Source organism: Streptomyces bicolor, assembly GCF_000719285.1.
GTDB lineage: Bacteria > Actinomycetota > Actinomycetes > Streptomycetales > Streptomycetaceae > Streptomyces > Streptomyces bicolor.
The window spans coordinates 399,581-457,251 of record NZ_JOFS01000009.1; the positions used below are offsets into that span (position 1 = coordinate 399,581).

Here is a 57,671-nt window from a genome sequence, read left to right on the forward strand (position 1 = left end):
CAGGTCTCACCTGACTGCCGGGCGCCGTGGGCGAAGAAGACGGCGATGTCGCCCTGCCAGGTTCTTTCAGGGATCGTCAGCGGAGTGCGGACCTGGAGGGGGACTTCTCGGGGGACGACGGCCATGACCGACTCGGCCTCGGCTCGCATCATCTCGGGCAGCACGCTTGTGTAGGTGTCGGAGGTGATCTGGCGGGAAGAGTGACCCAGCTTCTCCTGAACCACCTTGATGTCGGTACCGGCGAGGAGGGACAGGGTGGCCGCGAGGTGGCGTAGGTCATGCAGGCGGACCGGCGGCAGGCCGGACAGCTCCACGAGGCGGGTGAAGCGGCGCGAGATCCAGTCAGGGTGCAGCGCCTCGCCGTTCTCGTGCGTCCACACGCGTCCGGTCTCGACGTAGGCGTCCCCCCACTCCTGGCGCTTCTGCTCCTGCTTCGCCCGGAAGCTGACCAGGTTGTCGCCAGACTCCAGGCTCAGGGACAGGGTGCGGACGCTGTCGGCCTTCGGCGCTTCGCCGTACAACTGGTAGGCGACCTCCACGATCTGCTGGGAGATCCGCAGCCAAAGGGCATCGGTGCTGACCTCTGTCCAGGGCAGCGCGGCCATCTCGCCGCGGCGGGGGCCGAGGAAGATGAAGCTGTGCCACAGCTCGTAGAGCCAGTCGTCCTTGATGAAGTCGAGGAACTGGCCGGTCAGCTCTGGTGTCCAGACCATGACTGGGCCGGGCTTCTCGCCAGTGCGCTTCCAGTGCTCGATGCGCTCGGGCGTCCAGACGAGCGGCTTCGGCCGGGTGACCGGCGGCAGCTCGACGAGCTGTGCCCAGTTCTTGGAGAACGCCTGCTCGCGCTTGATCCCCCAGGAGAGCGCCGAGCTGAGGGTGTCGTTGATGCGGTGCATGGTGGCGGCGGAGGTGACCTTCCGCAGCCCCTTCTTGCCCTCGCGGAGCGCGGCGTTCGCATCGAGGAAGGCGCGGCGGGCGGCGCGGCGCTCCTCCTTCTTGGCGTAGCCCGCCGTCTTCACCCAGGCCCGGTGTGCGGCGTCGCGTTCCTTCCGGAGTTGGTCGACGCGGAGGCGGTGGAGGATCCGCTCGGCGTTCTCCTTCTCGATCGCGTCGTACATCTTGTCGAGGTGGCGGACCTTGAGGTCGCGGCGTTTGATGTGCCCGAGGTGAGGGAGGAGGTAGTTGTTGATGTGCTCCTCGTAGCCGTGGCGGGTGGTGCGGGCGAGGGACTTCTTGGCCTTGATCCACCGGAGGAAGAAGTCGCCGCACGTCTCGTCGGAGAGCACGTCGGTGCCGGCCGTGGCCGCGTCGTACAGCTCCTTGGCCTTCTTCTTGGCGTCATCCAGCTTGGCGAAGCCACCGCGGCGCACTCGCGCACGTTTGTTGCCCTCGCCGCGCTCGGCCTCGAAGTAGAAGTACCAGGTGCCGTGGCCCTTGCCGAGCTTTGGGCACGTCAGCCCGATGTCTCCGATCTTCGGTTCGCCATCGGCGTCGAGGACCGGGTTGCCCTCCTCGTCCTTGAGCGGCCCCTTGCACTGGCATCGCCGGTAGTAGCTCGGCTTGAACATCCGACCCCCTGCTGTCGACTGGCCACAGCCAGCCGAGGCTGTGCGTACGTGTCTGGCGTGATCTCTCTTGATCTTGCTGGGGGTGTCGGACAGCGTTGTAAAGTTGCTGACAAGTTGGCGCGGGGGAGATTGCGACCAACGCGATGACTGCTCAGGAAGCGGGCGGACAGGCTTCGGCCGGAGCGATGGGTCTGGAGGAGCTGCTGGCTCTTCCGGCCACGGTCAACGTGACAACTGCCGGGCGTGCTCTGGGAATTGGCCGAGACAAGGCGTACGAGCTGATCCGCAATGGGAAGTTCCCTGTTCGGACGCTCCCGCTAGGCGGCACAGTTCGGGTACCAACGGTGGAGCTGTGGAAGGTCCTCGGCATCGAGCAGTGCCGGGAAGCGGGGGTGAGTACGTGATCGACGGAGGCGGCGCGTGATCTTGGGGTGTTTGTTTGGTTTCCAACAATGTGACCTATCTTCGGTAAACTAGTTCGCTAAAGGGGGTCGGTAGGAGGGGCGAGGAGATGCCGAGGCTGTACGGCTTTGAGGACATGGCGTACCGGCGGGTGCGCGAGAGCGAGGCGGAGGGCATTCGTGCTGCCGCCTCGCGGCGGTTGCTCAAGCAGCCCTATCCCGCCATCACGGAGTGGATGAACGCCGAGGGGTACCGCACGACGCGCGGTGGTCTGTGGAAGCCAGACGTCCTGGCGAACGTGCTCGATCACCCGGCCATCGCCGGCCTGGAGGAAGACGAGAACGGCAACCTCGTCGAAACGGGCGGCCCCGCGATCATCCCTCGGGAGGACTTCGAGGCCATCCGTGCCATGCGCCCCGTCCATGACCCCGACAAACAGCGGGCCCCGCAGCGGGAGTACTTGATCCCCGGCCCGATGGGTACTTGCGGGCTGTGCACGACCTCGCTGGGCTCCTCTCCCTCGAACCGCGGCAGCCGCGGGTACCGGTGCGCGCCCAGTACAGCGCAGCATCCGGGCGGGTGCGGCAAGGTCCGCATCAATGCTGACCTGCTGGAGACGTACGTCGCTGAGCACGTTCTGGCGGAGTTGGCCAAGCCAGAGGTCAGCGCGCTGATTGGTCAGGCGCGAGATGAACTGCTCGCCCAGGCTGCCCTCTTGCGTAAGGAGGCGGCAGCCGCGCGCCGTCGGCAGAAGAAGCTGGGCGTGGACTACGGGCGTTCGCCGGACATGTCACTCAAGGCGTTCAGGGCAGCCGATAAGGAACTCACGCAACTGATCCGCGAGAGCGAGACGAAGGCTCGTCTCCTGGAGCAGGTCAAGCACGTGCCGGTCGGTGACATCCCTGACCTCGTGCGCTGGTGGAAGCACGCGCCGATGAGGGCGAAGAAGGGTGTCCTGGTTCTCATGCTGGAGAAGGTGGCCGTGTACCCGGCCGCGTCCAGGGGTTCTCGCACGGTGGACGCGGACCGGGTGGCACTGCATTGGCGTCAGTGGGGCGCGGAGGCTGAGGAGAAGTCCGCCTAAACTGCTCTGCCAGCGCATTTGGGGCTGACGTTGTAGCCGATGGTGGCCAGCGCGAGACCGGTGGCCACACAGATGATGGAGAGCCCCGCCAAGGCGGGGCTGACGGCGTTTTCGACAGACAGCGGCCAAGCGTGCCCGGTCCGGTCAGCGATGATGTACGCGCTACGGCTGAGCGCATGGGCGACGGCGAAGACGCCCCCGGCTGCAGCGATGGACAGTCCGGTTGCGGCTGCGCGTCGTTGCTGCCAGGCCGCAATGGCCAGCCCGGTAGAGAAGGCGCCGATTTCCAGCCCGGCCACGGCTGTGAAGCCGAGGTAGGTGAGCAGGTACAGCCGGACGTCGGATCTACGCGCGTAGGTCGCGGACAGCTCAGTGTGCGCGGTGTCGGCCATGTGGAACTCCCAGATCATCGCCGCGACAACACAGCACACGGCGATGATGCGCACCGCGACTCCCGCCTGTACGTGGCTTCTTGAGTGCGTCCAGTCCACGATCATGACTTGGAGGCATGCCCAGAAGATCACTGCGGCGAGATCCGAGGCGAGGGAGGAGACCTCGTTGAGGTCCATGAGTCGGTCAACGGCTTCGGCGACTGTGGGGATCGCCAGGAGTGAGCCGATGAAGCAGGCTGCGAACGCCGACATTCGGGCCCTGTGGGCGATTTGATAGACCGCTTGATTGCGACGCTTACGGGTGTAGTGCAGGCGTGTCGCCGCGCTGATGGCTGTGGCAAGGGCACAGACACCGTAGATGAGGCCGTCCAAGAGGTTCAACGTCCTTCCAGATCATCCGCTGCCCTCTCAGCGGCTTCGTGCAGGCTCAGCAGGCGGCGCGGCCGGCCCTCACGGGGCTGGTCGACGCCGGGGGGAGGTGGGGGGATCGCGGGGACCTCTTCGGACAGTCCCCTGCGAACACGGATCTCCCGGAGCTTCGAACGGATTTCAAGAATGTCCTGCACTTCAAGGCCCTGCATTAAACGCAGGACTTCGCGGGCTTCAGGGTGCTCCCGGTACACCGACAGGGCTGCGAGGTCGTCCCACTCCCGTCCTGAGAGCAAGAACGCGGCCGGGGCGTCCAATGCCTGAGCGAGCGCAGCGATGGTAGACGACCTGGGATTGCTGCTGGTGCCGTTCATCAGGCTGTTGACGGTGCCGTGCGACAGCAGGGGCTTGCGCTGTCCCACGGGGGTCGTCGCATCTGAGACGTCCCGGGCGCTGGGCGTGAACCCGTCCGGATCGCGGCGCAGGCGCAGCAGGACGAGCAACTTCGAGGCCAGACTCATGTGTTGACGCCGGTCGGTGGTGTCTGTCATGTCCGCCTTCTCTGGCCGTGTCGTATGCTGCCGCAGGTGACTGGCCGGTAACAATCGTCCCTGCCTCTACGATACCTCGCAGCTCGGAGGGGTTATAGGGTTTGTTGGACAGTTTCCTCGGGGGAGCCGGCGGGTGAACTGCGGGCGTCACGCGCTCCGTTACCTGCCTCTTGGTGGGCTGTCGAGGAAGTCGCATCTGGGCGGGCGAAGGCGGCGCGCTTGCCGTTCACGGGAGGAATCGCATGTCCGAAATCGACGAGCGGCGGATCGCTGAACTGGCCAAGCAGCCCCCGTGTTTGCTTCGAGGCGGGGCGGGTGTCTCGACCCGCCAGGAGGCCCGAAAGCTGCTGGAGTGGCAGGCTGGCATGCGCGGCCGGGAGCCAGACGATGGCCTGCAAGAGGATGGGTGCTGTTGAGTCACAGGGTGGCCAGCACCCAGACAGGGGTCAGATAGGTGACATTTTTGAGATGCTGCTGTACGTTCTGACGTGCCGGGCGGGTACAGCAGCCGCAGGAGCCCCGCACGGCAGCGTCGCGTGAGCGGCGTCCTTCCCTACTCCTCGCCGGGTGGCCGACCCCCCCCGCGCCCCACCCGGCGAGGAGTCGGCCGTCCCGGTGCGGCCGTCGGGGTGCGTGACGGGAGTCAGCCCGCCGTGACCGCTTGGTCGTGGCGGGCTCTCTCATGTCCACAGCCGGAAAGGGGAATTCGGAAATGCAGCGAATTCCCTTTTCTGAATTCCTTTGAATTAAAAGAGTTCTGAACTTGCTTTGGCGGTATTCGCCATTAAGATATAAGTGTAAGAACAAAGGGGAACACCCCTAACGGAATTCACGAAAGGCGCGGGGAAATGGCTGACAACAAGGTCGAGTTCATCAACATCAAGGTCAGCGAGATCGCTCCCAACCCGGAGCAGCCGAGGAAGTTCTTCTCGGAGGAGGCGCAGGATGAGCTGACCAACAGCATCAAGGAGAACGGCCTCCTCCAGCCGGTCGTCATCCGGCCGGTCGAGGGCGCCAAGGTCCCTTACATGCTGATCGCGGGCGAGCGGCGCTGGCGGTCCTGCCAGGCGGCCGGCCTGGAGGTCATCCCGGCGAAGGTCGTCGAGGGTGCCACCGAGGAAGAGGCGTACGTCCTCAGCATCGCTGAGAACGTCAACCGGGCGGACATGACCATCATGGAGGAGGCCGGTGCGTACGCCGACCTCAAGGCCGCTGGCTGGACCCCGGCGAAGATCGCCAAGCAGTTCGGCAAGACCGAGACCCACATCACCTGGAGGCTCGGTCTGCTCACCCTGCGCCCCGAGGTGGCCGAGATGGTCGACCAGGGACAGATCAAGAACAACCTCGCCTGGCACATCGCCCAGCTCAACCCGGCGAACCAGATGGTGGCCGCCATGCGGTATGTGCGCGGCGACTTCGACAGTGAGGCCGAGGCGCAGCACTTCGCCAACGGCCTCAAGATGATGGAGCAGCAGACCTCCCTCACCAACGAGAAGGCGCCGACGGCCGAGGAGCAGGAGAAGCAGAAGAAGGCCAAGGTCAAGGCGAAGGACGGGCTCGGCAAGGCGGAGGAGGTCCTGATCCCGCTGCTGGAGGAGCTGGCGGAGAAGAAGCCGGAGGACCTGGCCGTCATCCTCGGTGACGACCTCGCGCGTCACCTGCGGGTCGTCGGCCGCCTGTACGCCAAGGTGCAGATGGTGCGGAACCTGCTGAGCAAGGCGCAGGGCTTCCAGCGGGCCATGGCCGAGGAGTTCAACAAGGCGGCCGCGGAGGTCCAGCAGGAGGCGGCGGCTGTGAAGAAGGCCGAGGCGGCGGCCAAGCCCGAGGCGGAGGCCGAGAAGCCGGAGGCGAACTCGGCAGGCAAGCCGCAGGCCACGGCGAAGAAGGCGGCGGCCAAGCCCGCCCCGAAGCCGGCGGCGCGCACGACCACGGGCACCAAGGCCCCGGTGCGCCGGACGCCTGCCAAGAAGGCTGAAGCGGCAGCGAAGTAGCACTGAGGGGCGCGGCAGAGGCCGCGCCCCTCCCTTCCTGCGGGTTTGGATGAGTGGGCGCGGCCGGAATTCCGGCCGCGCCCGTTTCCGCTTGAATTCCTCTCCGAATTCCAACCCGTTTCGATGAGTAGCCCGGGCCGGGCGCGCAGGGAGGTGTGCTCCCTACGCGCCCGGTGCCGCTCAGCCAGGTCCGAGCGGGCGGCATCATCGGTCACCGGGGCAGCCGTCGCCAACGCCGACGCACCCCGGCATCTGAGCACCACGAAAGGAATGGCCACGTGCTCACCCTGTTCACCAACCGGTTCCAGGCGTTCCAGCCCACGCAAGGGGTGCCGGTGCGCATCACCCTGGGCGCTCCCCGCTTCAAACTCCCCTACTCCCTCACCCACTCGGTGCGGGAGCTCGCGCCGCGTCGGGACTATCTCTCCCAGCCCGAGCCCGAGTTCACGACGGCCTACTGGGCCGACCTCGACCAGCTCGGGCCCGAGCGGATCGCCGCGCGGCTGCGGCAGATCACGCAGGCGGAGGGCGATCACCGCCTGGTGCTGCTCTGCTTCGAGGACCTGGCAAAGCCGGGACTCTGGTGCCACCGCCGCGTGTTCGCCGCTTGGTGGAAGGAGGTCACGGGGGACGAGGTGCGGGAGCTGTCCCCGATGGATCAGCAGGGCACCTTGATCTGAGCGTCGGAACCGCGCCGCAAAAATAGGTGACATGATTTCAAGGGGCTGCCTGCTCCTTGTGTGAGGTTCCAGCGCAGCGCCCGGCCCCGGCATCCCGCCGAGGCTGGGCGCTGTCGTTCGTCGGGAGGCGAGAGATGTTCCAGGGCACCATCCCGGGCCCCATGCGCTCCATCGTGCGCGAGACCGCCAGCCAGTGGCCGAGCGGCCCGGTGTACGTCCCGTGCTGCGGCAACTTCACCATCGAGCGCAGCGTGGCCGACATGGGCTTCGCCCTCCACTCCTCCGACGTGTCCATCTACACCAGCGCGGTCGGCCGGTGGCTTACCCGGCAACCGGTCGGCATCCAGCTCCGCGAGGAGTGCCGAGATCAACTCGGCTGGCTCGCGGACTCCTTGGACGACGGTGTCGGCACCGTCGCCACGCTCATGCTCGGCACGCGGTTCCTCGCCAGCGTCGGTCGCGAGGGGCTGTGGCATGAACGGGTGGTGCGCTCCTACCGGGAGCAGTGGGAGGTCAAGCACGCGGAGACGGTCGAGCGGCTGTCCGGCTCGGACATCGAACTCGCCTCGTATGAGGTGGAGGACGTGCGCTCCTGGCTCCAGAAGGTTCCGCGTGACGCCCCGGTGTGCTCCTTCCCTCCCTTCTACGGCGGTGGCTACGAGAAGCTGTACGAGCCGTTGGAAGCGCACTTCACCTGGGACGCACCCGAGTATGAGCCGCTGTCCGACGACGACGTGGTCAGCGTGCTCGGCGCGATTACGGACCGGCCGTACTGGCTAACGGCCTCCAACCATGACGTGCCAGAGCTGCACTCCTACCTGCGCGGCGTGATCAAGGCGACCCCGCGCGCTGCTCCCTTCTACGTGTACGCCAGTCAGGCCCGGACGAGGATCGTTGCTCCGCGCCAGCCGATCGAGCCGGTGAAGGTTCCCCGCCTGCGCGAGGGTGAGGAACTGGTCGGCCCGCTCACGCTGTCGCTGCTGAAGCCCGGCCAGTTCAACGCGCTACGCTCCCGGTACCTCAACCCGAAGATTGCGCCCGGCGCGGCGAACCTGGCCGTCGCGGTGAAGGACGGCGGCGGACGGCTCCTTGGGGTGTTCGCGATGGCTCCGAGCACGTTCACGCCGGACGAGGCGTACGTGCTCTCGGACTTCGCGGTCGCGCCGACCGACTACCCGCGGTTGTCGAAGCTGATCGTGCTCGCGGCCACCAGCGCCGAGGCGCAGTTGCTGTGCCAGCGGGCGTTCTCGCGGCGGATCCGGAGGGTGGCGACGACGGCGTTCAGCAACAACCCGGTGTCGATGAAATACCGCGGGCTGCTGCGGCTGCACAAGCGCAGCCCATCGAACGAGGGCGGCTGGAAGTTCCAGCTCCAGTACCAGGGGGCTATGGGTCAGCACACGCTGGCCGAGGCCCTTCAGATGTGGGTGAAGCGGTGGGGCGCCCCGACGACGAAGACGGGAGTCTGATCATGGAGGAGACCACTCGCCTCGCCCCGCCGCAGATGGTGCAGGGCGACCCGCGCACGCTGACGCTACTCGACGTCAACGCGCGGTTCTTGCCGCACGAGCAGTTCCGGCAGCTCGTGGCGAACATCGAGCGTGACGGCTGCCTGACCTCGACGCCGCTGGTGTGGAACGACCGCGACACAGGGCGGCTGGTCGTCCTGTCCGGCAACCACCGCACGCTCGCCGCGATCGAGGCCGGCCTGTCGCAGATCTGGTGGATGCAGATAGACGAGCCGCTGCCCCGCCAGCGGCAGATCGCTCTCCAGCTCTCGCACAACGCCATCGCAGGCCAGGACGACCCGGCGATCCTCAAAGAGCTGTACGACGAGCTGGAATCTGTGGAGTGGCGGCAGTACACAGGCCTGGACGACAAGGCCCTGGACCTGCTGGAGAAGGTGGATGTCGCCTCCCTGGGCGAGGCGAACCTCGACTTCGCCAGCGTGCAGTTCATGTTCCTGCCCGATGAACTGGAGCGAGCGGAAGCTGCGTTCGACGCAGCCCGATCCACGGCGACGGCGGACCAGCGATGGGTGGCCGGGCTGGAGCAGTACGAGCCGGTGCTCGATGCGCTGGAAACCTCCCGAGCCGCGTACAAGATCGGCAACAGCGCGACGGCACTCGGCGTGATCCTCGCTGTGTTCGAGCGGCACCTGGGCGAGCTGGCCGAGGGCTGGTTCGACGCGGACTCCAGGGAGGCGACCCGGGCGGGGACGGCGCCGTTGGAGACGGTGTTCGGCGTTCGGGACGTGCCGGTGGAGACGGCCGCCGTCGTGCGGGCGGCCATTGACGGGATGGTGCAGGACGGCACCGTGCCAGCCGACGAGCCGTGGCGGGCGCTGGAAGTCCTGGCCGCACATAGCAACTAGACGGCCGTTGGCCAGGAGGTGAGCGGTGGCCGAGGACACCGTGGAGTCCTGGGAGCGGCAGAGCGGGGAGTCGGTCCAGGCGTTCGAGGCGTTCGCCGTGTACCGCGATCTCGGCCCAGCGCGGAGTCTGACAAAAGCGGCACGCGAGTTGCATAAATCCCGCACGTTGCTGGGCCGGTGGTCGCGGCAGTTCGCATGGGTGATGCGGGCCGCGGCCTACGACCGGGAGCAGGACCGGCTGTTCCTCGCAGAACAGGCGCAGGCGCGGCGGGACATCGCCCGCAGGCACGCGAAGTTGGCGCAGGCCGTGCAGAGCAAGGCGGTCGCGCGGCTCCAGACACTCGACCCGCGAGAGTTGTCGCCGTCGGAGTTGCTGCGCTACATCCAGGTCGCGGCGGAGATCGAGCGGCGCGCCGTGGGTGAGGCCCCGGCGGCCGGGACGGTCGAGGACCGGGACCAGGCCGTGGACGTGGCCTCTCTGTCGGACGAGGAGCGCCGGGCCCGGATGGACCAGCTCCGTCGTGAACTGGAGCGCCGGCTGTCGGAGGGCGCGCAGTGAGCCGCGGCCGGGCCAAGCGCCGCATGGTCGAGGGGTTCGCGGACCCCTCGGTAATGAGCGACGAGCAGCTGAAGGCCGAGGTCGCCGCCCTGGTCCGCGCCGATGAGCTGTCGGCGCGCAGGTGGGCGTGCGAGGTCCCGAACTGTAACGGGCTGCCCCACGCGGGGTGGCTGCACCACCATGCCCGCGCGGCGCAGCGTCAGCCGCTGTGGCTGTGGACGGTGTGGATGCTGCTCACCGGCCGTGGCTGGGGCAAGTCCCGGACGGCGGCGGAGACGGTGAAGGAGTGGGCGCAGACACCAGGTCTTCAGATCGCGGTGGTGGCGAAGAACGCGACGCTCGTGCGGGACATCTGCTTCGAGTCCCCGAAGTCGGGGCTGCTGTCGGTGTTCCCGCCTGAGGAAGTGGCGAAGTACAACTCGTCGCTGGGTGAAACGACGCTGCGCCTGGTGAACGGCACGCTGATCCGGGGATTCGGTGCAGAGACGCCGGACAACCTGCGCGGCTGGGCGTTCGACAAGGCATGGTGCGACGAGTACGCGGCCTGGTCGCGGCACACCGCGCAAGAGGTCTACGACATGCTGTGGTTCTGCCTGCGTGAGGCGGACGCCCCGCAAGTCGTGATCTCCACGACGCCGAAGCCGCTCCCACACGTCAAGAGGCTCGTCGAGCGGGGCCGTGCCCAGGAGAAGGCGCACCTGGAGGGCGGGGCGCCGCCTCGGGTGGTGCTGACCCGCGGGCACATGCGGGAGAACGACGCGAACCTGTCGGCGGCGGCCCGAGAAGAGCTGGAGGAGGAGTACGCCGGCACCCGGTTGGGGCGGCAGGAGCTGTCCGGCGAGCTACTCGAGGACGTGGAGGGCGCGCTGTGGAAGGGGTGGATGCTGGAAGTCGAGGGCTTCCGCCCCCGGCCCGAGCATCTGCCTGACCTCCAGCGCGTGGTGGTCTCCGTCGATCCGGCCACGAAGTCGCACGAGAACGCGGACATGACCGCGTTCACCGTGGCGGGCCGTGGGTTCCCAGTGGAGACGATGTTCGGGGATGACCGGCCTCGCGGGTATCTGCTGCACTGCGAGCAGGACCGGCATACGCCGACGCAGGCGATGAAGCGGGCCGCTGAGCTATACCACGAGCACCGCGCCGACTGCGTGGTGATCGAGGCCAACAACGGTGGTGACTACCTGCCCGCGCTGCTGGAGCAGGTGGACCCGACGGTGAACTGGCGGATCGTTCATGCAACGCGTGGGAAGCGGGCGCGGGCGGCGCCGGCGGCGCAGCTGTACGAGCAGGCCAGGGTGTCGCATGTCGGTCCGGCCCGGCGGTTCGCGGAGCTGGAGGAGCAGATGACGACGTTTGTCGGCCAGGGCGAGACGGAGGACTCGCCCGACCTGCTGGACTCGGCGGTGTGGGCGTTGTGGGACCTGTTCCTGGATCCGACGATGCCGCCTCCGCGTGGTGGGGATGACCAGCGGCTCGCTGGTCGGCGGTAGTTGGGCCAAGGCCGTTGTCAGTGGGTTGTGGCAGCGTTGCGAGTTGATCGGCGCTGGACAGACGGGGAGTCGGGGATGGCGGGGGAAGCTCGGGTGATGCCGGCATGGGTGGAGAGCGGCCGGACCGTTGGGGTTCCGGCCGTGGCGTCGGTCGTGGACGCCCGCAAGATGAGATCTCGCCGTGAGGGCGCGCTCGGCCGGTTCGGGGTGGGCATGAAGAGCGTGATGAGTCTGCCCACCGGGACGGGGAAAACCGCGACCGCTGTGGCGGTGGCGATCGAGATGGCCAGGCAGGGCCAGAGGCTGACGCTCGTGGTCAAGGACCGTGCCGAACAGGAGGCGGTCGAAGCACAGCTGAAGGCCGCATGGGCAGGGCTGGATGAGGCGGCAGGTGATCAGGCCGCACCGGACAGCTTCCATCTGGTTCCCGAGCCGTACGCACCCCGACGCTTGCGTGCTCGCACCACCCCGGTAGCCGCGTACCGGGCGTTGTGTATGAGGGCGGCGGAATGGGAGGAGTCCGGGCGGGATCAGGAGCGGCGGGCCGTGGGGGGAGACCGACGTGTTCGGAATTCCGCAGCACGTCGGGCGGTGGTCATCCGAAGTGGGGGAAGGTGCGAGAACCCAGAGTGCTTGCTGCCGGACCTCCCGTACCGGACGAAGGCCGGGGAGCCGCTGCTCGAGGTCGACCACATCGATGACCACGCTGGTGGCGGCCGGGATCATCCGGCGGCGATGATCGCCTTGTGCCCGAACTGCCACAGCAACAAGACGCACGGAGCGGAGCGGGGTGCGCTTACCGAACGCCTGCGCAAGGTGGCGGCAGAACGCCATGCCACCTGGGCGACCAGTGTCACGTAGCCGGGTCGTGGGGTTCGCTGGGCTATAGGCTGATCAACGGCGCGGGGCCGACGTCCGGAGGAGACTGTGGGCCTGCGCCAACTCGTTATCGATGCGTGGTCGTGGCTGAACTACAAGCCCGTTATGGCCGATGCCGGGCGTCCCGGCAGCCGCGCGTTTCCGGAGCTGGCCAAGACGTGGGTCCCGCCGCAGGAGCTACGGCGGCTGGCCGCATACAAGGTGCTGGCGGCGTACGACAACAACCAGGCCGGACAGCTCGCGGCGGCCGGTGGCGACGAGAGCGCGCTGGAGCGACGGGAGCTGGGCGACGCGGCGAACCTCGTAGACACCGCGCTCGGCTACCTCCTCGGTTCAGAACAGAAGGTCGCGGTCGAGGGCGCGGAGCACGCCGATGAGGAGACGCCGACGCCCGGTGCGGCGGAGGCCGCCGCGGTGCAGGACCGGTTGCGGAAGTGGGCAGACAAGGAGCTGCTGACGTTCCGGGTGCAGCAGGCGGAGCGGGCGGCGGTGCTGCTCGGGGACAGCGTGATGGTGCTGGCGTGGAACCCGCAGAAGCAGCGGCCGACGCTGCGGGTCTACGATCCGGGGTTCTTCTTCCCGCAGTGGGGCGATGAGGATGAGGACTTCCCGAGCCGCGTGCATCTGGCGTGGGAGCTGCCGGCGGACGACGACGCAGGGTTGAAGGCCAGGGTGCGCCGGGTGACGTACGAGCTGGGTCCGATCTTCGAGGACGAGCCCGACGGCGACGTCGGCGCTGCGGCTGGTGGACGGCAGTACCCGTGGGAGCCGGGGCGGACGTCCAACGTGACGTGCTATCTCACGGACGCGGAGTGGCTGCTGGAGGACCTGAAGAACGGTGAGACGCTAGACCGGCTGCCGATGGACAAGGCACGTTTCCGGGTGAGATCGGACGGCACGGAGCTGAACCGGCTGGATCTGATGATCGACTTTGTGCCGGTGGTGCACATCGCGAACACGATCCCGGACGGCGGGGAGCAGTGGGGGCGCTCGATTCTGGCTCGGGTTCTGCAGGCGCTCGATGAGCTCGCGGCCACGGACTCGGACAGCTCCGCGGCCTCCGCGACAACGGGCACGCCGATCATCGGCCTCGCGGGTGCGCGGCTGCCGGTGGACCGGGCAACGGGCAAGCCACAGGAGCTTCAGGTGAAGGCCGGTGCGGTGTGGCAACTCGGCGAAACCGGGCGGATGGATGCCCTGGACACGTCGCCGCAGCTGGCCGAACTGCGGGCGCGCGTGGATCACCTGCTGGAGCGGATCGCGGCCAACTCGCGGGTGACGGCGGCCGGGCTCGGGACGCTGGAGGCCACGGAGGTGCCGTCGGGGTACGCGCTGAAGCTGGCTCTGGGGCCGCTGGATGCTCTGATCGGCATGATGCGGCTCGCCCGTGAACATAAGTACCGGCTGCTGTTCAAGATGGTGCAGCGGCTGTACCAGGCCGGGCGTGCGGAGGGCTGGGCTGCTGGGGAGACGCTGCCAGCGCGGCTGGCGTGGGCGCCGCACACGCCGACGGACCGGGGCGCGGTGCTGGAGGAGGTTGTCAAGGCGTACGGGGCGGGGGTGCTGTCGCTGGAGACGGCGGTGGCGATGCTGCTGGAGGCCGGGTACCCGATCAAGGACGCCTCGCAGGAGGTGGAGCGGATCCGGGCTAAGGCGGAGCAGGAGGCCGCGGTGCGGATGGCGGAGGCCGCTGCTCGGCGCGAGCGCGACGAGGATGACGGCGACCAGGAGGAGGACGGGTCGGGGTCGGCCGGGGTGAGGAAGCCGGTGGGGAAGGTGAGCGAGCGGGAGCCGGTGGAGGCGGGCCGGTGACGCGGCCTCGGGGTGGTGCCTTCCTTGTTCGACGCCATTGGGGGCAGTCGGACAGGGCTCGTGGCCGTGTCGGTGCAAGTGGCTACACTGGCTGCCAGCGCGGGGGCGCGCTCTGGAGGAGATGTATGGTCCGGCCCCTGCCGCCTCGCCGTCCCGTCGGCCACCGCCGTGACGGGCGGCCGATCTACCCGATTCTTGGTGCCTCGTCGGAGGACGAGACGAACGACCAGCTCGACGACGCCACGGACAGCGGCGGCCAGGAGCAGCAGGTCACGGTCACCCAGGACCGGTTGGGCAAGATGCTCACCCGCGAGAAGGCACAGGGCGAACGGGCCGCGATCAAACGGCTGTTGTCCACGCTCGGGTTCGACTCCCCGAAGGCACTCACCGAGTTCGTGACCGCGCAGCGCGAGGCAGAGCAGGCCGCGCTGTCGGAGGTGGAGCGTCGGGAACAGGCGGCTGCCGAGCGGGAGTTGCAGGCTGCACGCCGGGAGGAGCTGGCCGCCGAGCGGGAGAGGGCGGCGCTTCGCCGGGCCGCGCTGGTGGCGCTCGGTGCGGAGGGTGACGACTTGGTGGACGCGGAGCGTCTGCTGGCCGTGGATGAGGAGGACGCGGACGAGGCGCAGATCCAGTCGGCGGCCGAGGCCCTGCGGGCACGTCGCCCTGAGTTGTTCGGCGGGGTCCGCGCGCTTGTGCCGGCCGCCCCCGCGGGCGCACCGGCCGGTCGCGGCCCGATCCGTACGGCCCCGGTGCCCAGGCCCGGTTCGGCTGGGTTGGAGATGGCCAAGCGCCGTGGCCTGATCCCGGAGTTCAGCGACTCCGCCGCCCGATAGTCCGGGCCTCAGACCTTGGGGGACCACGCCCCCTGAACTTCGTGGACGGCATCGCCTCCGTGGGCGGTGTGCGGAACCTGACCGCAGCGTCCATGGAGACCAAGCACATGACCATCCAGCCCGTCTCGACGTCCGAGTACACCACCGCCAACCGCGAGTGGCTGGCGTCCCTGCACGGCACCGACTCCGTCGACACCATCACCCTCGACCTCACCCTGTTCAGCGAAGGCGTGCACTACGTGTGTGGCGACGGCTGTGACCCGTACGGCCGGGTCCTGTCCGGCGTGCCGGTCGGCAGGGTCGCGGAATCCGGCCTGTACGGCCCGTACGACCCGGAGGCGCACTGCGGTCGCCAGATCCTGCGCGGCTTCGTGATCGCTGAGGCCCCCTTCGCGCCGGGCCAGACTCGGGTGCCAGCCGCGCTGCTGTGGCACGGCGCGGTGAAGGCGTCGAAGGTCCCCGGTGGCATCGACGTGTCCCAGCTCGTGTGGCACCCGCGTGCCGCGCAGATCCGCTTCGTGTGAGCGGGGGCTGAGCTGTGACGATTCAGGACCTGCTCAAGGACGTCTCGGTCATGGACCTGACGGCGTTCGCCAGGGCGATCCCGTCCCCGAAGGACTTCCTTCTCACTCAGACGATCTTCCCGACCGTGGAGATGCGGGAGGTGAAGTGGCGTACGAAGGACTCCGGCCGGTACGTCAACGTCGCCAAGTACCGGGCGTTCAACGCCTCGGTGCCGTTCGCGACCCGTGAGGCGTGGCAGACGTCCCGCGAGGGCGCGCTGCCCGCGCTGGGGCAGAAGCTCGTCGTCTCCGAGCAGGAGCAGATCCTGCTGGAGGCGTCGCACGGCTCGGATCAGGACCGGCTGATCGAGTTGCTGTACGACGACGTGGAACGGCACGTCGAGGCCATCCGGTCCCGGCTGGAGTTGGCCGCTGGCGACGTACTCGCGGACGGCCGGTTCACGCTGGAACAGGAGAACGGCCTGACGCTGGAGGTGGACTGGAACGTCCCCGCCGAGAACATGCCGGTCGCCCGGACACCGTGGTCGGAGCCGGCCTCCGACCCGATCGCGGACGAACTGCGGTGGATCCAGCACCTGGACGACATCGGCGCGCCGGAGCCGGAGCTGGTGATCACCTCCCGGAAGGCGTTCAGCTACCTGGCGGCGAACAACGCCTACCGGGCGGCCTACTACGGCAGCGTGAACCCGTCGACCACGCCGACGGCGACGCTCACTCCGCAGCAGATCAACGTGGTGCGCGGCAACTACAGCCTGCCGCCGATCCAGTTCTACAAGGCCCAGGTGCGGGTGGACGGCAAGCCCCGCAAGGTGCTGCCCGAGGACCTGTGGATTCTCGTGCCGCCGGAGCGGGAGAAGTGGGCGCAGACCATGTACGGGGTGACCGCGGAGGCCCTGGTGCTGTCGCGCGGGTCGAACCCCGAGATCATCCGCGAGGATGCTCCCGGCCTGATCATCACCCGAGGTGTCCAGGATGACCCCGTGCAGATCTGGACCAAGTGCGCCGCGGTCGGGATGCCCGTCATGCACACCCCGGACGCGCACATCGTGGCGAAGGTCCTGTGATGGCGGGCCGGGGGCGGCTGAAGGCCGCGGTCTACGTACAGGACCCGACCACGCGGGAGGAGTTGATCCTGCTGCCGGGAGACTGCCCGGAGCCGGGGGTGGCCGTGCTGATCACCAACCCGGACGCGTGGGAGGAACCGCCGGACGACTGCGACGAGCCGGAAGAGGCTGTCGTGGTGGAGAAGTTCGGGCCGTCCGGGAACAAGGACGGCGGCCAGGAGGAGACGGTCGGCACGGGCGGGGCGAGGAAGTCCCCGTCAAGGCGGGGCGCGGGTCGTTCCGCGTCCTCGTCGTCGTGACCATCTGGAGGCGGCCCGCCACCGGGAATAGCCCGGCGGCGGGCCGGACCGCGTGGAGGGAGTAGCGGGTGGACGAGTTCCAGCGGTCATGGCTGCTGGCGCAGATCGGGCCGGACACCGACCCGGCCGACCTGGAGCGCCGGTTCTTCCGACTGCGCTCGGTGCGCGCAGTTGCGCTGGAGGTGCTGGGCGAGCGGCGAGCGAAGCTCCTCGCGGACCCGCTGAAGGTCACCGTGGACGGGGTGGTGACCATGGACCTCCAGGAGAACTTGCGAGGGATCGAGCGGCATATCGAAGTTGTACGGCAGGTACCTGCGCCAGAGGACGAAGACGAAGCGAGCGAAACTCTGGCAGTGGCCAGGCTCGTGCCGACCCGCCGCTACAGATAGCGCGCGGCCCGGGGCCACGCCGGCGAGACACTGCAGCACTCCGTCTGTGCCTTCAATGACCGCCCGAAGGCCGCGGGAGCAGGCGCCCCCGCGGCCTCTCTCACGGTTCTACAGCCAAGGCCAGTGGCCCCAACTCGCCGCCCCGAGTACCAGGGACGCAACTACTGCACCTGCTGCACCTGCCACAATCGCGGGCGAGATGTACACCGCGAAGACGGTGCGGCCGCCGACCAGCAGTTGTACGTTTGCGCGCCGTACATGGGCGGACGTCGACGACGGCGCCTCCGGGCCCCAGACGTCATCCGCGGGGCCATGCCCGGGTGACTGCTGGCTGGAGCCTGTGCCATGGTGTGTACTCACCAGTTGTCCTTTCGCATGAGCACGGCCGCCGTCTCCCTGGCCGCCAAACCTGAAGAAGACGGTGGCACGCGACACTCGGTCCCCCCGGGGTCGAGAGGACACAAAAGGGCCCCACCAGACCTAGTAGGCACGGTGGGGCCCTCATTGATGACGCGACCGTATCGGAGGCATCAGGAGCGGGGCAAGTTGGCCTTGCGACTCGTGCCCTGGCGTCAATGGCCGGACGTTAACGGGGAGTTGTCCTGGTGCTGCGCGTGCACAGGTCAGTGCCACGCGACGCCCTCACCAGCACCCTCGATGACGTCGCCAACGGTGCTGAGGTGATCAGGCGCTCGCGCTCGCTGGCTTGCTGCGTCGAAGGAGGGCCAGCACGGCGATTGCAGCGAAGGTCATCCACGCCTTGCCGAGAATCTGGCCGGGCAGGTACTCGAAGGAACCGAAGGCCAACTTGAGGAAGAGGAGGCTGTCCGCCAGCAGGCCGACGGCGTTCGAGGCGAGCATCGCGATCAGCAGGCCGCGCTTCCGGAGAGGCTCGTAGACGACGAAGTCCATTGTCTCGGCCACCGCGAAGGCGGCAGCTGAGGCGCCAGCCAGCGCCGGGTCAGCAAGGAAGTACGACAGGATGGTGCCGACGGCTATGGCCGCGAGAACAGCACCACGGCCGGCGGACTCACGGGCGAGGTCCCGAAGTACCAAGGCGAGACCCACCATGTAGACGCCGGCAGGGGCGGCGTAGCCGAATCCGACGGGGACGGCTCCGAAATGGGTGACGGCGAGGTTCGCCGCGGGGATGGTGGCGACGTAGGCGACGAGGGTCGCGATACCGGCAGGGGCGGGGAGCTTCACGTTCTTCTCTCTGTGTCAGTGATGTCGTCTTTGCGCCGATACCACGCCGCGGACGGACAGCGAGGCGAGCGCCCAGACAGTACAGCCCAGGGCACTGACACTACGTACCCGGCCCCAGGCTCAGGACTTTGGCCGAGATCAAGTGCACTGTCAGAGGCATATGCGTGAACGACTTAACGCCGTGCACCCCTACACGCCGAAGCCATTTCGAACCGGCACAGGTCACGCGACCCACTCCTCGCGGTGGCACGATCGTGACGGCGAGCCTCCCTCGGCCGCGAAGCCGAGCTTGCCTCGCAGGGCAAGGTTCCGTTTCAGTCGTATTTTCTGGCGCGTCACGCGTCGCGCGGCGCATCCGATTACCCTTTTTTGTGCCGATTGGCCCGCTATGTTTACGCCAGGTAGGTGCCATCAACGACACACCCGCAATCCAATCTCGAATATGTGTGCGAGTTTCAGTAATGGTCCGTCGACCGTGTTGTCAGTGGGGGCGCCTAAGCTCGTGTCAGTTGTTAAACGAGCAGGTGGGGGGCGAGCAGAAGAATGTCTTCGGGCTTCGCGGTTGGGCACCTCGTCGAGTTCCAGGGGGCCCCTGGAATCGGACGAGTCGGCGCGATCACCGACGGCTCGCTGCGCGTGGACTTCTTCGAGTCCACGGCCGAGCCCAAGATCGAATCTCAGACCATCCCCGCTGTCGCATGCGCGCGCGTGCGGTTGAAACCTCAAACACGCGTGTTTCGCCACAACCCCAGCACCGACGAGTGGATGCCCGGTCGCGTCCTGGACGCGACCTCTGAGGGCTACTTCGTCCGGTTCCCTAACGCCGGCTACGACATGCCGGTCCGAGAATCCGAACTCCGTGTGCGCTGGAATAAGCCCGTACGTGACCCTCTTGAGGTTCTCGTGTCCGGGGGCAACGAGTCCGGGCACCTCTACAACGCGCGCATTCCTATGCTGCATAGCCTGGTCGCTCAACGCGCGGCGAGCGCGAGTACACCGGCGTTCCTGGCCGCTGCCGCCGAAATCTACCCACATCAGGTCCGCGCCGCGCTGACCGTGCTCTCGGACCCCGTCCAGCGGTACCTACTCGCTGATGAGGTCGGGCTAGGCAAGACCATCGAGGCTTCATACGTGGCCCTGCAGACCTTGATCGATAACCCGCAGGCATGTGTGACGTTCCTCGTTCCCGAGTCTCTGCGCCGGCAGTGGGTGGCCGAACTGCGCACGAAGTTCTTTACCGATGACTTCCCGAGCCGCGTAAAGGTCATCTCCCACGACTCTCCCGAGGTGTGGGAGCAGCACCTCGGACGTGATCTTCTTGTGGTCGACGAAGCCCACCAGTTGGTCCAAGACCGTGATGACACTGACCCCACCTACTGCGCACTGCGCGATCTCGCGCACTCTGCGTCGAAGCTCTTGCTCCTGTCCGCGACGCCGGTCACCTCCCGTCACACCACACATCTGGGGCTCCTGCATCTACTTGATCCCGACGTATACAAGTGGAGCGAGCGGGAAGCGTTCGAGCAGCGGTACAACGACCGGGCCGAGTTGGCCAACCACGTCCTCGGCTTGAACGCAGACTTCTATCCGCTGCTGCCGTCCACGATCGGCATCATCGAGACGCTGCTGCCCCCAGAAGACGCCCGCTTCAAGCAGTTGGCGGCCCAAGTGCTCGCCCTCTTCGGCGAGGAGGAGAACCTCCTCGACGAGTCGGAGGCGGGGTTGCGGGATCTCACAGCGCGCGTCGCTACTCTTCGGGCACACATTAGCGAGACGTACCGACTGCACCGGCGCGTGATCAGGAACCGCCGGTTGAACGTAACCCGCAAAGACAAGGACTCAGCAGCCGTCCCCTACGAGGTGCGCGGTCGCGCGGAGCCGACAAAGCTGACGGCCAAGTCCCACTCCCCGGCCGCGGACAGCCTCTTGGAATGGCAGACCCGACTGTGGGGACATCTCCTTGATGAAGAGCTTGAGGGTAAACGCGCCGACTACGCCCTGGCCCTGGCCGTGCTCGCGTCCCGTCTCGGTGGCCCGTCCGCCGACCATCTCGACGCCCTTCGCTGGCGGGTCCGCGGTGACGAAGCCGCCGCTCAGCGTGCCGGCCTGAGTGCCCGCGAGCGGTACCACCTCTCTAACGTGCCAGTGGCACCCCACGAAGCAGAGAATCTGGACAGCCTCGAATCAGAGCTCACAGACGAGGCCCGCACGTCTGAAGTCGACGACCTCATCAACGATCTTCTCCCTGCCCTGCGCAAGGGAGGACACATCATCGTCTTCTGCGGACCAGGCTCACTCGCTTCGACGCTCACCGCGCGTCTGCGCGCACGGTTCAACAAGGTCGGCTTCTTTGAGCACACCCGCAGCGCGGGCCCCGACGCATCAGAGTCGGCCACTACTGCATGGCGGCAACCCAGCAAGAACGCTGCCGTTCTCATTGCGGATGACTCTGCCGAGGACGGGCTGAATCTCCAGACCGCCCAGACCGTAATCCATGTGCGGTTGCCGTGGTCGCCCAACCAACTCGAGCAGCGTCTCGGCCGCACCGACCGCTACGTCGAGTCCCACCGGCAACGCCAGGCACCACTCCAGTTCGTGCTCACGGATGCTGAAGCGCACACCGAGGCGTGGCTTTCGCTACTCACCGATGGATACCGCATCTTCGGCGGTTCGGTGTCCACACTCCAGGACGCCATCGCGGAGGGTCTCCCTGACGTCTGGGCAGAGGCACTCGAGCACGGGCCAGAAGGCCTGCCCGGCTATTCCGAGACTGTGCAGGAGACGCTCGCCAAGGCCCTCCACGAGATCAACACCATGGACACCCTTGAGGCGATCTTCAGCACGTCCCCTCACGACATCGACTTCGCCGAGCGGCTGGCAACGTTCGAAGCCGGCTGGGACACCACCCGCAAAGCCATGCTGGGATACACCGGCGAAGAGAGTTCTGACGGGATCAAACTCCGCCACACCACCCGGAAGATCAAGGACTGCATGTGCGAGGTCTTCGACCTCAAATCGCGCACCCTCATCTCCCCCCACCTCTACGACCGACGGAACCTCACCGAGGACGCAGCCAAGGGCACGTTCAGTAGGTCCGAGGCGCTCAAAGCCCCCGGAACACGCCTGTTCCGTATCGGGAGTCCGCTCGTCGACATGCTCGCCAACGTTGTGTGGTGCGACGACCGCGGCCAGGCCACGGCCTTCTGGCGTGCAGACCCCAGCCACCGTGGCGAGCCGGAGCCCCACTTCGGCTTCGACTTCCTCGTCGAAGCCGACATCTCCTCGGCACTCGAACTGGCACTGCCTCTCGTCCGGAGGCCCCGCGACGCTGAAGCAGCATTGAGGCGCCAAGCTGAACAGCTCCTCCCGCCCTTCACGCTGAAGGTGTGGGTGCCGGCAGGAGCAGCCGAGGCCCTGACCGACAAGAACACCCAGAAGTGGCTGGATGCTCCATACAGGACCACCGACCACAACTACAACTCTGGCAACATCCAGGAGTTGCTGGACCTGTTCGACGGCCAGCCCGGATACGAAGCCTCCGCACGTGCCGCTGAGAAGGTCGCCCGAGCTGAACTCAGGCGGGTGACCAACTTGGCCGAACGGTCCGACCTGGCCCAGCAACTGGGGCAGGAGCGCCTCGCCGTCGCGAAAGCGCAGGCGGAAGCCCGACAAGCAGCTGGCCGCCTCCTGGGAGGCGAAGAGAGCTATCTGCTTGATGTCGCCATCACTGATGCGCTCGTGCAGGCACTGAGCGAACCGACGGTCCGGCTCGTTTCTGCGACCTGCTTGGTGAAGACGGGGCTCAGGAGGGTCCGTCGTGGCAACTGACAACTGGACCGGCGCCAAGACGCTCTTCGACCACCTGTCCAAGCACCGAGACCTAAAGCAACTCCCCGAACTCGCGGAAGCAAAGGGGACGTTGCGCAGGCTCCGCGATGCTCTGGCCAATACGTCCAGCGGGTGGAGGGACATTGCCTCGTTGACTCGACAGATTTTGCTCGAAGCTCAAGCACGTGAGAACACAACTGGATTCACGGTCCCGCTACTTCCGCGGCTGCCTAGTCGCGAGCAGTGGGAAGAAATGCGCTGCCAAACCGCGATTCGCGATGGTGGCGCCAACTTGTGGGTGAGCGCGCTGCCGTGGCATCCACCCGTGCCAGATGACGTCTCCCGCCTGGCGGCTCAAGAGGATCTTCGCCAGATCCATCTCGGCGAGGACTCACCGCACCGTCGCAAGCTGGAGTCGTATCCTGCTGACCCGTTCTTCACGACCGCCCTCGGTGACGATCACAGTCACTATGTGTCGAGCGGCCAGCGGCAGGCAGCCAGAGCTATCGCGCTTGCCGAACCGGGGAGCACCACGATCATCTGTCTCCCCACGGGACATGGAAAGACCGCCGTTGCGATGGCTCCCGTGCTCCTGGCGAGCATGAGCAGCGGCGTATCGGTGGTTGTGGTACCTACGAGCGTTCTCGCAGCAGACCTGGAACGGCGCGCCTTCAAGATCCTTGAGCGGTACGGACATCACAGCCCCACGCGCCGGTACGCCTACACCAGCGGGCTGTCGGACGAAGACCGGCAACAGATGCGGGACGACATCGCGGCCGGCCGTCAGCGGCTGGTATTCACATCGCCTGAGGCTCTAGTGAAGAGCCTGAAGCAGCCTTTGGAGGACGCGGCTGAGGCCGGCTTGCTCAACTACTTCGTGATCGACGAAGCACACCTGGTCGAGCAGTGGGGCAACAGCTTCCGCACTGCGTTCCAGACGATGTCGAGCTACCGCCGTATTTGGCTCAGCAAGGCCCCAGAGGGTCGGCAACCAGTGACTGTTGCGATGAGCGCGACACTCACTGGACAACAGGTCGAGACGCTCGACGCACTGTTCGCTTCGCCGCAACGGGCGAGGATCGTCTGGGCATCCCAACTCCGTCACGAGCCGAGCTACTACATCGATAGCTTCCGGAGCGAGGCCGACCGTGAGGCCGCCGTCCTCAATGCCGTCTCGTACTTGCCGAAACCGATGATTCTCTACACCACCAAGGTCGTAGATGCGCAGGAGTGGGCGGTTCGGCTTCGCGACCACGGTCTTCGACGCGTGGCCAGCGTTACTGGTGACTCCACCGACCCAGAACGTCGGGATGCATTGGAAGGATGGACCGGTAGGACCGCTGAAAGCGAGGTGGAGTCGCGGTACGACGTCGTGGTTGGCACCTCTGCCTTCGGCCTGGGCGTGGATCTCGACGACGTCAAGTCGATTGTGCACGCCTGCCTGCCGGAAACCGTGGACCGCTACTACCAAGAGATCGGCCGATCTGGGCGTGACGGAAGCCCATCCATCGCGTACCTGGCCACCACACGCAATGACGAAACAATCGCCAACAAGATGAGCGACGAGGTGGTCATCGGTGCCCTGCGCGCGTGGCAGCGGTGGGAGGCAATGTTCCACAGCCGGACTCCTGTCCAGGACCGTCACCGAGTGAGTTTGGATTCCTACCCCCCTGACATGAACGAGGGATTCCAACGGAACCGGCAGTGGAACATTCGGATCCTGAACCTCATGATGCGATCGGGAATCGTGGCGGTCCATCCACCGCAGGCGCCCGAAAAGGCTGAGGGCGAGTCAGACGTCTTTTGGAAAGCACGACTAGATCAGTTCTATGCCACGGCTGATGGCTACGCAGATGTGGAACTCCTCGACTCCGACGCTAGGAACCCTGAGAACTTTCATGACCGCTTTGAAGGCGAGCGTAAAAAACTGCTGCACAGTCGAGCTTCCGCACTCCGTGAACTGAAAGCCACTCTGCGGAGTGATCAGTGCATCGGCGACGTACTGGGCGCGTACTACCGCATCCCAGACGGCGGTGGCTATCGCCGCACCGGTATCACCTGCCGCGGCTGTCCTCACTGCAGGGCCACAGCCAAGCTGCTTCCGGCAGGCTTCTACCGACTTGCCGGAGAACCGAACCCCCTACTCCCGGCGCCCGAGAGTCACGGGCGTCTGCCCTTGACCCCGTACTTTGGGGACCGTCATTGCCTGAGCCTGTGGTGGGAAAACTCCGACGACCAGGCCTTGGCGGCGCGGCTCGTGGAAAGCCTTGTCCGCCGCAGGATCTGCGTGGTCGGAGGGCCGGGCCTGGACGGCCGTCTCCGAAGCCAACTAAGGGCAACAGCACGCACCCGCACCGTGATCACCGACGATGACGGAGTCCTCCTGTCGGACTGGGCTGGCCCTGTTATCTGGATGGCGGACCCGAACACAGACTCTCCAGGGCCTCAGATCGCTAGACGCTTCACCTGGGATGCACCGACCTACCTGATCCACCCCCGGGCTATGCATCACCCAGAACGCCGAGGTACACCACTCGTCGATGTCCACCCGGCGAACTTGTCGATCCGCCGGGCCTTGGAGGAACTCTGATGACTCTCCTGAACGTAGACGCAGCCATCCCCTCCCAGACGTGGGCGGTCGTGCGCCTTCTTACCTATTTGGGGAAGAGCATTGCCTTGGACGAGGCGCGGGCGCTAATCAGTCCTCCGTCCTTGCGTTCAGAGGACACTTCGACCAGGCCTCCCTTCGACTGCGCAATCAGTTCCCTCCAGGTCTTGGAGTTGGCGCAGGTCGATACCGACCAGCAAGAACTCTCACTGGTCGGCGCGACCAAAGATCTCACCAGCAGCGATGATCTGGAGACGTACACCTGCATCCTGCGTCGCGCAGTTCTCAAAGCGGACTACAACAAGGACCTGGGCGCCGACAACGACCCGACGGGGCCCCGGGACCTGACCCGTGCGCTGGCCTGGTTCCTCATGCACGACCCAATGGAACAACCGATTGATTGGGTCGCCGCACAGCGACTCCTGGATCAGAAGGATGGTAAGGACCGCAGACTGCTGAAGGGCGAGGTCCTTCCACTGTTCGCCAACGACACTCGGTGGCTCCGGTTCGGGTATTGGGCGACTGCCCTTGGCCTCGCTGCTGCACCTGTCTTCCGCACTGACGGCCGCGGCCCGCTAGTCCCAGACTGCACTCATGCTGTCAAGCAATCCGTGCTCGAAGTGTGGCAGGCCGGTCAACGCGTCAATGCCGTTGAGGCATTGCAGGTTCTGCGAGAGCACCTACCTGTGCTGCCTGGCGGCGCTCACTCGCTCGCGGTAGGGATCCCCAGTCCTGGTGGCAGTGCGGCCGGCACCGCACTCTCGTTTGCTCTGCTGCGTGGCCACGACGAGAAGTGGCTTCGCCTGGAGCATGACGACGACGCCCGAAAGATCCTTATGCTGCACGATCCTGAACGACCCGGCAGTCCACGCCCCATTAGCGACATCACCATCCTGGAGCCCACCGATGGCTGACTTCCGCGGAAATCTCTGCTGGGAACCAGCAGTGGCAGCCTCCACCATCAACACTGAGGCAATCAGCCCTTCGAGGGCAGTCTTCCTGGCCACTCACGCGCCGCTACGGATCAAGCGCGCCCGGATCATGGACGGGAAAGAACTCGCGATCGAGGGCGACCCGATCGGTGAGAGGTCGGTACTCAACGAGTTCATGGCGCTCCAGGCCGACAGCGGTGCGTTGCTCATGCCGATCGTCGGTGAGTCTGGCTCTGGTAAGTCACACCTTGTCCGGTGGGTGCGCGAAGAGTTGGCCCTGGTGGAGGAGGGGGCGGACCAGCGAGAGGTCATCTACCTCGAGAAGTCCAAGACCAGTCTCAAGGCTGTTGTCAGCACGCTCATCGCAAAGGCAGACAGCAACGAGTTGGCTCAACTCAAAGATGACATCAACAGATTCACTGAGGACATCGACGAGGAGTCCCTGGCAAGGCGCATCCTCAATGAACTGAGCGAGGCGCTTGAAGCCACCTCTCCCGGCTCAGAGTCACGCCCCTTGGCCCGAATGCTAGTCGGCCCAGGAAAGTTGGCAGCGATACTCCTCGACCCCCACGTCCGTGCGGAACTGCTCGCACCGGGCAAGTTCGTGCCCGAACTGGCCCACCAGTTGATTCACAATCGGCGGGATGGTCAAGCGGACCGCCCCGAGGGCTTCAGCGTCAGCGACCTTCCGCTCGACATTCGAGACATCCAATCCGCTTCGGGCATGGCGCAACGCCTGCTCGGCACCATGAGCACACGCGGCGACCTTCAAAGCATTGCTGTCGATCTTCTCAACAGGCACCTCGAATCCGCTATCAAGAGCGCCGCGAACCTTGGGGCAGGTCGGCTCCTCGATGCGATGACGCAGGTTCGAGAGGAGTATCACCGGCAGGGCAAGGAAATTGTCCTGCTCATCGAGGACTTCGCTCTCATCCAGGGAGTCCAGCGGGACCTCCTAGATGCCGTTGTAGAGGCGGCGCACCGTGAGGGCAAGACGACTCTCGCTCCAATACGCACCCTCATGGCCGTGACGACCGGCTACTTCCAATCCTTGGATGAGACAGCCCTGACCCGTATCCAGGCTGGGACAGGCTACGTCTACCACCTGGATGTTCCCTTCAGCCCGGAGGAGACGGGACGCACAGAGATTGCGTCGTTCGTCGGCCGCTACCTGAACGCTGGGCGTTTGGGCCGCGAAGAACTTGAGCGTCCAAACAATGGCGAGACCCCAAACAAATGCCTGACCTGCTCGTTCCGGACGGAGTGCCACGAGGCATTCGGCGTAACCGCTGAAGGGCATGGCTTGTATCCGTTCAACGAGTCATCTCTCGTGAGGGCCGTACACTCGACTGCAGACCAGGCCAAGCCTTGGTCCTTCAACCCCCGTGTCGTGCTGGGCAGTGTCGTGCGACCGGTCTTGGTTGAGCATGCCACTGCCATTCAGCAGGGCGAGTTCCCCGACCCCATGTTCCGGCAGCGGTTCCGGCCGACGAAGCTCGACAAGCCAGTTAGCCGTGACGTGCTCGGCTTCGTAGCCGAGCACGACCCTGCCTCTGCGGAGCGGCGAAACCTCGTGCTCGAGTTCTGGGGAGACGCCCCTGAGCACGCCAACAACCTCCACCCCACCATCCTGGATGCCTTCTCTCTGGAGCCGCTGAGCAGTGAGGAAGGGCAAAGCCCTCCGTCTGTTTCTGCCGCCGGCTCAGGGCAGGCCGATGGCGGGGTGTCGAGGCCTGATACGGGCACTAGTGGCAGACGCGACGAGCTACCCAGGGAGCTTCAGCGAATGCTGGAGACAGTGGATGACTGGGTGACCCTCGAAGGTGGCTTGGATACCGCCACCGCAAACCGGATCCGTGTAGTCGTCTCCACCGCAGTAGTGCAGCGGTACCAATGGAACTCACCTCTGATGCGGGAAGTGGGCAGTACCGAACTACGGAAGGCGGCCTGGCCAACAAAGGCGACCGTCGTTTCCATCGAGGGCGCAAAGGAGAACTTGGCCGGCGTCGAGGATGCCCCCATCACTTTCTCCCGTCGCCCGAAGGACAGTTGGTTCTTCGACAGCTTGCTGAAGGCTGATCGGGAGCTCCCGGCGCGAGCCGAGGACATCCGGCGGCTGGCGTTCCTGGCAGAGAAGCACGGCCGAGATCTCACTGCGCGGCTGCAGCGGCACATGGAGGTTACCGACGATCACCTCGTTGCGGGTTTCCGCGCATCGCTGCTTGGTGCGGCGATGGCTGGCAAGGCCTGGCCCGGAATGGCTCACTCTCAGCTCATTTCCGCGGCGCTCGATGAGGGGCAAGAGTGGCGTCGCGAGGATGGTGGAATCCGTGCACCGAAGTGGATGGACATGCTCCAGGGGCACCTCAAAGCGCGCCCCGAACTCGTGAAGCAACTCCGATATGCCGTCGGCATCGCCCAAGGCATCGGTGCGGTGAACATGGTTGACGCCGCACGCGTTCTTCCTCTAATCGACAGGGCCGCGTCCGTGTGGAACTGGGATGCCGAGACCCTGGACATCCCGAAATGGGTGAAGCCAGCCGTGACTGGGTTCGCGTCCTGGACAACCATCCTCGAGGACCAACTCACCCACCACGCAGAGCTACTCAACTCGATCCGAAGCCGTCAGCCACGTGGCACCACTGGAGTCCAGACCATGGCTGCAATCCGCGACGTTCTCGGTGCCGCACGAGAAGTGGGACTACCACTGACCGCTGAACAGACACGACAATTCAACACTCTCCTTCTGGGCGCCCAGAACGCGGACTGGAAGGCCATCTCTGCACTCGAAGATGACCTGGCCAAGGCAAGCGACGACAGCCGCGACGCTTCAACGCGCCAGCATGCCTGTGTGGTTGCGGCGGTCAAGGACCGCGGCGACTCGCTCAAACTGATTCAACAACTACTTGTTGCCAGCAACGACTGGCTTGACGCTGCTCTGGCCAGTGCCGAGTCACGCTCTAGTGGCTCCGCAGGTGACAGTGCTGCGGAAGACGTGGGGCAAATCTGTGTGGAGTGGCAGGCGCTCACCGCTGTCCCGTCCGCCGAAGACGACGGGGAGGACTGGTGACCAATTTGTCTGTGTACGACAAGGCCGTGCAGCTGCAAAACCGTGCCCGCCAGATCGCTGCAGGTGCTGTCGGGGAGAAGGAGGCCGCTCGGGTTCTGAGCCGTTCGAAGGAACTTCGCGCGGCACTGGCCGAGCTCAGAACCCAAGTGGAGTTGAGCCATACGCTTGCGGCGTTGGGGGCGGCGCACAAGCCGGATCTGTCCGGCATCGACACCGCGCGCACCGCGTTCGAGCGGAAGGCCCTGAACGGGCTCCCCAGTGACACGGTTTTCAACACGGCCAGGAAGAAGGTCCTGGATCTCTCGGGAAAACTCAAGGGTGACAACAGCACGGCATGGGCCACCTGGGCTACGGCACAGGTCGCCAACCTTCCCCTGGCCCGGATCCCCATGCTCTCGCGCGACGAACGCGAGGCCGCGCGCAGCCGGGAGAAGGAACTCCGACAGGCGGTGGCAACGAAGAACCTGTCCAAGTCGGACGTCACTCTCTTCACCAGCACGTACGGCCTCCTCGCGGAGTCCCTCCAGGACAAGAGTGATCCCCCCAGCGAACTGTTGGAACTTCTGAAGTTGCTGGAGAAGCGCCCCAGCCCCACGCTCCGCGACATCACAGATGCCGACATTGCGCTGCTGCGCCAGTTCGAGATGGACATCCACATCACCCTGCAGAGGACCGGAGCGTGACAGAGCAACTCAACGTTCGCTTTGCGAACGAACTCCTGAATCACCTGGAAAACCGCGAACTGCCGCTGCTGTCCTGGGGCGTCACGGAGACTGCGCTTTCCCAAGCCGAGGTGATAGAGACCATCGACAGTCTCTTGCACAGTCACGAGGATGCCCCGGCCGGCATGTCCGCTGATTCTGTGCTGGAGGAGTTCCTGCTCCGTGCCTTGCTGTTCGAGGTGCCGGTGCCGGTGACGTCGCCGCCGCGGTATCGCACCCGGCTGGCGGAGTCACTCAGGCTCACGACTGGTCTTCGGCAGCTCTTTGCCCGAGGTGGGTGGGCGCAGGAGGAACGTCCTGGTTGGTGGCAGCATCAGCGGCGCCTCGTCGCTGACTATCGGCTGCACGTCGCGCCGCGACGCTACCCGCGCCGAAACATCCCGGCATCCGAAGCACTCCGCGTCCTCGCACAGCTTCCGCGATGGGGTGAGGTACAAGAACACGTAGCAACAGCCCAATTGCAGGGCCGTGAACTGGCACGCTTCCAGTTGGATGCCACCCGTTCCGTATTCGCCTCGCTCAACTCTGAGCGGTCCAAGGGGATCATCGTCGGAGCTGGTACGGGTAGCGGTAAGACGCTCTCGTTCTACCTGCCGGCCTTCGCAGCAATGGCGGAACACGCGCGCCCTGGGGTGGCAAAGCGCGTTCACACACTGGCGCTCTATCCGCGCAAGGAGCTCCTGCGCGACCAACTGCGAGAGTCGATCCGGTCTGTTGACGACATCGCGCAGGCGTTGCACGAGAGCAGGCGACGTCCTATCCGTGTCGGTGCGCTCTACGGTGATACCCCATGGAATGCTCGGGATCAGAGGCTGGAACCGAACTCACGTCACACCACTGCCTGGAAGCGCACTCCCCGGGGCGTCGTGTGCCCGTTTCTGCCATGCCCCATCCCTGACTGCGGCACTGGGGAGCTCCAGTGGACAGACGAGGACCGCCAGCGTGGCCGTGAGCAACTGAACTGCACTAAGTGCGGCTACGTCCTGAATGACGGGCGTCTCGCTCTCACCCGGGAATCCCTCAAGAAGAACCCTCCCGATTTGCTGTTCACCACAACGGAGATGCTGAACCTCTGTAGCGGGGACAGCTATCTGGAGTGGTTGCTCGGCTGGCGCGGCAGTGACTCTGCTCCCTCCCTCGTGCTCCTCGATGAGGTCCACACCTACAGCGGGCTTCACGGCGCGCAGGTGGCACTCCTGTTGCGCCGCTGGCGTGAGGCAGCCCGCCGTCCCATGACGTTCGTCGGTCTCTCCGCGACTCTTCGTGACGCGGACAAGTTCTTCGCTCAACTCGTCGGTCTTCGTCCGGTCGATGTCGACCCGATTGAACCGGCCGACGAGGACATGACGTTCGAGGGGCGTGAGTACGCCGTGGCACTCCGCGGCGACCCCGTGTCGGGAACAAGCTTGCTGTCTACGTCGATCCAAACGGCCATGCTCCATGGCCGCTTGCTCGACCTGGACAAGAGGCAATATCTGTACGGCTCTACGGGCTTCCTGTTCACGGACGATCTGGACGTCACCAACCGCTTCTACAACGATCTCCGCGATGCGGAAGGCGGGCAGAATCGCGCCGGCCGCCGTAACGGCCGCAAGCCCGTGCTTGCCGGCCTGCGCTCCTCTGAACGTGACGAGCATGCTGCCCGCTACCTGGACGGTCAGTCGTGGGACATTGCCGAGAAGGTCGGGCATGACCTCGACCCCACCCTGCAACTGCACCACCTGCATGTTGGCCGTACGTCCTCTCAGGACGTCGGGGTCGACCACGACGCGAACCTGACCGTAGCGACGGCCTCCCTCGAAGTCGGCTTCAACGACCCACGAGTGGGCCTGGTGCTCCAGCACAAAGCGCCACGTGACGCAGCAGCGTTCATCCAGCGCCGAGGGCGCGCTGGCCGAGAGCGCGGCACAAGGCCAATGACCGTGGTTACCCTCTCGGACTACGGACGGGACCGACTCGCATACCAGGCGTACGAGACCCTGTTCGCGCCTCAGGTGCCTGCACGAAGCCTGCCGATCGGCAACCGCTTCGTACTCAAGATCCAAGCCACCCAGGCCCTGTTGGACTGGGCAAGCCGCAAGCTCCGTTCCAAGAAACTGTGGGCCAACCCTCGAAAGATCCTCAAGGCCCCTCCGGGCCATGTCGTGCGCAACGAGGACCGTCCCGGCCACGACATGCTGGCATCCCTGCTGCAGGCGATCCTCGACAAGCCTGATCTCCAGGACGAGCTTGCCCAGCACCTGGGGAGAGCTCTGCAGGTCAGCGTAGACGAGGTACAGGCGCTGCTGTGGGAACAGCCCCGATCACTCCTGCTGTCTGTCGTTCCCACGGCGCTGCGGCGCCTTCGCAGCGACTGGTCATTCCAGCGCATCGATCCGGGCGCGAAGGAAGGTACTCTGCTCCCCGAGTTCATCACGCGCTCACTCTTCGATCCGCTGAATCTGCCGGAGGTCGAACTGCTCCTGCCGTTCAATACGAACGACACGTTGGAGCAACTGCCGATCGCCAGGGCGCTACGCGAGGCCGTACCAGGGCGCGTCAGCCGACGATTCGGGCACCGCCGTGATGAGCACCGCACATGGCTCCCAGTTCCACCCGCCGGCAGCAGCACTCTGCCGCTCCCCCAGATCGTGCAGCACGCTGATCCCGAGGGAACCTGGCATCCCGATGGGCATGCACCGGAAGGACTTCAGGTCTTCCGGCCCACACAGTTGAAACTGGAGCAGCCAGGCCAGGAAATCTCCGACCGATCGCAGGGCCTCCCCATTTGGGGTACTCAAATCGTTGTGTCCGAGGAGGCCCCTCCGGCCTCAGCGGACATTCCTAACCCGTCTCTCTGGTACGAGCGCGTGCAGGCCGTCCGCTTCGCCACACACGCTGCCGGCAATCCCATCGAGATGCGGCGCATGACCATCGGCGCCGATTGCCAGGTGGCGCTCGAACGCGGAGAAGTCGAGACACGCAAGGTCTACTACGAACTACACGGCAAGCCAGCTGCGCTCGGCTTCCGGCTGGGTGTCGACGCTGCACAGATCCTGCTCAGGCCCCTGAATACCTCGGAAGCTGTGGTCAGGGAGTACCTGTCGTCTCCGCAGTGGCGGTCACTCGCGTTCTCGTACACCTTCGCCGAGGATCCTGCTCTCGAGGACGTCGCGAACAAGTTCCAGCGTGCGTGGCTCAGCCAGGTCTATCTCACCGCCTTCGCGCTCGAAGGCCTCAAGGGTTCTCGTACTCCTGGGGAGATCCGAGCAGCACTCGCTAACGGAGCGTGGACTGGGGAGTTGCCTCGCATCCTGAGCGTCCTCTACCGCGACAACAGCGACCCCGACCACGCTGTCGAGAATGCGCGACTGGTTCAAGGGCTCACGGACTTGCTGCGCGACGCACGGGTTCTCGCCGCCGTTGACCGTGCGGCCGAACACCTCGTCGATCCGGATATTGCTGCCCGGACTGAGGACCTGGCTCAGCGCGCCTATCGCGACACGGTGGCCGCGGCGATCCTCGCTGCCGCGCAGCGAGCCTGCCCCGACTCACAGGACGGGGACTTGATCGTCGATGTGGCGCCTGGTGCCACCAGCAGCGACCCTTCTGTCGTGTGGCTCAGTGAAACCTCTGTAGGGGGACTGGGTGTTGTAGAAAGCCTGGTGCGCTTCTACGGGGAGGACCCTCGCCGCTTCTGGGCGCTTGTCACCAGTGCGTTGGCCCCAAGCGACTACGAGTATGTAGACGCCACGCTCACCCGGTTGCTCCGTCACCTGTCCGACGAGCCGGGGGGAGATGCCGCAGAAGCCATGCGCGCACTGCGAGGAGCCGAGGATGCCGAAGCGGCCCAGGAGGCCCTGAACACTCTCCTATCCGCGTGGGAACAGTTGGACGGCCGTCCGCGTGTCACTGCGGTCTCAGCGTTGTCGGCCCGCCTCCTTCGGCCAGGGTCCGGACCCGATACTGACGCGCAGGCTCTCGCCATGGTGGACGCGTGGGCGGAACTGGAGCAGAGGCTCGGTGTTGAGGTCGACGCGAACGTCATTGCCTTCGCGGTCGGCGACAAGCAACTGAACGTCGGCGGGAACAAGCGGCTGACAGCCGACCAGGCCTTCAGCATGCTTTGGCCTCGCGGACGGCAGGCTCGTACGCAGGACCTTCAGCACTACCAGCCCTATGCCGACACGCCAGTGCTGGATCGCCTCCTCGTGCGCGAGGCTCACAACGACCGTCTGCCCGAAGTGGACGTCACGGCGAGCGACTGGGTCTTTGCCTATCAGAAGGCCATGACCGATAGCGGTGCCGCAGAGCTCGTCTGTCCAGCAGGCGAGTCGCAGGCCCTGGCGGAAGCCCTGGTCCGTGTGCCGGCGCTGCCGGTGGACCGGGATGTCCTGCGGGTCCACGGGGAGATCCGTGGCTACGCCAGGCATCGAGATGAGCTCCGTGTGCGTGTGGAGTTGCGGGAGGCAACCCAGTGAAGGATCTGACCAGGACCGTGCGCACAGGTGCACGTACAGGGCTGCGCATCGACTCGATGCTGTCCGCGGCGCTGATGGCAGAGATGCTCAGCCCGAGCCACGACTTGTGGTTGGTCTCGCCGTGGATCACGGATGTGCAGGTCATCGACAACAGTCACGGCACCTACGACGCCTTCTTTGGCGACGTTCCGCCCAGCAGTTGGCGGCTTTCAGACGCCCTTCTACGCATCGCTGGAGCCGGGGCCCACATCCACGTGGTCACGCGCCCGGACCCTCACAACGATGCGTTCCTGCGTCGGATCGAGGCCGCAGAACTGGACCGAGTGCATGTCCAGCGCGACCCCGACGTCCACGAGAAGACCCTGTGCGGGCAGGAATGGATTCTCACCGGGTCGATGAACTACACGGTGCGCGGTATGGCGAAGAACGATGAGTTGGTCACCTACAAGGTGGGCGGGCCAGATGCCGGTCAGGCGAGGCTGGACCTGGCTCAGCGGTGGAGGAGTGGCTCGTGACGCAGACCCAGAATCAGCAGCGAGAGGCTCTCGAAGGGTTCTTGCACCGATTCTTCGGCCCAGGAAACGGTGTCTGGCCGAACCTCGATCCTGACTTCCGCTACAAGGACCGCACGCTGCCGTTCGTCGAAGCCATTCGACGCGGCGACGACGCGCCCGTAGTCCTTCCGCGCGTCTATACGGACCGCGATCGTTTCGTCGTGTACGTCATTGCCCGGGAACCTGGCGAGCGTGCCAAAACAGCCGAGTTGATCCGCGCATTCGCTGGCCCGACGTACATCGCGTATGACGAGCAGGTTGGGATTCAGCCCGCCTGGCTGGACCCTGATGATCCCATCGAGCAGGCCATCCGCGATTTCGCTGGCGATCGGACCACTTTCCGTCTGGAGACGGGGCGCACGCTTGAGCACCGCCTGAACCTGGCCGGGGCCCTGGAGTTGATGCAGAGGACCGAGGCTCGGCGTCCTCCCAGGATGTGGCGCGTGGCCAAACCGATCGGCCGGCTCCTCGCCGAGTTCGACGCGTCGCTCTCCGCGGGCGCTGAGGCCGCCTCGAACGTGATCCTTGAGCATCTAGCGGCGGCTGGTGGTGTCACCGCAGCCAACCTCGCAAACCTGAGGATCAAGCGGCTTGACCGGCTCGGCCGCAGTGAGGAGATTCTCCAACTCCCTGAACTGCCTGACGCCGTCCGGCAGGACCCTCCCCTCCCGGTCAAGGAAGCAATCTTGACCGCTGTGTACGCGGCGTTGGAGGAATCTCTCGCAGAGGGCGACCTCTCATCGGCACGGGCGAAGCTCCAAGAGCGAGGCCGCTTCGTCCCTGCCCTGCTGGATACCGATGCGGGCAGGCTCGGCGCTCAGGCCGTCGCTGTTCTTCTAATGGCGGCCACCATCCTTGAGGACCTGCCTGCTCTGCGTCGTCTCGTGAAAGCCGTTCGGAGCGCAGATCGCATCGGCGAACTGCCCCCGCTGGTCTGGGAGGACGCTCAACGCGTTCTTGCTGAAGGCGTTGGCGAGGAATCACCTCCCGTCGTGGCAGAGCCCGTGCCGCAAGTTCCTGAAGACGATGGGTCGAAAACGATTCCGCCGATCGACTCCTGGCCTGCCTTCCTCGCGGCCGTAGCCGCGGGCAGCCGTGCAGGCAAGTCAGCAGTTGAACAGCGCAGTTGGACTGCGTGGGCTCCACCCGCAGTCCATGATGCGTCCCTCGCCAAATTCCTGGACGGGCTGGAGAATCAAGCTGCTGAGGAGGCCTGGCGAGCGGTTGGAGCGTTCATTGACGCCGACGGATATGTAGCTCCCGCCGGTCTGACCGCCCATGCATTCATTCGGAACGCGGTCGCCTTCGACCGGTTCGGCCCCGGCGACCTCGCCGCGCTCCAGGCCCTCACAGAGATCGCACTCCGAACCGGTCCTTCGGCGCACACCTACGCCGAACTTCTCGACGAGATCGGCGCCTACAGCAGTCGATGGGTCTCACCTGAACGGGCATCAATTGCGCTGGACTTCGTCGACCGGCTGTTCTTGGTCGCCTGCCCAGACGTGGACGCTCGCAGCAAGCTCGCATACAACCTGCTGGAGCCGCTCTGGCGGCATCAAGGACGGCTCAACGAAGCTGATTTGGCGTTCGCCAAGCGTCTCTCAAGGGAACTCGGTGTCGTCTTCTCTTGGCAGGACCGGGTCGGCTCCGACGACGATGAGCGTGAGCTGTCGCTCTCAGACCTGCCGCCCATGAAAGTGCTGCTCTACTCCCTGGACGACGCTGTGCTCACGCGCTGCGCCGAGGAGATCAAGCAGCTTGCCCCCGCAGTGGACACCGCAAAGGCTAGCGATCACGTCGGCAGTGCTCAGCTTCGACAGAAGGCACGCTCCGCTGACTTGGTCGTTATTGCGACGCGCTGCGCGAAGCATGCGGCGACGGGCTTCATTACGCAGCACGCCCGTACCGAGCACATCCACTACGCGGACGGCAGCGGATCGGCGTCCATGCTGCGAGCAGCAGTGGCCGGTCTCCGAGCAGCCGCAGTAGACCACTAACGCACTGGTGGTCTCCCTGATCTTTCCGGGGAGACCACCAAGGGCAAGGCTTCGGCTACTTGCCGACCAGGGTCTGCAGGTGAGTGCTGAGCAGCCGTACGTCTTTGGCCGTGTTCTGGAGGCCGTTCCAGTTGCGTTCCTCGCCATTCGAGAACTTCCACGTGCCGCCGGGAGTCCAGGCGACGTGCTTCTCGAGTCGGCGCAGGCTGATGCGGATCTTGTCCCAGTTGACCTTGTCGTAGTGGACGCCTGTGGTGAGCTGATCCATTACATAGCCCATGGCCTGGATGCCCACGCCATGAGTCAGCCTGGAATCCTTGGGAGGCTTGTGCCACGCACCCTCGAAGACGTTCTCGACTGCTGTCCAGAAGCCCAGAAGGTGCGCCAGCATCGCCTCCTCGTCCGCGGAGCCGTCCTCGGCATTCCGGTACTGGAAGAGTGCGCCCTCGTAGATGCTGTGCTCCAGCATGCTCAGAATGCTGTTGTCCTTGATATTGCCGGTAGGCGACGTGGGGCTGCTGATCCTTCCGCAGAAGGGGCCGTCTCCCATGTTCAACATGACCATGATCTTCGCGGCGAGCTGGCGGCGCGCGTACGAGCGCGGCAACTTGGCGGTGGTCTCTGGCAGGAGTTCGTACACGAGCCCCTTGGGCAGTGGCTTGGTCGAGTTGACCAAGATGAACTGCGACCGCTGCTCTTCCTGAGACGCAATGAAGCCCACAGCCGCGACGGGGAACTCTGCCAGGTCGGCGTCCCTGATCGCTGCGCTGCGCTGCTGACCGTCCACGAGCCAGGCCGGCTTCTCGTCGTCAGCCAGTGACTCGTCGACCGGGATGATCAACTCGCCGGGGATTGAGTAGCTCACGCTGCCGCCGCGAACCGCGGGTTCGAACGTGACGCGATCATCGAAGCCGAGAACCAAGGCGTTGGGGAGCATCGCGCCCTCGGACTCAAGGTAGCGGCGGATCGAGCGGATGTGGCTCAGGACCTCAGGCCGCTGGTACCCCTGCAGCTTCCTCTGGCTGTCGCGGCGGATGCGCGAGACGGCTGCAAAGTCTTCCAACTTCTTGCCATCGACAGCGAAGCAGTAGATCTCCTTGTCACCTTGGAGCACCTTGAGGGCGGGAACCTTCAGAACGTAGCGGTCGGCCACATCATCTCCTGTTTGAGTTACTTTGAGTGCTGTGCGCGGTCTGGGCGATTATGTGAGCGGCAGCTTGCGCATCTTGGCTTCGAGCACAGTCATGTTATGGAACCCGCGACGCTTGTTTCTCTCGGTTCCGCGGAAGATGACCATGTCGATCTTGTGCTTCTTGCAAAGTTCACACGGGCAGCGATCCCAAGGGCGGTCGACAAGAGTTTCCCTGTAGTCGTCGACCTTCTTTAGTTTCTTTGCGTCACCGATGAGGGCGTGATAGGCACGCAAAGCATCGATGACCTCCTGCACGTCGAAATCCTCATCGTCTCTATAACGGCGCAGCAGTTTGAGGCATTCACGTTCAGCTTTGATTGCCGCCGACTGCGAAACCACACCCGCCAAGATCAGTCGCTTTAGAGTAGGGTTTCCATCAACTTGGGGAACCCTAATCGCAACGTACGAACCATCGGCGGTGTGGTAGTTGTTCTTCTCATCCATGAAGGCTTGCCGGAATGCCGATGTACTATCGAAACTAGTGACGTGATAATCGGCGAAGCGTTCCATGCTGTCGATGCGGGTAATTCCGAGAAGATGGAACCCGACGTCATGCTTGCGAATCTTGGAAATTTCCTTAAGGCAAGCAATGATTTCCGGCGTCTTCAGCGGAACCATGCCCCCCAAGGCGATGCGCTTGTAGCCCATTTTCTGGAGTTGCACGACACTATCCGCGTAGCTGGCCGGGCTCCAGCCCTGCGCTGCGCCGACTGGCTCCAGATGCAGTTTCCCGTCAGCGATCAGTCTATTGTGACTTTTAGTGGCCTTGAAGAACTTCTGCGCATAATCGAGTGACAGATCGCGACGCGTTACCCATGCCTCCTCGACCTCCTCGGCGGGAGCATCGGGCCGGTACCCGAAGATCACGTGGTCGATACTGATTCCCGCATTGAATCGACACTCAGTGTAGTAGTGGAGAACTTCAGGAGTCTCGTAAGGTGGGCGCTCTTCATTGATGTAAGTGAAGGATCCGCAGTCGCCTAGGCTCTCCATCGGCTCAGGCAGCCCGAAAAATGTCCTCACACCGTCTCGATAAAGCCGCGCCCTCTGAGGGGCACTGTACTTCCCCGCTCCCTTAATCGACCCATCTACGATGGCCTTGCTGACCAGTATCCCGTCGTAGGGGGCCGGCTTCACAGCCTGATGGGCATACAAGTCGTCCCGCTGACGATGGCGCTCATCGGGGTACTCATCGTGGATAAAGTCATACCTGGGATAAATCTGGTCTTGACTATCAGGGAAGTAGAACTTCACGACGCGCTCGTCCTTGACTGGAGGTAGATGCGAATCAAAAGGTTCGATAGGGTGCTGATATGGCGCGGCAAGTTCTGGAGTTCATTCCACGGGGTGTTGAGTTCCGGCCAGCGCCCCTTGGTCCATCGGCATTGTGGCGCGATGAACGCCAGCTCGGCCTTAGCTCTCTCATAGGCTTCCGGCGTACCTGGTTCTGCGTCGGCTAGCACGCGGTCCATGACTCGGTCCATCAGTCGCCCCATCGAGCGGATGCCGACGCCGTGCATGAGGCGGCTCTTGGTAGGAGACACGCCCCAAGCGTCAGGGAAGGTGTCTCGCACAGCACTCCAGTACGTGACAAGAATGTTGCGCATTGCGTCAGTGTCGACCGTACCGTTCGAGAGATTCTTGTACGGGAACAATGCGCCCGACGGTTTCAGAGACTCCTCAATAGCCGAGATCAGGCTATTGTCCTTCACTACAGCGTTGGACCGTCTATCCGTGATCGTTGACGCCTGCTTGATCAGTCCCTTGAAGGGAGAATCAGCGTCCTGGTTCAGAGCACTCACCAAGACGGAAGGCAGCTTCTTCGCGGACAGCTTCGTCGGGAGTTTGGTATGCACCTCGGGGAGAAGTTCCGTCACCAGGCTGCCGGGCAGGGGCGACACGGTGTTGACGCGAAGGAACTGATCACGCTGCACCTGAATGTCCTCAGCCACGAAGCCAGCCACCGTGACAGGCAGCTTGGACCGCCGAGTACGTGCAAGGGCAAGGCTTCGCTGCTGACCGTCCACAATGAAGGCAGGCCTGGGCGCGGTTGACGACTCCGGCAGGGGAATCTCCAACGTCCCGATCGTGGAGAGGCCGTCTGTACTGTTCGGCCCTCGGCTTCCCCGGAACCGTACCGAGGTGGGCAGAGCAAGGATGAGTCCGTTAGGGAACAGCACGTTCTCGCTGTCGAGGTATTCCAGGATCTGCTGCACATGCTGCTTCTTCTCCGCCCTCTGGTACCCGAACAGTCTGCCTGCCTCGTCCCGAGAGATCCGGGCCACGTCGGCTACGCGGTCAATCTCTCCCGCTTCGAGCGCAAACACATACAGCGGGATGCCCGGATTTTGCTCGATCCGTAGTGCCCTGCGGCGGATGACGTTTTCTGTCACCGTTCCCCCATGGTCCTCTTGTATAGATTCGCAAATCTGCTTTGCTCGCAGGCTTTGCCGTCATCGCGCAAGGCTCGCAGCAGCCGTGTGCGGGAGACGCCCGGCAGCTTCGCTGTCTCCCGCTTGATGAAGACGATCACGTCTTCATCCGACATGGGCTGTCGGTTGTACTGCTCTGGTTTCGTGGTGGCTGCCGCCCACTCGTTCCACGCCTTCTGCGTGGCCGGCGAGATGAGGGTGCCGTCCTTGGAGTGCTGGAGCCACGACTCGGCCATGCGCACATTCAGGCTCGTCAACGTGCCCCCCAGCGCATGGCGCAGCCCAGCGTCGGAACGAACGCGGTGGATTCCAGGGATCTCACGCAAACCGCCAATGAGAAGCGCCTCACCCCCGAGGGATCCAAGAGCTAGGAGTTCCTCCTCCATCGCGCTTGCATAGACTTCGGAGAGCGCCATGAGCACCGGCCCCCGCTGGCCGAGTTCCTGGAGTTGGGCTTGGCCGGATCCCGCTTGAAGGTGGCCCCACCACTGGGCGTTCTCCGCTGCAGATGTGGCTACTGAGTCGGCGTGCCGCGTGCTGAAGGTTGCCGCATAGGCAGGCGCAGCCTGCGTCTTCGGCTCTACCGGCTGTAGGCCCAGTCCGGCCGATGCCACCCACAGTTGCGTCTTGAAACCTGCTGCCGAGGCAGCCACCGTCAGTCGGCGAGCTCGGGTCCAGTGATCACCGCGGTAGAGGTCCGTGAGCGAGGGCAGGGAGGCTCCGCCGCGTGCGGTCGCTGTCTGGATGCGCTTCTGCCAGTTACTGGAGCGTTCCTCCACGCTGCCCTTCGGCAGGTTCCTGGCGTACAGAGCTGCGTCCGGTGTATCGACCTTGCGGTCGGTACACGTAACCACCAGCGATAGTTGCCTCACGCAGCTCGACTCCTGACAGCCATAACTAGTACCTGATGGCGGTTACTCTACCTGCCAGTTATCACGCTAGGCTGCACGCGTACACGACGGTCTAACTAGGGAGTAAGGCATGGGACGTCCTGCGATCGTTTTGCTGAGCGGTGGTCTGGACTCGACCACGGTTCTGGCCATCGCGAAGGACCAGGGCTACACGCCGTATGCCCTCAGCTTCCGGTACGGCCAGCGCCACAGCGTGGAGCTTGAGGCTGCGAAGCGCGTGGTCGCGGCCCAGGGTGTGGCCCGGCACGTCATTGCTGACATTGACCTGCGAGTTTTCGGTGGGTCTGCACTGACCTCCGACATTGACGTGCCCAAGCACGACTCCCTGGACCACACCGAGGAAGGCGGCGTGCCGATCACCTACGTGCCTGCACGGAACACGATCTTCCTGTCGTTCGCTCTGGCGTACGCCGAAACTGTCAACGCCAGTGACATCTTCACTGGTGTAACTGCGGTCGACTACAGCGGTTACCCGGACTGCCGGCCTGAGTACATGGAGGCCTACGAGCGCATGGCCAACTTGGCCACCCGCGCCGGGGTCGAGGGCACGCAGAGTCTCAAGCTCCACTCGCCGCTCATCGCCATGTCGAAGGCCGACATCGTCCGTGAGGGCCTGCGCCTCGGCGTGGACTACGCCCTTACCTCCTCTTGCTACGACCCGGACGAGCAGGGGCGGGCATGCGGACATTGCGAGACCTGCCTGCTCCGCCTCAAGGGCTTCGCCGAGGCCGGCGTCACAGACCCCGTGCAGTACCAGGGCGCGTGAGAATGACCTACCTGGTCAAGGAGATCTTCTACACCCTGCAAGGCGAAGGGAGTCACGCAGGCCGTCCAGCCGTCTTCTGCCGCTTCTCCCGGTGCAATCTGTGGACGGGCCTGGAGAAGGATCGTCACCGTGCGATCTGCCAGTTCTGCGACACAGATTTCGTCGGAACCGACGGGGAAGGCGGCGGCCGGTTCCGGACCCCGGACGACCTCGCTCAAGCCATCGAGCAGGCGTGGCCGTCGTCATCCAGGGAGCATCGCTTCGTGGTGTGCACCGGCGGCGAGCCGCTTCTACAACTCGACGAAGCGGCGATCGACGCGCTGCACGCCCGCGGCTTCGAGGTTGCCGTAGAGACGAACGGCACCCGCGTACCGCCGAACGGCATCGACTGGCTCTGCGTCAGCCCCAAGATCGGCTCCGAACTGGTCGTGACTAGCGGAGACGAACTGAAGCTGGTCTACCCTCAACTGGGCGGCGACCCCGGTCAGTTCGAGCATCTGGATTTCCGGTACTTTCGGCTCCAGCCCATGGACGGCCCGGACGTTGAAGCCAACACCAGGGCGACTGTCGACTACTGCATGAAGAACCCGCGCTGGATCCTCTCTCTCCAGACGCACAAGTATCTGGGAATTCAGTAATGGAAATCTTCCGCGAGTTCACCTTCGAAGCTGCACATCGCTTGCCCAACGTGCCCGAGGGCCACAAGTGCGCGCGCCTGCACGGCCACTCCTACAAGGTCATCGTCCATGTCGAGGCTCCCGTCGACCCCGAGTCGGGCTGGGTCATGGACTTCGGCGACCTCAAGAAGGCCTTCAAGCCCCTCGAAGCGCAGCTCGACCACTATTACCTCAACGACATTGAGGGCCTGGAGAACCCGACTAGCGAGGTCCTCGCCCGCTGGATCTGGGAGCGGCTGAAGCCGACCCTGCCCGACCTCTCCGCGCTCACCGTTCGCGAGACGTGCACGTCCGGCTGCACCTATCGGGGCGAGTGAGCGATGCACGACATCCAGAACGAGACTGACACCCGCGGCATCGAGATCGACGATGTTGGCATCAGCGGCCTGCGCTACCCGCTGTACTTCGAGGACGGCCACCTCCGCCAGGAGGGCATCGCCGAGATCGACGTGACCGTGCGGCTCCAGCATGACCGCCGGGGCACCCACATGAGCCGCATGGTGGCTCTCGTCCACGAGCACCTTCGCCGGTTCGATCCGCGCAGGCTGCCGCACGTGCTGAAAGTCGGTGCGGACCTCCTGGATGCACCGGCGCTCGCGGTGTCGGTAGCCGTCCCGCTGAGCACGACCGTAGTCGCGCCAGCGACTGGCTCCGAGTCGTACCAGGTCCACGATGTCCGGTTCGACGGCCGCTGGGACGACGGAGACACGACGGTTATCACGTCGGTTACCACCGAGGTCACCAGTCTGTGTCCGTGCTCGAAAGCGATCTCTGACTACGGCGCCCACAACCAGCGCAGCCGCGTCACGCTGTCCGTGACAGGGCACGGGGACACTCCCTACCCCTTTGCGGTGCAGCAGGCCGTACGACTCTTGGAACGGTGTGCGTCCGCTCCCGTCGTGCCCTTGGTAAAGCGTCCGGATGAGCGTGTGCTGACGATGCAGGCGTACGACCACCCTGTGTTCGTCGAAGACATTGCCCGCGAAGTCAGCCACGTCTGCCGCGAGCGGGGTCTTCGTCACTCGGTGAGGGTCCGCAACCTAGAAAGCATCCATAGCCACGACGCCGTCGCATACGTCGCCGGGTGAGCGAGCATCGGGTAGAAGCCGCTGCGCATCGTTCTGCTCACATCGAGTGGTTGCACGACAGAGCAGTGAATGATGTGGCCCATGCCCTCGCATCCACTGCTGGACGTTGAAGCCGTTGATCTGTTGGAGCCGTACCTGGAAGACGTGGGCAGCATCTTCCGAGCCTTCCGCGACCAGGACTCTGGCTGCCAGTCTTACGGGGTGGCTGTCGGCGATGAACGGTGGTTCGTAAAGGGCGCAAACACTCCGCCGGCAGCATCCTCATTACGCCGAGCCGTGGACGTGCACGGCGCAGTGCAGCACTCGGCGATCGTGCCCCTGCGGCACTACTTCCAACTCGGAGATGGCCTGGCGCTGGTCTACCCCTGGGCCGAGGGTGAGGTCCTATATCACCCCACGACCCATGCACACGGGGGCCGCGCCGCCCCAGACAGCCCGATGGCCCGGTTTCGCAGGCTGCCTGTCCCCGACATTCTGCGGGCGATGGACGAGGTCCTGGACGCACACCTGGCTGTCGAGCAGGCGGGGTTGGTCGCGGTCGATCTCTATGACGGATGCTTCCTGTACGACTTCGAAGCACACCGCATGGTCTTATGTGATCTGGATGAGTACCGGTTTGGGCCCTTCATCCTGGAAGAGGAAAGGCTCCCAGGGTCACGGCGCTACATGGCGCCCGAAGAGTTCATCAGGGGCTCGACCATCGACATTCGCACGACCGTATTCGTGCTTGGCCGCGCGCTGCGTCTACTCCTGGACGCCGGTGATGAGGAGCAGGCGTGGCGCGGCTCTCGTGCTCAGCTGGCCGTGATTCAGCGTGCGACGGCCGACGATCCCGCTCATCGGTTCGGCTCTGTCGAGGCGTTGACGCAGGCATGGCGTGGCGTCTGGGGTCTCGACAGTTGATTTCTAAGGTTCGGCGACTGAGCTGAGCGAGTGCACAGCCGAGGAGGGTGCATGCCATCTTCGTTGTCCGACGAGACTGCGGTCCCCGAATCTTCGGGTAGCTCGTCGGGCCTGGCCTGAGACAGCCCTGGCAGGTTGTGGCCAGGATCCCGCTGAGACCGTGGACGGCCATCGTCCTCAGAGCCGCCAGCGCCGGCGATCCGCGAGCCATCGCAGAGTTACCTCGCCACACCATGTCTGGTGCTGGCGAATGTAAGGGGACCAGTCCGCCGGTGGCTGCGCGCCGGAGACCAGGAAGAAGCCCGAGAGGGCGGCGAGCACAGCATCGAGCTGTTCGCCGTTCACTCCTCGAGCCGTGGGATGGGTCTGGAAGAGGGCGGTGGCATCGTGGCCGTCCGCGTACGCGGTGGCCAGGAGCAGTACGAGGTCGAACCAGCTGGCGCCGAGGCAGGGCCAGTTCCAGTCGCAGATCCATGCGGTCCCGTGGGCGTCGATGAGAACATTGTCCTGACGCAGGTCGTGGTGCAGGACGGCGTTGCCGGCCACCGCTGGTCGCCATGCTGATTCCAGCTCAGCCAACGCATCCAGCTTGTCGAAAGGCACCCAGTCGGGAAGGGAAACCTTCGGGCTGGGCGCACCGGAGGCTACGGTGCGCCAGTCGTCGAAGTCGCCGCCGTCACCGACCGGCTTCAGACCAACCTGTTGAAGTTGCTCGGACGGTTCCGCGAGAGCCTCGGCGGTGACAGCGTAAGTGGCAAGGGTGAGGTTGAGGTCGTCGGTCGTCCACGGCGCGGCAGGCATACGTCCTCCTTCGACCGCGTCAAAGGCGATCACGAGCCACCCTTCTTGCTCGTCCAGCCACCGGATGCGGGGAGCTGGAACGGCCGACGGGAGCGCCTCGTTGATCAGTGCCTCGCGCCGGTAGCATTCGGCCACCACCGTGTTGGTCCGGGCGTCGACAGCTTTGACGAACTGGGAGCCGTGAGTGCCCTCGACCACGGCTGCGTACCCGCTGGTGAAGCCGCCCCCGGCGCTCTCCTCGGCGTGTACGGCACCGCCGAGATGGCGTTCGATGAGATCGCGTACCTGTTGCGGAAGCTGTGACCAGCGCGGGCGCGCGGCGGTGGAATCGTATTGAAGCCGCGGGGTGAGGATCTTCGGCATGCAGTCAGGGTGAAGGAACGCTCGACAGCGCGCGACAGGTTTCCTGCTGATTTCTGATCGTCAGCGGCGCGCGTTTCCCCTGAATCGTGGAGTTCTCATGCTGGGTACCAAGGTCAGGAGACGGCATACAGAGGCAGGGCCGGCATGACCTGGGCAGGAAGGAGCATCGGTCCTGTGAGGTCAGCGGGTGCGTCCAGGCCGTCCAGGAGCACGATGATCCGGTCGATGTTGATGAGGCGCCGCTGCCCGGACTCCAGCATCGACAGGAACGACTGGCTCAACCCCGTTAGGAGAGCCATGTCCTCCTGGCGGAGATGGCCGCGCTCTCGTACGAGTTGGCAGAGTCTGCCGAAGTCCCTCTGGAGTAGGGCGTCTTTGACGTCCTGGTGAGACCAGACCTGAGCGGGGACAGAGGGGCGAGCCGGATGGGCTGCTGTCCTACTGCGGTTGCAGCCGGAGCAGATGCTGTCGTTGTTGTACCGGCTCAGGCGGCACCCGCAGGTGGAACACCGGCGACTGGCGCGCGCGGTTGCAGTTACCTCGGTGGTTCGCGGCCCCGACACCCTGATCGTCCCCCTCGTCGAGTGTTCAACTTTTGGGCTCCGGCCAGTGCTCTGCCGGAGGGGCCAATCACATCTGCGATCAGTACCGCGGAGTATCACTGGGGCTTGGTGAAGCCGCTCAACATCGGGCGACGTGACTTTTCAACATCCGCTTACACATGGGTTCGCACGGGGCAGACTTAGAGTCCCGATCATGGTGAGTAATGGGCAGGCGGTAGGCATGGCGAAGAGTCGCGCGGGGTGGCGTCCGGACCAGCTTCGCGCCATGCGCGAAGCACATGGTCTGACGCTTGAGGGTGCCGGTGAGCGGCTACGTGAAGTGGCGCGCGCCGCTGGACTCACTGTGCCGGCAGCAAACTTTCAGACTCTGTGGCAGCACGAGCAGGGCGAGGTCTACCCCGGCCCCCACTACCGCAGGGCCTACTGCCTTCTCTACCGGTCCACCGAGCCCGAGTTGGGGTTTCGGAAGGCCCTGCCGGGCGAGCAGACGCAGTTGAAGCTCACCCCAGCGCAGGTGGAGCCTCTCGGCGACCACGTACTGGCCGTCGAGCGCGCGGTGCTGCAGATCGCTCCAGGCGACGACGCCGGCAACGACGGTCAGGAGGTTCAGCAGCGGATCATTGACGCGTGGAAACGTCGCCACACAGGCGGCGACCCGAATCGGCCAACCCTGTTGATGGTGGGTGGCTTCGCCGGAAGCGGGAAGTCGGAGTTCTCGAGGTTCATTTCACGGCTCACCGGGTGGCCCGTTCTCGACAAAGACCCCATCACGCGTCCGCTCGTTGAACGTCTACTTGTCGAGATGGGAAGCGACCCAAATGACCGCCACTCCCAGGTGTATCGGGAGAAGGTGCGGCCTTTGGAGTACCAATGCCTGCTGGAGACCGCCTATGCCAACGTCGACTGTTCGATCAGCACGGTGCTCACCGCACCGTTCGTGGCTGAAGTGAACGACGTGCAGTGGATGCGCCGGCTGATCAACCGCTGTGAGGCACGGGGCGTGACCGTGGCGGTCATCTGGATCCGGTGCGACCTGGAGACTATGCACGAGTACATCAGCTTCCGTTCAGCAGCCCGCGACAGCTGGAAGTTGCAGAACTGGGAGGAGTACGCCTCGACCGTGGATCCGGAACTACGACCAGCTGTACCGCACTTGATGGTGGACAACCGTCTCGGCGCGGCCATATCCCTCACTGATCAGGTTCGGCAGATCTTTGGGACGGTATTCGCATGAACCGGGGCATCCTGTTGTACGGTCCTCCCGCATCCGGAAAGGACACCGTCACAGCGGCGCTGTGCGAACTCAACGACGCATATTGTGCGTTCACGCGCCTGAAGATTGGCAGTGGCCGCACCCATGGCTACCGGATGGGTTCGGCTGATCAGCTCACAGAGCTGGAGGCGCGCGGGGAGGTGATCTACCGCAACGATAGGTACGGCAACATCTACCTCGTGGACCGACCCGGCCTCGTCCAGGCCACGCAGGAGGGGCGCATCCCCATCCTCCATCTAGGGCAGATTGCAGGCCTTGAGGCGGTGGTGGAGAAGTTCGCCGCGTCGTGGACCAGTGTGCTGCTGTGGTGTTCGAGGGAAAGCACCGAGATTCGATCCAAGGGGCGCGGCGATAGCGACACGGAGGCCCGCCTGACAGCCTGGGACGCTACAGCCGAGGACGTCAAGGCGAGCCCGGATTTCGCCTGGGATCTGCAGCTCGATACTGAGGCAATGTCCCCCGCAGAGGCGGCACAAGAGATTGATCTTCTGACTCGACGAGCTATTTGATCACGAGGGCACTACGGTTCGTCGCGTTCCCCGCAGTCGTGGTCGACGCAGAGGTGCGAGAGGGCCTCGTCGATGGTGAGCTCGCGCTCTCGGGCGCCCGACCACCGGCTGAGGACTCGGCTGGCTGCACGCATCAGGTCGTCCGGCAGCCCGGCCTCCCGCAGCAGGGCTGCTGCATCGTCGAGTTCCGGGCCCCAGCGCCAGGCGCGGGACGCTGTCTTGGGGATGTAGTCGATCTCGGTCAGGTAGCTGCCGCCCCGTTTGCCTGCGATCTCAAGGAGTTCGCCGGCAACGCCGCTGGCATCGGCGACGCCGTAGGCGAGCGCCGCCAGGACACGGGAGGCCTTCTGATAGCTCGAGTACGACAGCTTCAGCGCGGAGGCGGCCCCTACCTCGGCGCCTAGCACTTTGGTCTTCACATCACTCTCGCTGAACAAGGCCGTGGCCCGGATACAGCCGTCCGGGTTTCCGGACAGATACAGCGTGGGCTGCTTGCCGCCAGTCGGCGGGGAGCCGACTACCGCACCGTCGATGACTACCGCGCCGGGGAGAAGCTCTGCGACATCCTTGACGCGGCGCGGTGTGATCGCGTTCGCCTCGATGTACAACTGGCCGTCGAGCTCGCAGGCAGCCACCTGCTGTGCGACGTCCACCGCAGCCGCAGGCGGGCACAGAGACAACAGCACGTCGGCGCGCGCCACCAGCTGCCCAAGGTTCTGAACGCCTTCGAGGCCGGCGTTCTCGGCGCGGGCTAGGGAGCGGCTGCTGCGGCCGTCCGTGCACCACAGCACCCGCACGTTCTGCCTGCGCAGCTGGGCACCGAAGGCAGCGCCCATGCTGCCTGGGTGCAGCAGCCCAACTGTGATCATTTGCGAATCCGTCACGATGCCCTCAGCTCGCGGTGGTGAGCAGCAGCTTGATCGCTTGGCATGCGTCAGCGGTGATGTGCGCCGGGACTATGTCTCCTTCGGGCCAGGGCCTGCTGCCGCTGATCCAGATGGTGCGTAGTCCGGCGGCCCTGCCGCCGCGGATATCTGTCTCCACGCCGTCACCCACCACCCAACCGCCGAGCGCAAGATCGGCTCCACATGCAGCAGCTGCCTTCTCGAAGATCGTTACGTCCGGTTTCCGTTCGCCGACTGCCTCTGAGGTGCACACTGCATCAACATGATCGGCGACCCCTGAGGCGGTTGCTTTCGCTGTCTGGATCTCTGTCCCGCCGTTCGTGGCGACGACCACCTTCCAGCCGGCGCTTCTGAGCATGGCCAGGCCGTCGAGCACTCCGGGAAAGCAGGTGACGGAACGTGCCATGTGGGCGCAGTAGTCGCGCCAGAGCGTCTCGGGCGAAGGGGCAAGTCCAAACTGTGCGCGAATCACCTCGAAAGTTGAGGGGCAGCAACGCTCACGCATGAACTGGAGTAGGCGTACGCGGCCGTGGTCGTCCAGAGCGTGGTGGGCGGAGAAGGCTGAGACCCAATCGGCAAGGGGGCCTTGACGGTCAACGAGGGTGTTGTCGAGGTCGAAGATCACCAGCTGCTGCATGGAGGCCGACCCTACGGGAGGCTATGAGTCATCGGATACACAGGCGTACGTCAGCGGTCTCAGGCGCGCCCGCTCTCGTTCACAGCACATCCGAGCAGTATCCCCTGGGGCTCGGCAGCGGAAAGCTTCGCGCGCAGGCGTCGCCTCGACGGCACACCGATCGCCACCGACCGCGTCCTACAACGGCGGATGCCCCAATGGCCCCATGGGTTTGTCCTGGAGTGGAGCGGGGTGCGCTGAGGTCCGCAGCATGGGGCCAGTGAGCTCGATCGGCACATCAAGGCCATCGAGCAGCATGATGATCTTGTCGATGTTGGTGAGCCGCCGTACGCCCGATTCCAGCATCGACAGAAACGGCTGACCGAGCCCGGTCAGCGCGGCCAGGTCTTCTTGCCGTAACCCTCCAAGGCGACGGACCAGCACGCAGAAGGTCCCAAAGTCCCGCAGGGCGAGCGCCTGTTGAATCTCGGCATCGGACCAGACATGCGTCAGCGTCGGTGGCTCTTGTGTCCGGCGGATGCACACCGCACAGGACGTCTCATCGTTGTAGCGGCTGAGGTGGCACCCGCACCCGTTGCACCGGCGCGCCTGTCGGGAGCGAGGCGCCTCGAAGGTAGGTACCGCCGATACAGACACATCTCCTCCGTTTGGTGGGCATTCCCTCGCGGCCAGACTCTGGGACGACTGGTGGGGCCATCGCGGGTAAAGGACCATGACATCGGCGACTGGGCAGCCTGAGGCCTCACGGACTCGCCGAAGATACGGAGGTCCGGACGGCGGCGCCGCGATGAGCGAGTTCGGCGGCCCGGCCGAGCCGCAGTGCGCACACGGGAGCGCCCTCTGAGTACGAGCTGAAAACCCGAGAGAGCAAGACCATGCCGACCACTGACCTGCGCTGAGTGCTCGTCAAGTTCATGACCAGAAGCCTCGGATAGGAGACGATGACCAGGCGAGGGCCTGATCCGGACCCCTGGCGGACCGCATGCGGACCAGAACGGGACCAAGACCGGCAGCTCTCTGAAAGCGCGGGAACCTGACGATGCAGACCACGTAGCAGGGGGCAACGCTATGGCTGGCAACGCCGGCAAGAGCGGCCAGGATCCACGAACAGTGCTTGAGTTACTGCTCTCGCAGCAGCCCAAGACGTACGAGGAGATCGCTCGGGACTTCGGGGTGCTAGCCCGCAAGATGGGTGAGGACGCGACGCTAACTGCTCGGCACCTTCGGCGTCTTGCCTCTGGTCAGCGGTCAGGAGTCAACCCCGTCACCCGCCGTGTTCTGCAGATGATGTTCGGCAAACCGCTTGAGGAGCTGCTCAGCCCGTGGGATGGGGCGCTCGTGGCGGGGAGCACGCCTTCGGGTGTGGTCATTGCGACTGGCCATCCCACGGCAGACAAGGAGCTGATCAACGTGGCGGCACAGCGGGCCCGACGCTTCGCCTTGACTACGGGGCAGACCGACCTCACTCCCGAGGCCATGGAACAGGTCCACGCGGACGTTCAACGCCTCGCCATGGACTATCCGCAGCGACCTCTCTCTGAACTGCTGCCTGACATGATCGAGGCGCAGGACACCATTTACACCTTGCTCGAGCGCCAGCGGCGCCCTGGGCAAGCGCGGCAGCTCTACCTTCTGGCAGGAGTGACCGGAGGCCTGTTGGCCAAGGCGAGCCACGACCTGGCTGATCCGCATGCCGCGCTCACGCAGGCCCGTACGGCGTTCATGTGCGCGGACCAGGCTGATCACAACGGCTTGCGGGCGTGGATCCGCGGCGTGCAGTCCCTGGTGGCGTACTGGGCCGGCCGCACCCGAGAAGCCGTGCAGTACGCGCAATCTGGCGCGGAGTTCGCCGACCTGGCGAGCAGTACGGCCAAAGTGTGGCTGCCGATGAACGAGGCCCGCGCCTGGGCGGCACTCGGCAACGCCGACAAGTCCCGCGCAGCGATCCAGCGAGCCGAGGACGCCTGGGAGTCCGTCCAGGAGGACGAGGTGGACGAGCTGGGCGGACTCTGCACCTTCGGCCGGGTGCGCCAGATCTACTACGCGGCTGACGCCCTGACATGGCTGCCATCCGAGGCGGGAGCTGCTCAGGACTACGCCGAGCGGGCCGTGCTGGAGTACGAGGACGAGTCGGCCCCTGAATGGGCCTTCGGCGACCAGGCCGGTAGCCGTGCCGACTTGGCGATCGCTCGGATCCAGATGGGCGAGCTGGAGGGCGCGACGGAGGCCGTCGTCCCCGTCCTTGACCTCGCACCCGAGCAGCGCATCAACGGGATCGTTCACAGCGCGCAGCGAGTACACAGGGCTTTGCGGGACTCTCCGCTGGCTGAGGCAGGATCTGACCTGCAAGAGCAGATCGAGATGTTCACCCGCACACCACTGAAGTCTCTCCCCCGTTGAGGAGTCTCGTGACCTACCCCCTGCGCCTGAGCGGTCGGCGTGTGGTCCTTCGCGAGTTCACGCTGGACGACGTCGACGACGCACTGAAAATCATCGGTGACGACCGGGTCACACGCTTCCTGTCTTTCGACAGTCGCAGCCGTGACGAAGCTCAGGCCATGATCGAAGGCGCGGTGAAGCGCGCCCAGGAGTCGCCTCGGACGGAGTACTACCTCGCGGTGGCCCGGCCCGACGACGACCGCATGATCGGCTTCGCCCGTATCGCATTCGCCGGCGTCAAGGCCGGGAAGCTGGGCTATGCCATCGCGGCGGATGAATGGGGCCACGGGTACGCAACCGATGCCGCCCGGACGCTCACCGACTTCGCCTTCCGTGTTCTCCAGCTCCACCGCGTCAGTGCCGCCATCGGTCCGGAGAACTCTGCTTCGATCGCCCTGGTGGAGAGACTCGGCTTCACCAAGGAAGGAATCCTCCGGGACCACGTCTTCACCAACAGTTCCTGGCGGGACAGCGTCCTGTATTCCGTCCTCGAGCACGAGTGGCAGCCCCTGTAGGAACCACCAGACTCGGCTCCTCAGGCCCGGGGCCTTGACCCGAGCCTTCGAAATGCGGCCTCTGACCCCGGCGCGAAACCCCGCCCAGTCGGACAGGCCTCAGGTGCGTCCGGTCCCGGAGCCTTTTCGGGTGGCTGATTCGGCGACATGCCCGCCGGCGAGATAGCGACCTCCATCCCATTGCACTCCGCTCCCAAGCTTGTGCGCCCCGGCTACGAGGCCGTCGATCATGATGGCGATGCTGGGGGTACCTCTCACCCTCGGTATGGACGCCTACACGGACTCCGGCGCGATCGGTTACCCCTGCTGCGCCACCGCGGGCAGGGGGATGGCGGACTGGCCAGCCTCACGGAGACCTTCGCTGAACATCTCGAAGCTCCGGGCGAACGTCCGCACGGCAGGGGAGGGGACCGCCCGGTAGCAGGCGGCCCTGGGGGCATGATGACTGCAGGAACTTAGATATCAACGATCTTGAGGGAGAGGGGGGCAAATGCCGCATAATCTTCGTACGGGCTGATCAGCAAGCGTCCAAGCTCGCCTTCATTCCTGTGGGTAATGGGCCCCGCGACGCGCCCTTCAGGTGCTGCTAGCCCCCTGGATCCTGTGATTGGACACTGTTCTTTCGCCTCGGATAGATTTTTCGAATGGCGAATCTGGAAGAATTGCTGCATCAGAGGTTGGCCCCGGCATTCGAGACGGTGGCTGGCGCCCCCGTCGACCCGGTCATCCGACGATCCCAGCGCGCTGACTTCCAGTCGGACGCCGCTTTGGCGCTCGTACGCAAGATCGGCGGCAACCCGCGTGACATCGCCAGCCGGGTCGTAGAGGCCGCCGAGCTGGGCGATCTTTGCTCCTCGGTCGAGATCTCGGGCCCCGGTTTCATCAACCTGACCTTCGCTGACGACGTGCTCGCACGTCTCCTCACCGACTCGGTCGGTGACGAGCGACTCGGTGTGCCGCAAGCCAAGGCCCCAGAGACCATCGCGATCGACTACTCCGCCCCGAACGCAGCCAAGGAGATGCACGTCGGACATCTGCGTTCGACGATCATCGGCGATGCGGCCGTGCGCCTACTGGAGTGGCAGGGGCACACCGTCATTCGACAGAACCACATCGGCGAGTGGGGCACCCCCTTCGGCATGCTCGTCGAGCACCTGCTCGACATCGGAGAGACCGAGGCCGCGCACGAGCTGTCGGTCGGTGACCTGAATGGTTTCTATCGGGCAGCCCGCGTCAAGTTCGACGCCGACGAAACATTCAAGGACCGGGCCCGCAAGCGGGTCGTCCTGCTGCAGAGCGGCGACGAGACGACTCTGCGTCTGTGGAAGACGCTCGTGGACGAGTCGAAGAAGTACTTCATGACCGTCTACGGCATGCTGGGTGTCCGGCTGACCGAAGACGACTTCTTCGGCGAGAGCTACTACAACGACCAGCTTCAGTCCGTAGTGGATGAGCTGGACGAGCTCGGCCTCCTGCGGCTGAGCGATGGCGCCCAGTGCGTGTTCCCCGAGGGCTACAAGAACCGGAGCGGCGACCCTCTGCCGATCATCGTCAAGAAGGGCGACGGCGGCTTCGGCTACGGCGCGACCGACCTGGCCACGATCCGGCACCGTCTGCGGAACCTCCAGGCCACCCGTCTGCTGTACGTTGTGGGCCTGCCCCAGCACCAGCACCTAGCGATGATCTACGACGTCGCTCGGGACGCACGCTGGCTTGTTCCTCCCGCCCGCGCCGAGCACGTCGGACACGGGTCGATCCTCGGCGACGACGGCAAGATGCTGCGGACCCGTGCCGGTAAGTCAGTGAAGCTGGTGGACCTCCTCGAAGAGGCCGTGGTCAGGGCCTCCGCAGTAGTCGCCGAGAAGAACCCCGAGCTTGATGAAGATGCCCGTGCCGCGGTCGCCCAGGCGGTCGGTATCGGAGCGGTCAAGTACGCGGATCTCTCCACCGATCGCACGCGGGACTACGTCTTCGACGTCGACCGGATGGTGTCGTTCGAAGGCAACACCGCCCCCTATCTGCAGTACGCGCGAGCTCGGATCTGCTCCATCTTCCGCCGCGCTGGCGTGGAAACGCCGCTGCAAGGTGTAGAGAAGCTGGTCATCACCGAGCCTGCCGAGCGTGCGCTTGCTCTGGAGTTGCTCGAGTTCAGCAGCCTCCTCGCAGAGGTTGCCGAGACGCTCGAGTTCCACAAGCTCGCCAACTACCTGTACGGGTTGGCTTCGGCGTTCACGAGCTTCTACGAGAAGTGCCCTGTCCTTCGCGCCGAGGGTGATGTCAAGCAGAGCCGCCTGGCTCTCTGTGACATCACCGCTCGGACGCTGGAGCTGGGCCTGGGCCTCCTCGGTATCGAAGCCCCTGACCGTATGTGATGCGTGGGCGCCCGCTACCGGCGAGGTACCGGGCGCCAGTTGAGCAATCCCGTTGAGGAGTACGACCGGCACCACTGGTCGTACTCCTCAACGTCGTTAACACCGTCGTCGAGGACCGCGCGGTAGACATCGATGGACCGGTACTCGGTGCCGCGTGCCACGAGGGATTCCTTGATGCGCAGGATCGCGCTGCGGGTGTGGGGACTCAGTGCGGCGCGCATGGGTTCGACGAGGGCAGCCGAGCGTGGCCCGTCGTAGTCGGCGGGTAGCAGCCACATCTGCACGGTCCATGGCACGCCGTGGACGCGGTAGCGCACCTCCCAGCCGAGGCCGGCGTCTGGCTCGTTGACCGCGTTGAGGAACAGGACTCTGTCGACGGCCGGGTCCTGGGCCCACGCGGACACGAGGGCGAACCCGGATTCGACACGTAGAGCGCCGTAGATCTCGATGTCTATGTCGGGGGCAACCAGCAGGCCGTACGACATCGCTCCGCATAGCTCCGGCACGCCGAACTGCTTCCACTGCTTGAGCGGTTGCAGCGCGTTCATGACGGTACGCGCCTGCTCTTGCCGGGCGTCCTGTCGTTGAAGGGGGGTGGTGTGGTTGTCCTGCCCTTGGCCCGTGGCTGCCGTAGTTGTCACCGATGTGCCTCCAGGTACCCGAAGGCGCGGCAGGCTTCCATCAGACTGTCCGGCACATCTGCGTCTGCCGGCATGCTCCGACTGGCCTGGACGACGCCACTCTTGATGTTGTCGGTGAAGTCGCCGATCCCCTGCACGAACGGGCCGTGGTCCACGCTCCCGTAGTTGAGCATCTCGGGCTCCCACGGCACGTCGAGGCACATGCAGATCTCCCGGGTCACCTGCTCCGCATCGCCGGTGAGGTCTTCGTAGCGCACGGTGGTGCCCTCGAGTGTGCGGCGGGCTTCGTCGAGCTCCTGGAGGTACGTGGTCACCAACTGCTCTGTCTGCTCCGGGTCTTGCTCTGGTCTCCCTGCCAGCGCCGACTCCAGGATGTGCAGGGGATGCCGGAGCAGGAAGATGTACCGGGCTTGCGGCCAGCATGTCGCGAGCCTGCGCCACAGCAGCAGGTTACCGGGGGTCTTGTCCACCACGATGTCCTTGCCTGTGAGGGCCAGTTCGCGGTGGAGCATGCGGTCCCAGAGCAGGTGCTCGATCTCGTCCTTCTCCAGGTTCGAGGCCCGCATCGCCAATTCGATGTAGGGGCTGGTGAGCTGGACTTCGAGATCGGCCAAGTGCAGCTCGTGCGGTGCCCGGATCTTGCTGTGAGTGTCCAGGATGCACCGCAGAAGTGTCGACCCGGAGCGTATCGAGCTGAGGATGAACACCGGCGATGGCACCAGGCGATCCGGTGCTGGCTTCGATGGCACGCGCAGTCTCCTCGTTTCCTGTCCTGGATTGGTCATCGACGCCAGAAGTCGATGGGGTCCTTGCCCGGCTTGAAGCCGTGAGCTTCGACCATGGCCGCCGTTGCGGCGAAGTTCCGGCCGACGGTCTCCGGCTCGTGAGAGTCGCTGCCGAAGGAGACCGCTGATCCGCCCTCCTCGTACCACCAGCGCACAACCTCGGCCGCGGGCCAGGGGCCTTGGGTGTTCATTTCGAGTGCCCTGTCCGAGCGGGCCAGGGCGCGCAGGACGGCCCGGTACTCCTCTTCGTAGTCGTTCGCGTTGAACGGCTTCGCGTCCTTCGGCCAAGCGCGCATCGGGTAGTCGATGTGGGCGAGGACCTGGAATACGTCGCTGCTTTCCACCATGTTGAGCGTCTCGATGAGGTAGGTGCGCATCAGTTCCTGGGCGTTGTCGGGCGTGAAGAGGAACGGCGCATAGTGGATCTGTCCGTCGACGACCAGCGAGTGCAGCGAGCCAAGGAGCCGGTCAAAGGTCCTACGCTCCAGCAGCGCGTCGATCTCGTCCTTGAACATGTGGGGCTCACCGAGCTCCATCCCGGACAGGATCTTGAGATCCGGGTAGCGGTCGCGGCAGCGTTCGAGGCACTCCCAGTACCCGTCCGAGTCGAACAGTCCGCTGGTTGCGTGTGTGTCGATGACACGGACGATGGAGGAGTCTTCCTTCTCCCCAGGGAATGCCCACGTGGTGAAGTCGGCGTGGTCGGTGAAGGAGATGGCCGGCAGGCCGAGGCGTATGGCCTCTTCGCAGGCCTTCTCCATCACCGCTGTCGAGGCGTCCCAGGACCACTCCGTGTGGACGTGGTTGTCTGCCGGAAGCGGCAGTCCCGGCGCGGCCTTCCATGCGAATTCTTCCGTGGTCAACGGATCGTCCTTCCCTTGTGTAGTTCAACTGCGGTTGCGGACGCCGAGCGCCTGAAGCGCCCTGCGCTCGGCTGGTGATCCCGGGCTGCCCAGTTGCTGTGCGACTACCTGCTTTGCGTGGTCAGTCAGCTCGTCGAGCTGGGGGCAGGCGCGTACGGTGAGGCGTGTCCCGAGTAGGGCGCGCAGCACCTCCGCCTCGTCTGAAGCGGCCAGCTCGGGGTCTACGTGCCCGCGTGCCTGGGCCTGCTGAACGGCTTGGCGAACGCTGCTGCTGTCGAGGGCCTCTTGGCACTGCTGGAGGGTGAACAGTTCGATCGGGTAGTCGGGGTCCGGTGTGTAGCCGAGGCGGCTTTGTAGTTCGGCGAACCCGGATCGCAGTCGGGTCGTCGTCTCGGCGGT

At 65.1% G+C, this 57,671-nt stretch carries 49 protein-coding genes (2 of these 49 running past the window's edge); 32 read left to right on the top strand and 17 right to left on the bottom strand.

Annotated features, from left to right (window positions below; genetic code table 11):
* Positions 1-1,568: the 5' portion of a tyrosine-type recombinase/integrase gene (locus tag IF78_RS45010; RefSeq protein WP_051827837.1), read on the bottom strand. The gene continues 322 nt to the left of window position 1, outside the view; only the first 1,568 of its 1,890 coding nucleotides appear in the window; it begins with the start codon at positions 1,566-1,568; the stop codon falls past the left edge of the window.
* Positions 1,569-2,079: 511 nt separating this feature from the next.
* Between IF78_RS45010 and IF78_RS0114900 the strand changes: the two genes are divergently transcribed.
* Positions 2,080-3,054 (top strand): recombinase family protein, encoded by a 975-nt coding sequence (locus IF78_RS0114900; protein ID WP_031477110.1) that lies wholly within the window; start codon positions 2,080-2,082, stop codon positions 3,052-3,054.
* On the opposite strand, the gene IF78_RS0114905 is transcribed toward IF78_RS0114900, so the two are convergent.
* Positions 3,051-3,818, bottom strand: a complete 768-nt coding sequence (locus IF78_RS0114905) for a hypothetical protein (RefSeq protein WP_158751375.1) — start codon at positions 3,816-3,818, stop codon at positions 3,051-3,053. The genes IF78_RS0114900 and IF78_RS0114905 overlap by 4 nt on opposite strands.
* A gap of 5 nt (positions 3,819-3,823) precedes the next feature.
* Complete coding sequence (locus IF78_RS0114910) at positions 3,824-4,366, bottom strand: hypothetical protein (RefSeq protein WP_158751377.1); 543 nt, start codon at positions 4,364-4,366, stop codon at positions 3,824-3,826.
* Between the two features lie 848 nt (positions 4,367-5,214).
* Between IF78_RS0114910 and IF78_RS45015 the strand changes: the two genes are divergently transcribed.
* From IF78_RS45015 to IF78_RS0114980, 13 genes are all read left to right on the top strand, one after another.
* Positions 5,215-6,357: a ParB/RepB/Spo0J family partition protein gene (locus tag IF78_RS45015; protein ID WP_051827841.1), complete on the top strand. Its 1,143-nt coding sequence runs from the start codon at positions 5,215-5,217 to the stop codon at positions 6,355-6,357.
* Positions 6,358-6,635: 278 nt separating this feature from the next.
* A complete protein-coding gene (locus tag IF78_RS0114925) occupies positions 6,636-7,037 on the top strand; it encodes a DUF488 family protein (RefSeq protein ID WP_037640453.1) in 402 nt (133 codons plus the stop codon).
* A gap of 134 nt (positions 7,038-7,171) precedes the next feature.
* On the top strand, positions 7,172-8,506 hold the full coding sequence (locus tag IF78_RS0114930; RefSeq protein WP_031477115.1) for a putative antirestriction adenine methyltransferase: 1,335 nt from the start codon (positions 7,172-7,174) through the stop codon (positions 8,504-8,506).
* A gap of 2 nt (positions 8,507-8,508) precedes the next feature.
* The gene (locus IF78_RS0114935) at positions 8,509-9,411 is read left to right on the top strand and encodes a ParB N-terminal domain-containing protein (protein WP_051905101.1); all 903 of its coding nucleotides are present in this window, start codon (positions 8,509-8,511) and stop codon (positions 9,409-9,411) included.
* Positions 9,412-9,436: 25 nt separating this feature from the next.
* Entirely contained in the window at positions 9,437-9,970 is a 534-nt protein-coding gene (locus IF78_RS45020) for a hypothetical protein (protein WP_051827845.1), read from the top strand.
* Positions 9,967-11,460, top strand: a complete 1,494-nt coding sequence (locus IF78_RS0114945) for a terminase large subunit domain-containing protein (RefSeq protein WP_051827847.1) — start codon at positions 9,967-9,969, stop codon at positions 11,458-11,460. The genes IF78_RS45020 and IF78_RS0114945 overlap by 4 nt, the downstream gene beginning before the upstream one ends.
* 153 nt (positions 11,461-11,613) lie before the next feature.
* Positions 11,614-12,321, top strand: coding sequence for an HNH endonuclease signature motif containing protein (locus tag IF78_RS45025; RefSeq protein ID WP_158751379.1), 708 nt, complete (start codon positions 11,614-11,616; stop codon positions 12,319-12,321).
* A 123-nt stretch (positions 12,322-12,444) separates the two neighbouring features.
* Positions 12,445-14,151: a hypothetical protein gene (locus IF78_RS0114955; protein WP_031477120.1), complete on the top strand. Its 1,707-nt coding sequence runs from the start codon at positions 12,445-12,447 to the stop codon at positions 14,149-14,151.
* A gap of 125 nt (positions 14,152-14,276) precedes the next feature.
* Entirely contained in the window at positions 14,277-14,984 is a 708-nt protein-coding gene (locus IF78_RS0114960; RefSeq protein WP_031477121.1) for a hypothetical protein, read from the top strand.
* 41 nt (positions 14,985-15,025) lie between these two features.
* Positions 15,026-15,508, top strand: a complete 483-nt coding sequence (locus IF78_RS0114965) for a head decoration protein (protein ID WP_234439711.1) — start codon at positions 15,026-15,028, stop codon at positions 15,506-15,508.
* 14 nt (positions 15,509-15,522) lie between these two features.
* Positions 15,523-16,572, top strand: a complete 1,050-nt coding sequence (locus IF78_RS0114970) for a major capsid protein (protein WP_031477123.1) — start codon at positions 15,523-15,525, stop codon at positions 16,570-16,572.
* Positions 16,572-16,871 (top strand): hypothetical protein, encoded by a 300-nt coding sequence (locus tag IF78_RS0114975; protein ID WP_031477124.1) that lies wholly within the window; start codon positions 16,572-16,574, stop codon positions 16,869-16,871. Before IF78_RS0114970 ends, IF78_RS0114975 begins: the two co-directional genes overlap by 1 nt.
* A gap of 68 nt (positions 16,872-16,939) precedes the next feature.
* Positions 16,940-17,260, top strand: coding sequence for a hypothetical protein (locus IF78_RS0114980; RefSeq protein WP_031477125.1), 321 nt, complete (start codon positions 16,940-16,942; stop codon positions 17,258-17,260).
* 684 nt (positions 17,261-17,944) lie between these two features.
* Here IF78_RS0114980 and IF78_RS0114985 read toward each other — a convergent pair.
* Positions 17,945-18,466 carry a VUT family protein gene (locus IF78_RS0114985; RefSeq protein WP_031477126.1) on the bottom strand — a complete coding sequence of 174 codons (522 nt, stop codon included), beginning with the start codon at positions 18,464-18,466 and terminating at the stop codon, positions 17,945-17,947.
* Between the two features lie 543 nt (positions 18,467-19,009).
* On the opposite strand from IF78_RS0114985, the gene dpdE reads away from it, so the two are divergent.
* From dpdE to dpdD, 8 genes are read left to right on the top strand one after another with little or no spacing between them, the layout of a single operon-like run.
* Entirely contained in the window at positions 19,010-22,294 is a 3,285-nt protein-coding gene (gene dpdE / locus IF78_RS0114990) for a protein DpdE (protein WP_031477127.1), read from the top strand.
* Positions 22,284-24,884: a protein DpdF gene (gene dpdF / locus IF78_RS0114995; protein ID WP_031477128.1), complete on the top strand. Its 2,601-nt coding sequence runs from the start codon at positions 22,284-22,286 to the stop codon at positions 24,882-24,884. Before dpdE ends, dpdF begins: the two co-directional genes overlap by 11 nt.
* Entirely contained in the window at positions 24,884-25,816 is a 933-nt protein-coding gene (dpdG, locus tag IF78_RS0115000; protein WP_031477129.1) for a protein DpdG, read from the top strand. Before dpdF ends, dpdG begins: the two co-directional genes overlap by 1 nt.
* On the top strand, positions 25,809-28,904 hold the full coding sequence (dpdH, locus tag IF78_RS0115005; RefSeq protein WP_031477130.1) for a protein DpdH: 3,096 nt from the start codon (positions 25,809-25,811) through the stop codon (positions 28,902-28,904). Before dpdG ends, dpdH begins: the two co-directional genes overlap by 8 nt.
* Complete coding sequence (locus IF78_RS0115010) at positions 28,901-29,587, top strand: hypothetical protein (protein WP_158751380.1); 687 nt, start codon at positions 28,901-28,903, stop codon at positions 29,585-29,587. The genes dpdH and IF78_RS0115010 overlap by 4 nt, the downstream gene beginning before the upstream one ends.
* Positions 29,584-34,086, top strand: a complete 4,503-nt coding sequence (gene dpdJ, locus IF78_RS0115015) for a protein DpdJ (RefSeq protein WP_031477132.1) — start codon at positions 29,584-29,586, stop codon at positions 34,084-34,086. The genes IF78_RS0115010 and dpdJ overlap by 4 nt, the downstream gene beginning before the upstream one ends.
* Positions 34,083-34,601 (top strand): phospholipase D-like domain-containing protein DpdK, encoded by a 519-nt coding sequence (gene dpdK, locus IF78_RS0115020; protein WP_234439713.1) that lies wholly within the window; start codon positions 34,083-34,085, stop codon positions 34,599-34,601. Before dpdJ ends, dpdK begins: the two co-directional genes overlap by 4 nt.
* Positions 34,598-36,637, top strand: a complete 2,040-nt coding sequence (gene dpdD / locus IF78_RS0115025) for a protein DpdD (RefSeq protein WP_031477134.1) — start codon at positions 34,598-34,600, stop codon at positions 36,635-36,637. Before dpdK ends, dpdD begins: the two co-directional genes overlap by 4 nt.
* Before the next feature lie 55 nt (positions 36,638-36,692).
* Here the strand turns inward: dpdD and dbpB (IF78_RS0115030) are convergent, their stop codons facing one another.
* The 4 genes from dbpB (IF78_RS0115030) to IF78_RS0115045 are packed head-to-tail and all read right to left on the bottom strand — an operon-like array spanning position 36,693 to position 41,133.
* Positions 36,693-37,790, bottom strand: coding sequence for a DGQHR domain-containing protein DpdB (gene dbpB / locus IF78_RS0115030; RefSeq protein WP_031477135.1), 1,098 nt, complete (start codon positions 37,788-37,790; stop codon positions 36,693-36,695).
* Positions 37,791-37,838: 48 nt separating this feature from the next.
* A complete protein-coding gene (gene dpdA, locus IF78_RS0115035; protein ID WP_031477136.1) occupies positions 37,839-39,083 on the bottom strand; it encodes a tRNA-guanine transglycosylase DpdA in 1,245 nt (414 codons plus the stop codon).
* Entirely contained in the window at positions 39,080-40,222 is a 1,143-nt protein-coding gene (gene dbpB / locus IF78_RS0115040; RefSeq protein WP_031477137.1) for a DGQHR domain-containing protein DpdB, read from the bottom strand. The genes dpdA and dbpB (IF78_RS0115040) overlap by 4 nt, the downstream gene beginning before the upstream one ends.
* Complete coding sequence (locus IF78_RS0115045; RefSeq protein ID WP_031477138.1) at positions 40,219-41,133, bottom strand: hypothetical protein; 915 nt, start codon at positions 41,131-41,133, stop codon at positions 40,219-40,221. Before IF78_RS0115045 ends, dbpB (IF78_RS0115040) begins: the two co-directional genes overlap by 4 nt.
* Positions 41,134-41,242: 109 nt before the next feature.
* On the opposite strand from IF78_RS0115045, the gene queC reads away from it, so the two are divergent.
* From queC to IF78_RS0115070, 5 genes are all read left to right on the top strand, one after another.
* Positions 41,243-41,938 carry a 7-cyano-7-deazaguanine synthase QueC gene (gene queC / locus IF78_RS0115050; protein ID WP_031477139.1) on the top strand — a complete coding sequence of 232 codons (696 nt, stop codon included), beginning with the start codon at positions 41,243-41,245 and terminating at the stop codon, positions 41,936-41,938.
* 2 nt (positions 41,939-41,940) lie between these two features.
* The gene (gene queE / locus IF78_RS0115055; RefSeq protein WP_031477140.1) at positions 41,941-42,576 is read left to right on the top strand and encodes a 7-carboxy-7-deazaguanine synthase; all 636 of its coding nucleotides are present in this window, start codon (positions 41,941-41,943) and stop codon (positions 42,574-42,576) included.
* Positions 42,576-42,932: a 6-carboxytetrahydropterin synthase QueD gene (queD, locus tag IF78_RS0115060; RefSeq protein ID WP_030951629.1), complete on the top strand. Its 357-nt coding sequence runs from the start codon at positions 42,576-42,578 to the stop codon at positions 42,930-42,932. The genes queE and queD overlap by 1 nt, the downstream gene beginning before the upstream one ends.
* A 3-nt stretch (positions 42,933-42,935) precedes the next feature.
* Positions 42,936-43,703 carry a GTP cyclohydrolase I FolE2 gene (locus tag IF78_RS0115065; RefSeq protein WP_031477141.1) on the top strand — a complete coding sequence of 256 codons (768 nt, stop codon included), beginning with the start codon at positions 42,936-42,938 and terminating at the stop codon, positions 43,701-43,703.
* Positions 43,704-43,784: 81 nt separating this feature from the next.
* Positions 43,785-44,606, top strand: coding sequence for a protein kinase family protein (locus IF78_RS0115070; protein WP_037640515.1), 822 nt, complete (start codon positions 43,785-43,787; stop codon positions 44,604-44,606).
* A 177-nt stretch (positions 44,607-44,783) separates the two neighbouring features.
* Here the strand turns inward: IF78_RS0115070 and IF78_RS0115075 are convergent, their stop codons facing one another.
* Entirely contained in the window at positions 44,784-45,770 is a 987-nt protein-coding gene (locus IF78_RS0115075) for a phosphotransferase family protein (protein ID WP_031477143.1), read from the bottom strand.
* A gap of 113 nt (positions 45,771-45,883) precedes the next feature.
* Positions 45,884-46,432 (bottom strand): helix-turn-helix domain-containing protein, encoded by a 549-nt coding sequence (locus IF78_RS50430; protein WP_324617254.1) that lies wholly within the window; start codon positions 46,430-46,432, stop codon positions 45,884-45,886.
* A gap of 121 nt (positions 46,433-46,553) precedes the next feature.
* Between IF78_RS50430 and IF78_RS0115085 the strand changes: the two genes are divergently transcribed.
* Positions 46,554-47,567, top strand: coding sequence for an AAA family ATPase (locus IF78_RS0115085; RefSeq protein ID WP_031477144.1), 1,014 nt, complete (start codon positions 46,554-46,556; stop codon positions 47,565-47,567).
* Complete coding sequence (locus IF78_RS0115090) at positions 47,564-48,115, top strand: guanylate kinase (protein ID WP_031477145.1); 552 nt, start codon at positions 47,564-47,566, stop codon at positions 48,113-48,115. Before IF78_RS0115085 ends, IF78_RS0115090 begins: the two co-directional genes overlap by 4 nt.
* An 11-nt stretch (positions 48,116-48,126) precedes the next feature.
* On the opposite strand, the gene IF78_RS0115095 is transcribed toward IF78_RS0115090, so the two are convergent.
* From IF78_RS0115095 to IF78_RS49675, 3 genes are all read right to left on the bottom strand, one after another.
* Positions 48,127-48,984, bottom strand: coding sequence for an NAD(P)-dependent oxidoreductase (locus tag IF78_RS0115095; protein ID WP_051827853.1), 858 nt, complete (start codon positions 48,982-48,984; stop codon positions 48,127-48,129).
* 22 nt (positions 48,985-49,006) lie between these two features.
* Positions 49,007-49,657 (bottom strand): HAD family hydrolase, encoded by a 651-nt coding sequence (locus IF78_RS0115100; RefSeq protein ID WP_031477147.1) that lies wholly within the window; start codon positions 49,655-49,657, stop codon positions 49,007-49,009.
* Positions 49,658-49,834: 177 nt separating this feature from the next.
* Positions 49,835-50,182, bottom strand: coding sequence for a helix-turn-helix domain-containing protein (locus IF78_RS49675; RefSeq protein WP_234439715.1), 348 nt, complete (start codon positions 50,180-50,182; stop codon positions 49,835-49,837).
* 543 nt (positions 50,183-50,725) lie between these two features.
* On the opposite strand from IF78_RS49675, the gene IF78_RS43645 reads away from it, so the two are divergent.
* The 3 genes from IF78_RS43645 (at position 50,726) to argS (ending at position 54,983) form a co-directional block, all read left to right on the top strand.
* On the top strand, positions 50,726-52,057 hold the full coding sequence (locus IF78_RS43645; RefSeq protein ID WP_063762126.1) for an NsdA family TPR-like regulatory protein: 1,332 nt from the start codon (positions 50,726-50,728) through the stop codon (positions 52,055-52,057).
* 8 nt (positions 52,058-52,065) lie between these two features.
* Positions 52,066-52,611, top strand: coding sequence for a GNAT family N-acetyltransferase (locus tag IF78_RS0115115; protein WP_031477150.1), 546 nt, complete (start codon positions 52,066-52,068; stop codon positions 52,609-52,611).
* A 644-nt stretch (positions 52,612-53,255) separates the two neighbouring features.
* Entirely contained in the window at positions 53,256-54,983 is a 1,728-nt protein-coding gene (argS, locus tag IF78_RS0115125) for an arginine--tRNA ligase (protein WP_031477151.1), read from the top strand.
* Positions 54,984-54,997: 14 nt separating this feature from the next.
* Here the strand turns inward: argS and IF78_RS0115130 are convergent, their stop codons facing one another.
* The 4 genes from IF78_RS0115130 to IF78_RS0115145 all read right to left on the bottom strand — a co-directional run.
* Positions 54,998-55,531 carry a hypothetical protein gene (locus IF78_RS0115130; RefSeq protein WP_051827854.1) on the bottom strand — a complete coding sequence of 178 codons (534 nt, stop codon included), beginning with the start codon at positions 55,529-55,531 and terminating at the stop codon, positions 54,998-55,000.
* Between the two features lie 89 nt (positions 55,532-55,620).
* Complete coding sequence (locus IF78_RS0115135) at positions 55,621-56,409, bottom strand: sulfotransferase family protein (protein WP_051827856.1); 789 nt, start codon at positions 56,407-56,409, stop codon at positions 55,621-55,623.
* A complete protein-coding gene (locus IF78_RS0115140; RefSeq protein WP_234439716.1) occupies positions 56,406-57,272 on the bottom strand; it encodes a histidinol-phosphatase HisJ family protein in 867 nt (288 codons plus the stop codon). Before IF78_RS0115140 ends, IF78_RS0115135 begins: the two co-directional genes overlap by 4 nt.
* 24 nt (positions 57,273-57,296) lie before the next feature.
* Positions 57,297-57,671, bottom strand: the 3' portion of a protein-coding gene (locus IF78_RS0115145; RefSeq protein WP_051827858.1) for a nucleotidyltransferase family protein. Its footprint extends 150 nt past the window's final position; only the last 375 of its 525 coding nucleotides appear in the window; the start codon falls outside the window, past its right edge; the stop codon is at positions 57,297-57,299.

Excerpts from the sequence above, each read along its gene's own strand:
- IF78_RS0114900 (WP_031477110.1), top strand. The coding sequence starts at position 2,080 with ATGCCGAGGCTGTACGGCTTTGAGGACATGGCGTACCGGCGGGTGCGC.
- IF78_RS0114910 (WP_158751377.1), bottom strand. The coding sequence starts at position 4,366 with ATGACAGACACCACCGACCGGCGTCAACACATGAGTCTGGCCTCGAAG.
- IF78_RS45015 (WP_051827841.1), top strand. The coding sequence starts at position 5,215 with ATGGCTGACAACAAGGTCGAGTTCATCAACATCAAGGTCAGCGAGATC.
- IF78_RS0114930 (WP_031477115.1), top strand. The coding sequence starts at position 7,172 with ATGTTCCAGGGCACCATCCCGGGCCCCATGCGCTCCATCGTGCGCGAG.
- IF78_RS0114935 (WP_051905101.1), top strand. The coding sequence starts at position 8,509 with ATGGAGGAGACCACTCGCCTCGCCCCGCCGCAGATGGTGCAGGGCGAC.
- IF78_RS0114955 (WP_031477120.1), top strand. The coding sequence starts at position 12,445 with ATGGCCGATGCCGGGCGTCCCGGCAGCCGCGCGTTTCCGGAGCTGGCC.
- IF78_RS0114960 (WP_031477121.1), top strand. The coding sequence starts at position 14,277 with ATGGTCCGGCCCCTGCCGCCTCGCCGTCCCGTCGGCCACCGCCGTGAC.
- IF78_RS0114975 (WP_031477124.1), top strand. The coding sequence starts at position 16,572 with ATGGCGGGCCGGGGGCGGCTGAAGGCCGCGGTCTACGTACAGGACCCG.
- dpdE (WP_031477127.1), top strand. The coding sequence starts at position 19,010 with ATGTCTTCGGGCTTCGCGGTTGGGCACCTCGTCGAGTTCCAGGGGGCC.
- dpdG (WP_031477129.1), top strand. The coding sequence starts at position 24,884 with ATGACTCTCCTGAACGTAGACGCAGCCATCCCCTCCCAGACGTGGGCG.
- dpdH (WP_031477130.1), top strand. The coding sequence starts at position 25,809 with ATGGCTGACTTCCGCGGAAATCTCTGCTGGGAACCAGCAGTGGCAGCC.
- queC (WP_031477139.1), top strand. The coding sequence starts at position 41,243 with ATGGGACGTCCTGCGATCGTTTTGCTGAGCGGTGGTCTGGACTCGACC.
- queE (WP_031477140.1), top strand. The coding sequence starts at position 41,941 with ATGACCTACCTGGTCAAGGAGATCTTCTACACCCTGCAAGGCGAAGGG.
- queD (WP_030951629.1), top strand. The coding sequence starts at position 42,576 with ATGGAAATCTTCCGCGAGTTCACCTTCGAAGCTGCACATCGCTTGCCC.
- IF78_RS0115065 (WP_031477141.1), top strand. The coding sequence starts at position 42,936 with ATGCACGACATCCAGAACGAGACTGACACCCGCGGCATCGAGATCGAC.
- IF78_RS0115070 (WP_037640515.1), top strand. The coding sequence starts at position 43,785 with ATGCCCTCGCATCCACTGCTGGACGTTGAAGCCGTTGATCTGTTGGAG.
- IF78_RS0115075 (WP_031477143.1), bottom strand. The coding sequence starts at position 45,770 with ATGCCGAAGATCCTCACCCCGCGGCTTCAATACGATTCCACCGCCGCG.
- IF78_RS0115085 (WP_031477144.1), top strand. The coding sequence starts at position 46,554 with ATGGCGAAGAGTCGCGCGGGGTGGCGTCCGGACCAGCTTCGCGCCATG.
- IF78_RS0115090 (WP_031477145.1), top strand. The coding sequence starts at position 47,564 with ATGAACCGGGGCATCCTGTTGTACGGTCCTCCCGCATCCGGAAAGGAC.
- IF78_RS0115095 (WP_051827853.1), bottom strand. The coding sequence starts at position 48,984 with ATGATCACAGTTGGGCTGCTGCACCCAGGCAGCATGGGCGCTGCCTTC.
- IF78_RS0115100 (WP_031477147.1), bottom strand. The coding sequence starts at position 49,657 with ATGCAGCAGCTGGTGATCTTCGACCTCGACAACACCCTCGTTGACCGT.
- IF78_RS43645 (WP_063762126.1), top strand. The coding sequence starts at position 50,726 with ATGGCTGGCAACGCCGGCAAGAGCGGCCAGGATCCACGAACAGTGCTT.
- argS (WP_031477151.1), top strand. The coding sequence starts at position 53,256 with ATGGCGAATCTGGAAGAATTGCTGCATCAGAGGTTGGCCCCGGCATTC.
- IF78_RS0115130 (WP_051827854.1), bottom strand. The coding sequence starts at position 55,531 with ATGAACGCGCTGCAACCGCTCAAGCAGTGGAAGCAGTTCGGCGTGCCG.
- IF78_RS0115135 (WP_051827856.1), bottom strand. The coding sequence starts at position 56,409 with ATGACCAATCCAGGACAGGAAACGAGGAGACTGCGCGTGCCATCGAAG.